The following is a 54,956-nucleotide window of genomic DNA, read 5'->3' on the forward strand; positions in this document are numbered from 1 at the left end:
GTGCTATGGGCGTTGGTGACGGGCATCAGGTAGTGGTCTACGACGGTGCCGGGTTGTTTTCAGCCGCGCGTGTCTGGTGGCTTTTCAAGCTGATGGGGCATGCGGATATTGCTGTACTGGATGGTGGCTTTCCAAAGTGGCAGTCAGAAGGTCGGGACATCGAAGATATGGCACCCGTCGTCCGGGACAGGCACATGACGGTCCGGTTTCAAAACCACCTTGTACGCGATGTAACCCAAGTGTCCGCGGCCTCCAAGCTGGGTGACCATGTGATCGTTGATGCCCGCGCCGCGAACCGGTTTCGTGGTGACGCGCCAGAGCCGCGCGAAGGTCTGCGCTCGGGTCACATTCCGGGCGCGCGGTCGGTCCCTTACACATCGCTGCTAAATGAAGATAAGACAATGAAGTCGCCAGAGGAAACGCGGGCTATTTTCGTTGCCGCCGGGGTCGATCTGGAAAAGCCGGTCATAACGACATGCGGATCGGGCGTGACAGCGGCGATCCTTGCCCTTGCGCTTGAGCGGCTGGGCCATCCCAACTGGTCACTTTATGACGGTTCCTGGGCCGAGTGGGGGATGTTTCCCACCGTGCCCGTTGCAACAGGAGAAGCTTGAGCCGATGTTTGAAAACCTGCAATCCCGCCCCGCTGACGGCATCCTCGCCCTGATGCAAATGTACCGCGATGATCCGCGCGAAACGAAAATCGACCTTGGCGTCGGGGTGTATAAAGATGCCACCGGGCTGACGCCGATCATGCGTGCGGTCAAATCGGCAGAGCATCAATTGTGGGAAACGCAAGACACCAAAGTTTATACCGGTCTTGCTGGCGATCCCGCTTTCGCGGATGCAATGATTTCGCTGGTACTGTCGGATGCGGTGCCGCGCGGCAACATCGCAGCGGTAGCAACCCCCGGCGGCACTGGTGCGGTACGGCAGGCGTTCGAACTGATCCGCATGGCACGACCCAACGCGCGGGTTTTCGTGTCTGACCCCACGTGGCCCAATCACATCTCGATCCTGAACTATCTGGATATGGAGATCGTGCGCTACCGCTATTTCGATGATGAAACCCGCGGTGTCGACTTTGATGGCATGATCGAAGATCTCAAAACGGCAAAGGCTGGTGATGTCGTTCTGCTGCACGGCTGCTGTCATAATCCCAGTGGGGCCAATCTCAATGCAACCGAATGGCAGGCTGTGATCGACGTCTTGTTGGAAACCGGCGCGGTGCCGATGATCGACATCGCCTATCAGGGTTTTGGTGACGGGCTCGAAGAAGATGCCGCCGCGACGCGCAAAGTTGCTGCGGCAGTACCTGAGTGCCTGATTGCGGCAAGCTGCTCAAAGAATTTTGGTATCTATCGGGAGCGAACCGGTCTTTTGATGGCCATCAGCGGGAACACAGGTGCCCGCAAATTGCATCAGGAAACGCTGGCATTCCTCAACCGCCAGAATTACAGCTTTCCACCGGATCATGGCGCCCGTTTGGTGACGATGATCCTGAACGACGATGCCCTTCGCGCAGATTGGCAGGCAGAACTGGAACAGGTGCGCAATTCCATGCTCGGACTGCGGCAGCAGTTGGCAGACGAATTGCAGCGGCTGTCAGGTTCTGATCGTTTTGGCTATCTGGCTCAGCACCGCGGAATGTTTTCGCGTCTTGGCACCACGCCTGAGAAAGTTGAACTGATGCGTGAAAAGAACGGCATCTACATGACCAGTGACAGCAGGATGAACATTGCCGGGTTGAACACAAACACCATCCCTGTATTGGCAAAGGCGATCGTCGACGCCGGTGTTTGACCTCTGTCTCAGTTAAGGTCTTCATCCTTCCAGTATTTGGTACCGTTTGCGTTGGCGTTCAGACGCCAACCTGTCTTGTCGAGTACGAAAAAGGATCGTCCTCCGGTGAATTGAACCTCGGTTGTAGTACGCTCTTCGCCCTTCATGGCCCCGGCATCAGCAGAGGCGTCGTATCCCTGTTCAACGAAGCGTTCAAAATCGACCGGGGTTTCGAACATTATGACGAATTGCGACTCAAAGCCGCCAATGCCGAATGCCGCGCCGACGCCGCCGGTGCCCATCTGCATATAGGTCCGCGTTCCGTTGGTGCTGACGGCAACACCACGGCCATAACCCGCTTGAAGCGGGAAGACAGAAATGCGTCGCATGTCAAAGGCGGCATATCCCGCACTGATTTGATAGGCCTCGGCAGCCTGAGGGTTTTCGGCCAGTAGCCGTGCCATAACATCATCAGACATTGCGTCCAGTTTTGCGCGAGTGGCCTGTGGAGTTTCTTCGTTTTTCACCAAATCGTTCGTCGAATCCATGGCATCGCCAACGGCTTCTGCACCTTTTTCGATGGCTCCGCCGATCGCTTTCAACCCGGAGCCAACTTTGCTGCCAACCGAATCGGCGTATGCAGGCGCGGCCAGCACGATCCCGACCAGTGCAACGACCTTGTTTTTCATGGTTTCCCTCCTCAAATACTGCTCAAGCAAGCAATATGGTTCCTTGGGCTGCTTTCAATGAAAATATGGGTTGTCTTGCGCAGTACGCACAAAAAACCCGGGCGCGAACGCCCGGGCCAGTAGGAACCCCTATGGGAGGAAGGGTTAGCCTTTGGCGAACTCAGGATAGGCTTCCATGCCGAGTTCGGATGTATCGAGACCGTTGACTTCGTCCTCTTCGCTTACACGAATACCCATGACGGCTTTGAGGATGAACCAGACGACCAGTGAGGCAACGAAGGTGAACACACCGTAAGCGATGATGCCTGTCAGCTGTGTCATCAGGCTGGCTTCGCCGTAGAAGATCACCGCGATTGTGCCCCAGATACCCGCAAAGAGGTGAACAGGGATCGCACCGACAACGTCGTCGATCTTGAACTTGTCGAGCATTGGAACCGTCAGGACGACGATGATGCCGCCAACAGCGCCGATCCAGAGTGCGCCGAACAGGGTCGGTGCAAGAGGCTCGGCTGTGATGGATACGAGACCCGCCAACGCGCCGTTCAGAACCATTGTGAGGTCAGGCTTTTTGAACATGACCTGTGACAGGATGAGGGCTGTGACCGCACCGGCTGCCGCCGCCATGTTGGTGTTGGCAAAGATACGCGATACGTCGGAAACGTCGCCCACGGTACCCATTGCGAGTTGCGAACCGCCGTTAAAGCCGAACCAACCGAGCCACAGGATAAACGTACCCAAGGTGGCGAGTGCGAGGTTCGAACCTGGCATTGGGTTAACTTTGCCGTCCTTGTACTTGCCCAGACGCGGGCCAAGAACGATGGCACCGGCCAGAGCGGCCCAGCCGCCTACGGAGTGTACAACTGTCGAACCGGCGAAGTCAGAGAAGCCCATTTCGGACAGCCAGCCGCCGCCCCACTGCCACGAGCCGGAGATCGGGTACATAAAGCCGGTCAGAACGATCACAAAGACCAGGAAGGGCCAGAGTTTGATACGTTCAGCCACAGCGCCAGAGACGATGGAGGCTGTTGCCGCAACAAATACGAGCTGGAAGAAGAAGTCAGAACCAACCGAGGCGTAATCCAGAGCTGCGTCAGCTGCTGCTACGCCCACTGGGTCGAGAACCGTTTGACCACCGATGGCGAAGTAGCCGTTAAAGTCGCCTGGATACATCGTATTGAAGCCCACCAGCCAATACATAATGGCCGCGATGGAGAACAGAGCGATGTTCTTGGTCATTTGCATGGTGACGTTCTTGGAGCGGACCAAGCCGCCTTCGAGCATCGCAAATCCTGCAGCCATAAAGAAGACGAGGAAACCTGCCATGCAGAAAAGCAAGGTCGTCATGATATAAGGGCCGATTTCATCAAAGCCCGGGGCCGCGTCCTGCGCGAGCGCCAGCGACGGCAGCGCGGTCAGCGCCGCTGCGGTGGCGAGTGTTTTCAAGTGTGTCATAGTGTTATCCCTAATTATCGCAGCGTTAGAGCGCGTCTTCGTTGGTTTCGCCGGTACGCACGCGAACGGCCTGATCGACTGAGAGGACAAAGATTTTGCCATCGCCGATTTTGCCGGTTTGTGCGGTCTTGGTGATTGTATCGACGATCTGGTCCACGGCGGATTCCGCCACCACGATCTCGATTTTCACTTTCGGCACAAAATTTACGGCGTATTCAGCGCCGCGGTAGATTTCCGTATGCCCCGACTGAGAGCCGAAGCCCTTGATTTCTGTGACCATCATGCCGCGCACGCCAGCTTCGGTCAGCGCTTCGCGGACCTCTTCCAGCTTGAAGGGCTTGATTGTTGCAATGATGAGTTTCACCTCGTGTCCCCTTAACTTTGGCAGGTCGCCCTGCGGTGGTTGCCGGTGCAGATAACGACACGCGTTCATATCTTTGAAAGTTTCAGGGGCTGCTTTTGCTCCGGCGGTGGCGGTAATTGATTAAAAAATAGGACAATTTGAAAATATGCCTAAATATTAATCAAAATAAAGATTGCTCTGTGACGCAACGGTGGCTCAACAATTCCACCCATTCACGATAAAAGGATGAAAACAAAGGTGGGCCGGGCAGGTTCTTCATGAGTGATTCACGCAAAGGCAGAAAGCCGCTGGTGGCTGAAAAACGTTATGCCAGCAAACGAACGGCGACCAAGTCAAAGGCGCCGCGCCGGAGCAAGCGTGCGCGCAAGGCACCTCCGCGTCGTGGCGGCATTCTGGGTTTTTTCGAGCGCATCGTGCGATGGGTGCTGCGGCTGATCTGGCGCATCACTTTGCGGGTAGGAATTGTGGCCTGTCTCGCGCTGGGGCTTGTCGTGGGGTACTACTACACAACGTTGCCGCCCGCTGCGGACCTGCTGGATGGGCGCGCGCGCGGATCGGTGACACTGCTGGACCGCAATGGCGAAGTGTTTGCCTGGCGGGGAGATCAGTTCGGTGGCGCGATCACAGCGGAAACCGTCTCGCCCCATCTGAAAAACGCTATTATCGCTACGGAAGACCGCCGCTTCTACCGCCACTTTGGTTTGAGCCCGCGTGGCATTGCCAGTGCTGTGCGCATCAACCTCAGCGAAGGGCGCGGCCCGTTGTCTGGTCATGGAGGGTCAACGATCACGCAGCAAACCGCGAAGTTGTTGTGCCTTGGTGTGCCATTCGATCCTGCCGTGCAGACAGAGGAAGAGTACGAGCGCGATTGTCGGCGCGGCACGATCCAGCGCAAGGCAAAGGAAGCGATTTACGCGCTTGCGATGGAAGCGAAGTATTCCAAGAATGAAATACTCACGATCTATATGAACCGCGCTTTTCTGGGGGCAGGGGCGCGCGGGTTTGAGGCTGCCAGCGAAAGGTATTTTGGCAAGTCTGCAGCAAACGTGAGCCCGGCAGAAGCTGCCATGCTGGCAGGCTTGCTGGTCGCTCCTACACGGTTTGCCCCCACAAATGATCTGACACGATCGCAAAATCGGGCGGCCACTATCGTTCGTCTGATGAACGAGCAGGGCTACCTGAGCGATGAAGAAGCCCGGTACGCTCAGGCGAATCCTGCGCAGTTGTCGCAAGCGGCCGAAGCGCGCGCCGGCGGCTACTTTGCCGACTGGGTGATGTCGTCAGGCCCAGAGTTCTTTACCCGCAAAACCACCGAAGACGTGGTGATCAAGACCACATTGGACCAGAACATGCAGCGGGACGCCGAGGAAGCGCTGAAGTGGGTTTTTGAAAACAAGGTGCGTGAAGGAAGCAAAGCGCAGGCGGCGATTGTCGTTATGTCGGCTGACGGTGCGGTGCGCGCCATGGTTGGCGGGCGCAATACCAAGGTCTCAGGGGCGTTCAACCGTGCAGTGCAGGCAAAACGTCAAACCGGATCAGCCTTCAAGCCTTTTGTTTATGCGGCGGCGCTCGATTTGGGCTATTCTCCAAATGACACCGTTGTGGATGAGCCACTGACGATCGATATCCCGGGCTCTGGACCGTGGTCGCCACGAAATTACACTAACAATTATTACGGTCGGGTGACCCTGACCCAAGCGCTCAGAGACAGCCTGAACATACCGGCCGTAAAAGTGTCTGAGTTTGTGGGGCGCGAACTTGTCCGGCAGGTTGCAACGCAGTTTGGACTGGAAAGCGATCTGGCAGCAGGGCCTGCTCTTGCACTTGGCGCGTCCGAAAGCACGCTGATTGAAATGACCGGTGCATATGCGGGAATTCTGAACGGTGGCTCATCGGTGCAGCCATACGGGTTAATCGAACTGAGCCTGATGGGTGAAAGCGAGCCGCTCATGGGCACGGGCGGGGGCATCGGCGAGCGGGTCATTCAGGAGCAGGCCGCAGGCCAATTGATCTATATGATGGAAAAGGTCGTGTCCGAAGGCACGGGCCAGCGCGCATCTTTTGGTGGTCGCCAGCTTGCCGGAAAAACCGGAACGACCCAAGCGGCACGGGATGCTTGGTTTGTCGGGTTTTCTGCGGACTATGTCGCAGGTGTCTGGATGGGGTATGACGATAATACACCCCTGACCGGCGTGACAGGCGGCGGGTTGCCCGCCGAAATCTGGCGCGAAACCATGTCAAGGATACACGCTGAAGTGCCGGCGCGCGCTTTGCCGATGATTGGGCCGGAACAAGCTGGGCGCACACGCGAGCAAGACGCGCCAGCCAGCCCCAACGGTGGGGGCGGCGCAGTTGGGTTGCTGGAAAACCTGCTCAACAGCATCCTTGGAGGTGGCAGCAGCGCGGCACCGGCGCCGCCACGCTCAAGCGGTTCTGACAGGTAACAAGTTGGCCCGCAGGCTCAGCCAGTCACTTTCAAATCGCGAATAAGTGCGTTGATATCACCGCCGCGCTTGTCGAGCATCGCGCCAATCTCTGTGCGCTCCGTCAGCAGAAGATTTACGCCTTCGATGTAAATGTTGAAGAACTTGTCCTGTCCGGAGCGGTCCGAGACATGGAAAGCAACCTCGTAGGGGTTTTGGCCCTGAAGGTAGACCGTGGTTTTGATCTCATATCCCGACCGGATAGCGCGGGCGGATTCTACCTCTACGCGCCCGCCGATAAAGTCGCGGAACCGCCGGCCGTATTTGCGCGAGATGTAGCCGGAAAAGGCGTCGGAGAAAGCACGTTTCTGGGCGTTGGACGCCGACCGGCCGTCATTGCCCAAGGCGTATTGCGCCATGATATTCACGTCAGCATAGCGTTGGAAAAGGCGTTCGAAATCGCGCAGGATCGCCGCGTCGGATTTCCCTGACGCGATTACCTTGTTAATATCTTCGATGACACGATCCACCAGTTGGCGTGCGCCGCGTTCTGTGAGGGCCCACGCAGGTGCGGCCGTGGTGCCCGCCATCGCAAGTGTTCCCAGAAGAAATCCTCGGCGGTTCATTGAAACAGGCATAGCGTCCTCTTTACTGCTCATAAGGGTCGACTGTGAAAGGGTCTACCTCCTCGGTTGCACTACCTTCAAGCTCAAACCGGCGGTTTTGCAAGTAAATGGATCGTGACTGCGCATAGCTGTCGGCACTGTCGTACAGAACGGAATCGATCGTACCCTTGAACTTGTCGCGATTATTCAGCGCGGAACCGACATACGCCGTTGGCGGGATATATCTCTCAGGGCTTGTATCGATCGTTGCAAGCGTCAGCGGGTTCGTGAAGAAATCCGTGACAAAACCGACTGCGTCACGTTGAGTAGAGGGCCCTAAAAACGGCAGTTCAACATACGCGCCTTCGCCGACACCCCACACGGCAAGTGTTTCACCGAAGTCTGTTTCTTGGTCGGGTATGCCCAGTTCGCTGGCGGCATCCACAATACCGCCTATTCCGATCGTTGTATTCATGGCGAACCGAACGACAGAGATGCCCGCGCCTTTCAAGTTGCCCTGCAAGAGGTTGTTTATTGCGTATCCAGGCGTCGACAGGTTGTCAGAAAAGTCGTTTACCCTGTCGCGAATTTCAACCGGAACTACCGCATACCCTTTAGAAACCGGTCGAACCAACTCCTTGTCGAACCCCTTGTTAAAAGCATGAATGTTGCGATTCTGCTTTTCGTAGGGATCGTTTACCCCATCTGTCCGCTCAGCAGGGTCCTGATATGTGGTGCAGGCAGTCACCGACAGCGCCGTGACGAGTACCAGCGCTGCGCGCGCAAAAACCTGCATGGGGTGAGAAACTAGCAATGGAGTTATCCTACGAATTTGACTAATGCTGACCTAAGTACTTTGACGGTGAAGGCCAGAGGGCGACATTGTGGAATAAATATGATGTGGCAGTTGAGCGACAGGGCCAAGGTTGCATCTTACACTAGGTTACCAACGCTTCACAAAGGCATAATATATACCTCTCGGAATACGTGAAAGGATGCGTATGCAAGATGCATATGTGAAAATAGGTCGTCAAGAACTGCGGCAAGTTCTTGCCAAAAACAAAAGTCTTTTTTGGGCTGTTGGCCTTTTTAGCTTATTCGCTAACCTTTTGATGCTGACCGGTCCGCTTTACATGCTGCAGGTCTACGACAGGGTGCTGGGCTCCGGCTCCGAAGAGACGCTGATAGCCTTGTCGCTTCTCGTCGTCTTCATGTACTCGGTCATGGGGGTGCTGGATTACACTCGTGGCCGGGTCATGGCGCGCGTCGGGGCTCGGTTTCAATCCGATCTCGACCGACGCGTTTTTGACGCGGTGATCCGAAAGTCTGCGGTCGCGCCCGATGTCAGAACGCAAACCGGTCTCGCCGATCTGGAGGCGGTGCAGCGATTGTTGACATCACCAGTGCTGATGGCCTTTTTTGATATGCCTTGGACGCCGGTTTTCTTTATTGGCATTTTCATTTTTCACCCCCTTTTGGGGTATCTGGCGCTGGTTGGTGCTGCAGTGCTGATCGTGATCACCATCGCGAACCAGATTTTGTCCAAACGACCGCAGGCACAAGCTAGTTCGGCGTCACATGTCGCCGGTCTCATGTCCGAACAGATACGCACCGAAGCTGAAATGGTGCAATCCATGGGGATGCGTGACGCGGCATTCAATCGCTGGCAAAAGCAGCGTGGCAGCGCGTTGCAACATCAGGTGGACGCGACCGATGTAAGCGGGACTTTTACGTCGATGACCAAGACGATCCGGTTGTTTTTGCAATCGGCCATGCTTGGGCTGGGGGCTTGGCTGGTTCTGCAAAATGAGCTGACGCCAGGTGCAATGATCGCAGGTTCCATCCTTTTGGGCCGCGCGCTGGCGCCGGTAGAAATGGCGCTCAACCAGTGGCCTGTTGCGCAACGTGCCCGCAAGGGTTGGGAAAATATCAGCGAATTGCTCGGCGCGGTGCCGGTTGAAAAACCCAAAACCGCTCTGCCGCAACCAAAGGCACGGCTTGTGGCCAAGAGTCTTACCGTTGTGCCCCCCGGGGAAAAGCAGGCGTCACTCAAGGCGATTAATTTTGACGTACAGCCTGGTCAGGCGGTTGGTGTGATTGGTCCTTCCGGTGCGGGCAAGTCCACACTGGCGCGCACCCTGACAGGCGTCTGGGCGCCTGCCGGCGGTTCCATCCGGTTGGACTCCGCGGCGCTGCATCAGTACGATCCGGCGGTTCTGGGTCAGCATATCGGCTATCTGCCGCAGCGCGTGCAGCTGTTTGATGGAACGATTGCCGAAAACATCGCCCGCCTTGCCGAAGTTCCCGACGATGCCAAAGTCGTGGCAGCCGCCAAGGCAGCCGCCGCGCATGAGATGATCCTTGAATTCCCGCAAGGCTATGACACGCCTATCGTTACAGGTCAGGCGCGTCTGTCCGGCGGGCAAATGCAGCGCATTGGCCTTGCGCGGGCACTCTACGGTGATCCTGTGATTGTCGTGCTCGACGAACCGAACTCCAACCTCGACAACGTCGGATCTCAGGCGCTGAACACGGCCATCCGCAACCTCAAAAAGGACGGGCGGTCGGTGTTGATCATGGCGCACCGTCCGGCGGCTATTCAGGAATGCGACACTCTGATGGTTCTGGACAACGGAATGCGCGTCGCTTTCGGCCCGAAAGATGAGGTGCTCAAGGGCATGGTGAAAAACTTCAAACAAATTCAATCGGCGCCTACCGCTGCGGGGGGCGTGACATGAGCGAACAAAAAAGTTGGTCAGCGCGTCGTCACGTAATTATCGGGTTCATCGGCTTGCTGGTGCTTGTCGGCGGTTTTGGAAGTTGGGCCGCAATCAGCCAGATTTCAGGTGCGATTGTTGCTTCCGGCCGGTTTGAGGTCGATCAGAACAGGCAGGTCGTACAGCATCAGACCGGTGGCACCGTGGCCACGATCATGACCGACGAGGGAGAGTCGGTCGAAGCAGGGCAATTGCTTATTCAACTCGATGGCGTGGAACTGCGGTCACAGCTTGCGATCACCGAAGGACAACTCTTTGAGTTGATGGCACGGCGCGGCCGGCTCGAGGCTGAACGCGACGGCACTGATATTATCTCGTTTGACGACGAATTGCTCGAGGTCGGCCAAGCCGATCCCGATGTACGCGAATTGATTGACGGGCAGACAAACCTCTTTTTTGCCAGACGCGAGTCAATCGCGCAGGAAATTGAACAGCTTGGCAAACGTGCCAACCAGATTTCCAGCCAGATTGAAGGCATTGAAAGTCAGGAAAAATCTCTTGGTGAGCAGTTGTTGCTGATCGAAGAAGAGCTTGCAAATCAGCAGTCACTGCTGGATCGCGGGTTGGCACAGGCGGGCACAGTGCTCAACCTGCAGCGCGAGTCGGCCCGGTTGAACGGCGAGCTTGGCGAGCTTGCTGCGAGCAAGGCACAAGCCGAGGGTCGCATCACCGAAATCGACATCGAACGGCTCAAACTAGGTACTCGGTCCCGTGAAGAGGCCATCACCAGATTGCGCGATCTGCGCTACCGCGAACTTGAATTGGTGGAACAGCGTAGCGCGCTTGAGGGCGAATTGGACCGCATGGATATCCGTGCGCCGGTTTCTGGCATCGTCTATGGCATGCAGGTTCGGACGCCACGCTCGGTTGTGCGCGCCGCGGAACCTTTGATGTATTTGGTACCGCAAGACAGGCCGCTGGTTGTCGCGGCGCGGGTGGACCTGATCCACATCGATCAGCTTATCTCAGGGCAGGAGGTCAGCCTGCGTCTGTCGGCGCTTGATCAGCGCAACACACCTGAGCTTTATGGCGAAGTTGTCCAAATCTCGGCCGATGCGTTCGAGGATGAAGTCACCGGTCAAAGCTATTACCGCGCGGAAATCATCCTCAATCCGGGCGAGATGAGCAAGTTGCCTGAAGGTACCGTATTGATCCCCGGAATGCCGGTGGAAGCCTTCATCAAGACGGGTGATAGAACCCCGATTGCTTATCTGGTCAAGCCGCTGGCAGATTACTTTTCCCGTGCCTTTCGCGAAAGCTGATCCGCGGCGCGGACCACTTACAAGGAGACTAACATGAGCATTACCGACCGCCTCGCCGAGCTTGGCGTGACCCTGCCTGACGCCCCTGCGCCTGCGGCGAACTACGTTCCTTATGTGGTTGAGGGAAACACCGTCTACGTTTCCGGCCAGATTTCTGCAGGACCAGACGGGTTCATCACCGGAAAGCTGGGCGAAACGATGTCCGTCGAAGACGGCGCCGCCGCGGCCAAAAGCTGCGCAATCAGCCTTTTGGCGCAGCTCAAATCTGCATGTGGCGGTGATATCGAGCGTTTGAAAAAGGTGGTCAAGCTCACTGGGTTTGTGAACTCGACTGGCAGCTTTACCGAGCAGCCCAAAGTGATCAACGGGGCCTCTGACTTTTTTGTTGAAGCGCTTGGAGATCGCGGACGCCACGCGCGCTCTGCTGTATCTGCAGCTTCGCTACCGTTCGGCGTCGCTGTCGAAATCGAAGCGATATTCGAAATTGACTGATGCCGCCGCGTTTGCCGAAAGAATTTTTGGATGCGCCTCTGGCGCATCGCGCGCTGCATGATGTGAGTGACGGCAGGCCGGAGAACAGCATCGCTGCCGTCAAAGCGGCCATAGATGCGGGCTACGGGATCGAAGTCGACGTCCAGCTTAGTGCGGATGCGCAGGCAATGGTATTTCACGATTACGCGCTTGCGCGATTGGCCGAGGCAGAGGGGTTGGTCAAGGAGCATTCAAGCGTTGCCTTGGCTGATATACCTTTGCGCGGTGGCGCCGAAGGCGTACCAACGCTTCAAGACGTTTTGTCCGTGATTGACGGTCAGGTTCCGGTCTTGATCGAAATAAAGGATCAGGACGGCCAGATGGGAGAAGGTGTCGGCCCGTTGGAGCGTAGTGTTGCTGCCGCGCTGTCAGGGTACTCTGGCCCGGTGGCGGTCATGTCTTTCAATCCCAACAGCGTCAAGCTGATGGCGGCGCTTTTGCCTGACGTCCCGCGCGGGCTTGTGACAGACGCTTTTGACCCTACGCACTGGGATCTCCCCGAACATGTCTGTGCGCCATTGCGCAAAATCGAAGCTTATGAAGCGGTCGGAGCCACCTTTGTCAGCCACGATTGTCGCGACCTTGAACGCGCGCGGGTTGCGGAGCTGAAAGCCAGTGGCGCGGACATCCTGTGCTGGACGGTGCGATCGCCGCAACAAGAGGCGCAAGCACGCAAAATCGCGGAAAATATTACATTCGAAAGCTATCTCGCACCTCTTGGCGCTTGAACCTTGCGAACCTGAGCACAGGTAATGGAGCATGGCAGAGGCGAAACGGATGCAGCAACAAGAAGTTGAAATACGGGTCGTCGGCTCCTTGCGAGAAATACCCGAGGCGGCGTGGGACGCCTGTGCTTGTCCGGAGGCAACCGATGGCCGGCCACCGCGAGACCCCTTTACAACACATCGTTTTCTAAAAGCTCTGGAAGACAGCGGGTCTGTCGGTGCGGGCACCGGATGGCAGCCGCAGTACCTGACCGCATGGATTGACGAGCTGATGATCGGTGCGGCTCCGATGTACGCCAAGTCACATAGTCAGGGCGAATACATTTTTGACCATAACTGGGCGCATGCCTACGAGCGGGCTGGCGGTCGCTATTACCCGAAGCTGCAGATCGCCGTGCCGCATACACCCGCGACCGGGCGGCGCTTCCTTGTGCGCCCCGGGTTTGAAGAGACGGGCACAGCGGCCTTGGCACAAGGCGCCGTCCAACTGGCATCCAATAACCGTATCTCATCTGTGCATGTCACGTTTTGCACGCATGAGGAGGCGGAAAGAGGCGAAGCTTTTGGTCTGCTGGCGCGTAAAAGCCAGCAATTTCACTGGGAAAACGACGGCTATCAAACGTTTGATGACTTTTTGGCCGGTCTGAGTTCGCGCAAGCGGAAGAACATCCGCAAGGAGCGCGCGGGTGCACAGGCATTTGGCGGTACTATTCATCAGTTCAGTGGCGATGAACTTCAACCTGAACATTGGGACGCTTTTTGGGAGTTCTATCAGGACACTGGTGCGCGCAAATGGGGTACGCCTTACCTGACGCGGCGGTTTTTCGATATTGCACAGGACACCTTGCGCAAGGACATGGTGCTGGTTCTGGCCGAACGGAACGGGCGTTGGGTTGCCGGAGCCCTGAATTTTGTCGGTGCGGACACGCTCTTTGGACGCTATTGGGGCTGCACGGAGCATCACCCGTTTCTGCACTTCGAATTGTGCTATTATCAGGCGATCGATATCGCGATTGCGCGCGGTCTCGGTCGGGTCGAGGCCGGGGCGCAGGGTCAGCACAAGCTGGCTCGGGGCTATCTGCCCACGGCGACATGGTCCTTGCACTGGATTGCGGATCCGGGTTTTCGTGATGCCATCGCGTCCTATCTGGAAGCTGAGCGCGAAGCCGTTGAAGAGGAAATTGACGTGCTGACGGACTACGGCCCGTTCAGGCGCGTCGACATTGAGGAACAACAATGACCGAGAAATTAAGCGACGAGACACGCGGGCCGCTTCTGGAGCCACTCTTTGAAAGCGGCTGGCAGATGGCGCAGGACCGGGACGCGATCGCCAAAACGTTTGTATTCGATAACTTTGTAGATGCTTTCGGCTGGATGACGCGGGTGGCCTTCTGGGCTGAGAAATGGAACCACCATCCTGAATGGGACAATGTTTACAAGACGGTCAATGTCGTGCTGACCACACATGACGTAGGCGGTCTGAGTACACTGGATGCCAAGCTGGCGCGCAAAATGGACGCCTTGTCAGAGGCGTGACGGCCCGTTTTGGGACAGTTCTGATCCAACGGAAAAAGCCCCGGATACCCGGGGCTTTTGTACTATTTTTTGTCTGGCGGTTCGCGGCAATGGTGCTTTTCGGGTCAAATCGCTTCGATGAAGCGGTCTCCGGTGGAAAGGTCACACACTCCCGGCTCGTCTATGTTGAGTACCTTTACCACGCCATCCTCAACCAGCGCGGCGTAGCGATTTGACCGATTAATAAACCCTAACGGTTCCACGGTGAATTCGGCACCGACGGCCTTGGTGAAGGATGCATCCGCGTCGGCCAGCATCTCGATGCCTGCGGCGGTGGCGCCCGTGCTTTCGCCCCAAGCCTGCATCACGAACGGGTCGTTGACTGCAACGCAGTAAACGCCATCAATGCCTTTTTCTCTAAGGTCATCCATCACGCGCATAAAGCTTGGAAGATGTGAGGTCGAGCATGTACCGGTGAAGGCTCCCGGAAGCGCGAAAACAACTGCTTTTTTGCCGGCAAGCTTATCCGACAGGCTGACCCGAGCGGGTCCGTCGTCGCTCATGACAGACATCTGGGCGTCGGGGAGAGTATCGCCTACGTTGAGTTTCATTTTGCACAGCCTTCCTGTTCAGTGTTACGTGCTGAAAACATAGACCACGCGCGCGGCGTGACCAGTCACAGGAGGTGTCCCATGTCACATATTATCGTCGTAGGTGCCGGGCAGGCCGGTGCGTCGTTGGTGGCAAAGCTGCGTAACGGCGGTTATGATGGAGACATCACGATGATTGGCCGCGAGCCTGTCGCACCGTATCAGCGACCGCCTTTGTCGAAAGCCTATCTGCTGGGAGACATGTCTCTGGATCGACTCTTTTTGAGGCCTGAAAGTTTCTATGCAGAGCATGCGATTGACCTGAGAACAAACACTTGCGTTGACAGTATTGATCCGGCGCAAAAAGCTGTCGCCCTAGCGGGTGAAACGATGAACTACGATCAGTTGGTATTGACCACAGGGTCGGCCCCGCGGCGCCTTCCTGCGGCGGTCGGTGGCGATCTGGGCAACGTGTTCGTGGTCCGGGATCTCGCGGACGCAGATGCCATGGCCCCGCATTTTAAAGAGGGTGCGCGCGCCTTGATTGTCGGGGGCGGTTACATCGGGCTGGAGGCAGCGGCCGTAGCGGCGAAATCCGGTGTGCATGTGACCTTGGTCGAAATGGCTGACCGCATATTGCAGCGCGTCGCGGCACCTGAAACCAGCGATTATTTTCGTGCGTTGCACGTTGGGCACGGCGTCGACATGCGGGAAGGTGTTGGTTTATCGCGCCTGACCGGGGCGGACATAGTAGATGGTGCAGAACTGACTGACGGAACCGCGCTGCAGGTTGATTTCGTCATCGTCGGGGTTGGCATCACTCCCGAAACCGGACTGGCCGAAGCCGCAGGTCTGCGGATCGATAACGGCATCTGTACGGATGCGCAGGGCCGCACGTCAGCGCCGGATATCTGGGCCGCGGGCGATTGCGCCTCGTTTCCATATCGCGGCGCACAAATCCGGCTGGAAAGTGTGCCCAATGCGATCGATCAGGCGGAACTTGTGGCGGAGAACCTGATGGGTGCGGGCAAGGACTATCTTGCCAAGCCGTGGTTTTGGTCAGACCAGTATGATGTCAAGCTGCAGATTGCCGGACTGAACACCGGATACAACAGAATTGTCAGCCGGCGGGGCGAGGGGCAAACCGCATCGTTCTGGTACTATGCGGATGACAAGCTGCTGGCAGTTGATGCAATGAATGATCCGCGCGCCTACATGATTGGCAAACGCCTGATCGAGGCAGGCAAGACGGCCGATCCGCAGATCGTCACTGATCCGGCGGCTGACCTTAAAACGCTTTTGCAGACGTGAGGATTATCGCAGGCAAGCACCGCAGCGTGACCCTTGCGGCGGTGGGAAAGGGCGATGCGGCAGCGCACCTGCGACCGACCACGGATCGGGTCCGGGAAAGCCTTTTTAACGTTTTGACGCAATATGACCGTTTCGACGGTGCGCGCGTACTGGACTTGTTCGCGGGCACCGGTGCTCTGGGGTTGGAAGCCCTGTCACGCGGCGCCGAACATGTGACTTTCGTTGATCAGGGCCGCGTCTCGCAACGGATATTACGCGAGAATATCACCAAACTTAGGGCCGCCGATTGCACGCAGGTCATTACTCGGGACGCGCGCCGGATGCCGCCCTGCGCGGATCAGCCCTGTAGCCTCGTTTTTCTTGATCCGCCTTACGGAAAAAACCTTGGGGACGCCGCACTGGCATCTGCGGAATCTGGCGGCTGGATCGCTGAAGACGCATTGATCGTATGGGAAGAAGACAGCGTTATGGCGCAACCGTCTGGTTACGAATGCGCGGATACGCGGCAATATGGCGATACATTCGTAACCCTGCTCTTAAAAACCCGCGGATGATATGGTATCGTAACCTATGGTTGCTTTGACGTTTTCACAGTTTTGGAGCGGGCCCACAGCGTCGCGCGCTCGAACTGCGCCGCCGCGCCGCAGGCCCGCGCCAGTCTTTATCGGCGACGCGGTCCAGCCGTTCGCCGGCGAGACGATGCTGTTGGCGCTGCTGCGCGAAGAAGCCAAGCGTGATAGCGACGATCAGTCGGAAGCGTAAGTTGGATGAAACAGACCGCCGGGTGACAACGTAAAGATTTCCGCGCCATCAGCGGTGACGCCGATTGAGTGTTCAAACTGCGCCGACAAAGATTTGTCGCGCGTTACGGCCGTCCAGTCATCGGAAAGCGTCTTTGTCTCCGGTCGCCCAAGATTGACCATGGGTTCGATGGTAAAGAACATACCCTCTTCGAGCACCGCACCGCTGCCCCGGCGTCCATAGTGCAGAACGTTGGGCGGCGCGTGGAATACGCGACCGAGACCGTGACCGCAAAAGTCGCGCACGACGGACATGCGATGGCTTTCCACAAAGGACTGGATGGCATAGCCGATGTCACCAAATGTATTGCCCGGTTTGACTGCTTCGATACCGAGCATCAGCGCGTCATGGGTCACCTGAATCAGTCTTTCGGCTTTTCTTGGCAATTTGCCAGCGACGTACATACGGCTTGTGTCGCCGTACCAGCCATCGACGATGACTGTGACGTCGATATTCAGGATGTCCCCGTCCTTGAGAGTTTTGTCGCCGGGAATGCCGTGACACACCACATGATTGACCGAAATACAGCTAGCGTGCTTGTAGCCCTTGTACCCGATAGTAGCAGAAGTAGCGCCCGCTTCTTCGACCATTTCTGTGATCTTGTCGTCGATCGCACCGGTCGTTTGCCCGACAAAGACGTGTTGCGCAACATCGTCCAGAATACGCGCCGCGAGCGCGCCCGCTGTGTGCATTCCGGCGAAATCGTCGGGTTCGTAAATTCTGATCCCGTCTTTTGTCTGACGGCCTCGCAGATCTTTGTTCACTTCGGTCTCCGTCGTGGGTCTTGCTGGCGTTCTATCCTGCAGTGCTTCCAAACACCAGTCCGTGTCAGATGTTGATGCACAAAGGCTCGGACACAGTGACGCCCTTTGGCGAAATATTGGTCCCCAGACACAGAATTTCAACGCCTTTTCCGGCGGCTGTGTCGTATGCTGCGGCATAGGTCGGGTCAATGTCTCGGGCCAAGCCGAAGGTGCTGCAGTCAGTGCGCTGGACAAGATAAAGCATCAGCGCACGATGCCCGGCGTCCCGCATGGCGGCAAGTTCACTCAGATGTTTGGCACCGCGCGCGGTGACGCTGTCAGGAAACTCTGCGTGGCCAGTATCACGGCAGAGCGTCACGCTTTTAACTTCGATGTAAAGGTCGGGCAAACCGGGTTCAGAGAGCAGAAAGTCAATCCGACTGTTTTGCCCGTATTTCACTTCTGGGCGAACAAGGTTGTACTGTTCAAACGCCGGAATTTCGCGGGCCAAGAGCGCAGATTTCAGTGCCCTGTTTGCTACACTGGTATCGACGCCGGTGAAATGGCCGTTTTCGTGATCGACCAGCCGCCATCCGTATTTGAGCTTCTTTTTCGGGTCGTCGTTCGGTTCCAGCCAGACACGTGTACCCGGCTCGGCCAGCCCCATCATCGAGCCTGGGTTGGCGCAATGTGCGGTGATCTCGGCGCCGCTCTGCTCTAGCACGCAATCTGCCAGAAACCGTTTGTAACGTCGGAGCAGTCGGGCGGGGACAAGTTCGGTTTGAAAGCGCATGGAGGCAGGTCTATACCTGCCTCAACCGCCGTTGCAAGGAGCGCAGAAAGAATGACGAACCCGACCGCCGCGATGCTTGTTATCGGAGATGAAATTCTGTCAGGTCGCACGCGTGACGCCAATATGTATTTTCTTGCCGGCGCGTTAAGCGAGGCGGGCATTGACCTGTGCGAAGTGCGGGTTGTGCCGGATCAGGCGGTAAAGATTGTCGCCGCGGTGCGCGCACTGGCGGGGGAATACGATCATCTTTTTACCAGCGGTGGCATAGGGCCCACCCACGACGATATTACCGCTGACTGTATCGCTGCAGCTTTCGAAAGACACATCGATGTCCGCGAGGACGCCCGCGCCTTGCTGGCCGCGCATTACGAAAAATCCGGTGCCGAGTTGAACACAGCGCGTCTGCGCATGGCGCGGATACCGGACGGTGCGACGCTTATCGACAATCCGGTGTCGGTTGCTCCGGGCTTCACAATTGAAAACGTCCATGTTCTGGCAGGGGTGCCTTCAGTGTTTCAGGCGATGGTCGCGAGTTTGGTGCCAACGTTGACCGGAGGGTCTCCTCTGGTGTCAGAGACGTTGCGCATCTCACGTGGCGAAGGTGATATCGCCGGGCCGCTTGGCGCCTTGGCGCAGGCCTATCCGGCTTTGTCCATGGGGTCGTATCCGTTTCAGAACCGGGATGGCTCTTACGGCTCAAACGTTGTGATCCGCGGTACCGACCCGCAGGCGGTATCGCAAGCGTTGCGCGAGTTGTCGGATACCCTTGGATTGTGATGCCTGACGAAGAAACCCTCTTTGCGGCAATTGACGCGACATGGCCACCGGCGCGCCAGTTCGATGAAGCCGGCTGGACATTTCGCGAAGGGCAGGGCGGCGGAAAGCGGGTCTCGGCAGCAACAGCATTGGGGCCAGTGACAGAGGCCCAGATTATGCAGGCCGAAGACCGCATGAAGTCTTTCGGGCAGTCGCCGCTGTTCATGTTGCGCGACAAGGATGCAGCGCTTGATGACCTACTGGGCCGCCGCGGCTACGTGGTTGTTGATCCGGTGCAGATATTGTCCGCACCGGTCGAAGCGCTGACGGATGTCCCAATTCCACCTGTAACCACATTTACTATCTGGGAGCCGCTTGCGATCATGGCCGAGATTTGGGCCGAGGGCGGTATCGGGCCTGCGCGTTTGAGCGTGATGTCGCGACCTAGGGTCAAGACTGCCATTCTGGCGCGGTGGAACCAGAAACCTGCCGGTGTCGCTTTTGCGGCCGTGAGCAACGACATTGCCATGATACACGCTGTCGAGGTCTTGGATACGCAGCGCCGTCAGGGTGTGGCGCAATGGATTATGCGACAGGCCGGTTTTTGGGCGCGCGAGCAAAATGCAAAAACCGTTGCCGTATTGTGTACCAAGGCGAATGCGCCCGCGCTGGCCTTGTATTCGAGGCTGGGCTTTGCGCCGGCGGGACAGTACCATTATCGCAAGCAAAGCTGACTTTAGGACAACCCCCATGGCCGATACCGTCTCTCCTACCGCCCTCGACCTGCCGATGGTGGACCCGCTGCCGCCGCACACTCAAAAGTACTTTGATGTCTGCATGGACAAGCTTGGCATGATCCCGAATGTCCTCAAAGCCTATGCTTTTGACATAGACAAGCTGGATGCGTTCAGCGGCATGTACAATAACCTGATGCTGGCGCCTTCAGGGGTAAGCAAGTTGGAACGTGAAATGATTGCTGTTGTCGTTTCGTCCATAAACAAGTGCTTTTACTGCCTCGTGGCCCATGGTGCCGCAGTACGGGAAATGTCAGGCGACCCGTCATTGGGCGAGGCACTGGTTATGAATTACAGGGTCGCAGCGGTTGACGCGCGTACACGTGCCATGCTGGATTTTGCGGCAAAAATGACCTCTGCAAGTGCTACGATCGAGGAACCAGACCGCGAGGCGTTGCGTGCTGTCGGATTTTCGGATCGCGATATCTGGGATATCGCCAATGTGGCGGGCTTTTTCAACATGACCAACCGCGTCGCCAGCGCTACGGACATGCGACCCAACGCCGAATATCACGCACAGGCCAGATGACCATCGTGCGGGCGGCAGTTTTCGGGGCTGCGCTACTTGGAGGGCTGTGGGTTAACGCCGTATGGGCGTTCGATCTTACCCTACCCACCGGCGCGCGCCTGTCTGCCGAACGGATCACTGAACTGGACAGCTTTGAATTGCCATTTGCGGGTTTCGATGGTGCAAAGATCCCCTCCATCACGCTTGAAGGGAGTGTAACCCGACGCGCCTGGCGCATTTCCACAGCCGGTCTGACGCCTTTACAAGTGATGGTCCCGTTGCGCGAACAGATACAGCAAGCAGGGTACGATCTACGCTTCGAATGTGCGGCGCAGAACTGTGGCGGTTTTGACTTTCGTTTTGGTGTCGAGGTTTTGCCCGGGCCAAACATGTACGTAAATATTGCCCGGTTCAGGTACCTGTCGGCTACGAAGGGCGTCCCTGAAAGCCCGTCCGAGGCTTTGGGTGTGCTGGTTAGCGTGACAGCCGAGGCCGCCTATGTTCAGGCAATTCACGCAGATACGGGCATTGATCTGGAGCAATTGCTGCCGGAACTGGAAATCGCCCCCACGACAATCGAAGAAGTGGCGCCAACTGCACCCGCCGACGCCGTTGCGGTTGTCGAAGACAAACTGCTGGAAGATGGCTTCATGATCCTGAGCGATCTGGAATTCGAGACAGGCACCTCCGGTTTGAGCGACGGGCCTTACCCGTCATTGGACAGGCTTGCACGTCTGCTGGCAGAAAGGTCTGATTTGCGCCTTGTACTGGTGGGCCACACGGATGCGGTAGGCGCGCTTGAGCCAAACATCGCGCTTTCTCGCGACCGGGCCCGTGCGGTGCGTCAGCGGTTGATTGAACGCTACGGGGTCAACGAAAACCTGATCGATGCCGAGGGCATGGGCTATCTTTCTCCGATAGCCTCTAACCTGACCGCGGAGGGGCGTGACAAAAATCGCCGCGTTGAAGCTGTGCTGCTCAACATCGACGAATAAACGCAAAGTGCCCCGACGCCCATAGGGGAAAGCGTCGGGGCGGACTCACCGAGGGACAGCGAGACCTTACCAGTCAGACGGGCCTTTTTCCGCGAAAGCATTGACCAGAAAGTCAATGAATGCGCGCACCTTGGGTTGCGTAAAGCGCCCGGGCGGATAGACCGCGTAAATTCCTTGGGTTTCCGTGGGCAGATCGGGGATCGCGTCTTCGATCAACCCTTTCTCCATGGCCTCGGAGTACAGAAAGCTAGGCAAGTAAGCGATGCCAAGGCCGGAAATGGCTGCATTCAACAGTGACTGGCCGTCATTTACGCTCAACCAACCTGCCGTGCGTACCTGTCGCTTTTCGCCAGAGGGCGCTGTCAGCTTCCACACGTTTCCAGAAGACTGGTTCGAATAATGCAGCAGCTTGTGTTCATTCAGATCGTCGATCTTTTCGGGACGGCCGTATTTCTCGAAATACTCGGGGCTTGCGATCATCCGTTTGGTGGTTTCGGTAAGTTTGCGTGCCCGCAACGTGCTGTCTTCTAGCTCGCCGATCCGCACCGCCATATCGAAGCCTTCGGAAATGAGTTCAACGTAGCGGTTGTTCAACACCATGTTCACGGTGATATCCGGATAGTCTGACAAGAACTCGCTCAGAACGGGTGACAGATGGTTGACGCCGAAATCAGTCGCCACCGAGATGCGTAACAGGCCAGATGGCGCGCTCTGCATTGACGTGACCAATGCGTCGGCTTCGCCGGCATCGTTCAGCACACGCCGCGCCCGGTCGTAGTAGGCTAGGCCAATCTCTGTCGGGCTGACCCGACGTGTCGTGCGGTTCAGCAGCCGCGCGCCCAGACGGGCCTCTAGAGACGACACATGCTTGGAAACGGCGGATTTAGAAATCCCCATTTTTTTGGCAGCGTCTGTGAAGCCCCCTTGATCAACTACCGTTGCAAAGGCTTCCATTTCTGTCAGGCGGTCCATGCCGGATCCCTTTCTTTCGTTCACTCAATGGTGTGACGATCAAATCGGGCAGGATCGGGGCGCATCTGAGACAGTATCGCGGTTTTTGCATGGATCGTTCGAGGCATGGAAACGCTGAAAATCACAGTTTTCGGCCTGAAAATTGCTGAAAGGAGTAAATTTGGTCATCGGCTGTAGAAAAAAGGGGCAGTTGCGCCTTGTTGGTTAATTGCTCGTTAAGATCGCGGTTGACGGGTGACAGGGGGCCGCATCACATCACTCAGTCGATCTTTTCGCCGAGCGTGAACGCGAGAGTCACCCGATTTCACTTTTTAGGTAGGGCAGAGCGGCTGACCTGAATTCAGGTCAGTTCGGACTAATTCACAACGGACCGAATAACCTAAAGGGAGAAGTGACATGAAACTGAAACTTGTGGCAGCCGTGTGCGCTGGGCTTATGGCGACACAGGCCATCGCCGGGGGAGAAACACCGTCAAACCCGGATGCAGAGCTTTATTTTGTCAATTTGGAAGATGGGGCGACTGTGAATTCGCCCGTGCGCGTAGTCTTTGGCCTTCGAGGCATGGGCGTGGCACCAGCAGGAACTGAAGCTGACATGACCGGTCACCATCACCTGTTCGTAAACCGGCCACCCCTTGGCGAGGGGGAAAACGGCGAAGAAGAGCTATCAAATGGCATTCCGGCGGACGAGAACCACGTCCATTTTGGCGGTGGCCAGACGGAAACCGTGATTGAGCTAACACCGGGCCAACACACATTGCAGCTTGTGCTTGGCGACTGGTCTCATGTCCCCCACAGCACGCCTGTCACGTCCGAAGTGATCACGATCACGGTCGAATGATCTGACCAAAAGCGGCCGCGCGCCTTATAGTGTCGCGGCCAGCCTTGTGCCCTGATTGATGGCCTGTTTGGCATCCAGTTCAGCCGCAACATCCGCTCCGCCAATGACGTGACATGTGCGGCCCTTAGCCTGCAATGCGTCCGCCAAAGAGCGGTCCGACACCTGACCGGCACACAGAACGATGGTGTCGGCGTCGACCCGCGTTGGGTTTTCGCGCGCTTCGCCGAACGATACAAGCAAACCGCCGTCTTCTACTCGTTCGTAGTTCACCCCGGCCATCATCTTGACGTCCTTCATCGCCAATGCAGCCCGATGGATCCATCCGGTTGTTTTGCCCAGACGCTTGCCGGGTTTTTCAGCCTTGCGCTGCAGCAGAGTTACCTGTCTCGCAGGGGCTGCAGGTTTAGGCCCCTCCGGAGCCAACCCAGAGCGGTGTTCGTCAGGATCAGTTACACCCCATTCTTTCATCCATTCCTGCAGATTGACGGTCGGGCTTTCACCGTCGTGCACGAGATATTCTGCAACGTCGAAACCGATGCCGCCTGCGCCGACAATCGCCACTTTTTCTCCAACCGTCGCCTTGCCTCGCAATACTTCGGTGTAGCTGACAACCGACGGCCGGTCCTGTCCTTCAATTTCGGGGTCGCGCGGCAGGACGCCGGTTGCAATGATAATCTCGTCGAAGTCAGCCAGCATGTCGGCTGTTACTTCATGCTCCAGTTTGACGGTAACACCAGTGGTTGCGAGCATGGTGCGGTACCAGTCCACGAGGCCCCAGAATTCTTCTTTTCCGGGCACCTGTTTTGCCATGTTGAGTTGCCCGCCAATTTCAGACGCCCGGTCGAAAAGGGTGACGGAATGCCCGCGCTGCGCAGCGGTAATTGCGGTGGACAACCCCGCCGGGCCGGCCCCGACAACCGCAAGCGATTTTGGCGTGGCGGCAGGTTCGATAACCAATTCGGTCTCATAGCAGGCTTGCGGATTGACCAGACAACTGGAGATTTTGCCGCTGAACGTGTGATCGAGACAGGCTTGGTTGCACGCAATGCACGGTGCGATCTCACCTGATTTGCCCGCGATGGCCTTGGCGACAAAATCAGCGTCGGCCAGCATTGGACGGGCGAGCGAGACCATGTCGGCGCAGCCCGTGGCGAGAACATCTTCGGCAACTTCTGGCGTGTTGATCCGGTTCGACGTGATGACCGGAATTCCGACCTTGCCCATCAGCTTTTTCGTCACCCAGGCAAAGGCGGCGCGCGGCACAGAAGTGGCGATGGTCGGGATGCGCGCTTCGTGCCAACCGATGCCCGTGTTGATGATCGTCGCCCCGGCCGCTTCGATGGCTTGGGCGAGTTGAACAACTTCTTCGTGGGTTGAGCCATTTGGCACCAGATCAATCATCGACAGCCGGTAAATGATGATAAAGTCTGTCCCGACCGCTTCGCGGACCCGGCGCACGACTTCTACCGGCAGGCGCATGCGGTTTTCGTACGGACCGCCCCATTCGTCTTCGCGTTTGTTGGTGTGGGTTACGAGGAACTGGTTCAGAAAATACCCTTCGGAGCCCATGATCTCGACGCCGTCATACCCCGCTTCGCGGGCGCGGACTGCACAGGCGACGATATCGCTGATCTGTTTTTCGATGCCTTCGGCGTCTAAAGCGGTGGGCGGAAACGGCGATATCGGTGACTTGATCGCGGAAGGAGCGACGCATTTAGGGCCGTAAGCATAGCGGCCGGCATGCAGTATCTGCATTGCGATCTTGCCACCGGCTTGGTGAACGCGGTCTGTGACGACACGATGATTTGCAACGTCCTGATCGCTCGCCATCATCGCCGCTCCCGGTAGCACCGAGCCTTCGAGGTTTGGGCCGATGCCACCAGTCACCATCAAGGCAACCTCACCGCGCGCGCGCTCTGCATAAAACTCGGCGACACGGTTCCAGTCTTTCGTCTCTTCCAGACCGGTGTGCATCGATCCCATCAGCACACGGTTTTTCAACGTGGTGAACCCCAGGTCAAGCGGTGCCAGAAGGTGCGGATAGTTGGCCATAGTATTTCCTTCCCCAAGATGGTTGCCACGTGATGACATCTTGACCTAAAGCGTGTCACGCGCAACGCCGCGTCACAATGCAAAAGGAGTATCCGGTGCTTAGGTGGGCCGACCCTGATCAAGACGCCGCTGCGCTGTCACAGGTATTCTTTGACGCCGTTCGGGATGGCCCCAGCCCCTACACGCAAGCACAACGAATGGCCTGGATGCCGCAAGCACCAGCGCCCGAGGTTTTTGCCGACGGATTGCGCGCGCAACACGTGGTGCTGGCAGAGGCCAAAGGCACGGTAGTAGGTTTCATGACACTGGCGGAGGATGGCTATCTCGATCTCGCTTATATTCTGCCGTCACATCGCGGCTCCGGTCTCTTTGGTATGCTTTACCGCAAACTCGAAGCTGCTGCGCGAGAGCTTGGGATCGCGCGACTGCACACCCATGCCAGCCTCATGGCACAGCCGGCCTTTCGCAAGGTTGGCTTTTTGACTATCCAGAATGAAACAGTAGAACGCGCCGGCGAACACCTGCAACGCGCCGAGATGGAGAAACACCTCACATGACGCCAGACGAGATTGCCCAACTCCCTTACCGGCCCTGTGTCGGTGTGATGCTGATGAATGACCGGCAAGAGGTTTTTGTGGGCCAAAGGCTCGACAGCGAGCTGGCCGCTTGGCAAATGCCCCAAGGCGGAGTGGAAAAGGGCGAAGACCCAAAGACCGCCGCACTGCGCGAATTGGGCGAAGAAACCGGCGTGCGCCCGGAACTGGTCAATGTAATAGCAGAGACGCCTGACTGGCTACCCTACGACCTGCCACATGATCTTGTTCCAAAACTTTGGAAGGGGCGTTTCCGCGGTCAGGAGCAGAAGTGGTTTCTCATGCGCTTTGCCGGCGATGACAGCGACATCAACATCGAAACAAGCCACCCCGAATTTTCGCGCTGGCGTTGGCTGCCTGTATCTGAACTGGTTGATAATATCGTGCCATTCAAGCGCAGCGTTTACGAAGGCGTGCTTGCGGCCTTTGCCGAGCACCTCAAGGTTTAAAGATCGGAACGTTGCGTGCCGCGTGCGCTGGCAAAAGTCCGGACAAGCGCGGGTCATCATCGATTTCCACCTGCTGGCGCACCGGTTTAAATCCACTGCGGCGGTAAAAGCCAAGCGCCTGCGGGCTATCAATGGTGCAGGTATGTACGTGAAACCGGCTGATCGGGCGCTGCCATGCGCGCGTGATTGCTTCGTTCATCAGAAAGCGCCCCGACCCGCTACCGATAAGTTTTGTTGTCAGACCAAAGTAGGATAGCTCACAGGCACCTTCCTGCCGGAAATCAAGCTCCAGCAGCGCTTCGTCGTTTCCGCCATACGACAAGGTGTGGTGTGTCACCAGCGGGTCGCTGAGAATGGCGTCAAGCGCGGCATCTTCCAGTTTTAGCCGCCCGTACCACAGCCACTCCAACGAGCCGACCCGATGGAATATGTCGCGAAACCAGTCGGTCGTCGCCTCAACTGCGCGAAAGCTTACACCCTCTGGTAATTCGACCGGGCGCAATTCAGGAATTGCGGTCATCTCCAGATGCGTAACGATCATAGCCACTTTGCCGGGTGGCACATCGTGCAAGCCGTCCGCGATCATTTCAGATCAGACCAACGTTCTTGAACGCGGCCATCATATCAGTCTGCGGGCGTGGTCCCACATGGCTGATCACTTCTGCGGCGCACAAATTGCCCATGCGCGCGCATGTCTCCATGTCGCGGCCGTTGGCAAGGCCATAAAGAAAGCCCGCAGCAAACTGATCGCCGGCACCTGTGGCATCAACGGGGGTCACGGTTTCGACGGGTACATCCCAACGCTGTCCATCTTTAAGCACCGAGACGCCATCGCCAGAACGCGTCGCCACGACAAGCGGGCAGATTTCAGCCGTTTTCGCCAGCGCGGTTTCGAAATCGGACTCAAAAAGAGATTCGATCTCGTGCTGGTTGCCGATGACGTAATCGAGGTCGTTTTCAATCAATGAAAGAAAGTCGTCGCGGTGACGTTCCACGCAAAAAGGGTCGGAAATCGCGATGCCCGCGATGCCGCCACCCGCTTTTGTTGCACGGGCTGCTTCGCGAAACGCGGTTTTGCCCGCATCGTGGTCAAAAAGATACCCTTCCAGAAACATGATGCGCGCGTTTCCGGACACACTCTGCGGAACGTCGTCCGACGTAAGGCCGGTGGAAATCCCAAGGTATGTGTTAAGAGAACGTTCGCCATCCGGCGTCACAAAAATCATGCACCGCGACGTAGCCACGTCATGACCGTCGACCGGATCATTGACAAAATCGATGCCATTGTCGGTCATCGCGCTGGCATAAAACCGCCCCAGCGCATCGTTGCGCACGCGACCGATAAATGCAGTTTGCAAACCCAGTGCGCCGGCCCCTGCGACCGTGTTCGCCACTGCGCCGCCCGGTGTTTGAAGCCGGTCTTTCATCGATGCAAACAGCGTCTCGGAGCGGCTTTGGTCGACAAGCTGCATAATGCCCTTTTCAATTCCCATGTGGTCAAGAAAGCTGTCATCCGCATGGGTAATGACATCAACAACTGCATTGCCGATGCCAACGACGTCGTAGGTTTTCATTGGGTCTTGTCCTCAAATGGGCAGAGATCTCGGATGATGCAGGTCGGGCACATGGGCTTGCGCGCCTTGCAGTGATACCGCCCATGCAAGATCATCCAGTGGTGAGCGTGAAGTTGGAAATCAGCCGGAATGTTGTCTTCAATAGCGCGCTCGACGGCCTCAACCGTTTTTCCCGGAGCAATACCGGTGCGGTTTCCCAGCCGGAAAATGTGTGTATCGACCGCCTGTGCGGGATATTGCCACCACATGTTCAACACGACATTGGCGGTTTTCCGGCCAACGCCGGGCAACCCTTGCAATGCGGCGCGGCTGTTTGGCACGACGCCGCCGTAATCGTCGACGAGAATTTGGCTGAGTTTCATGACGTTTTTGGCTTTTTGCCGGTACAGCCCGATCGTTTTGATGTGTTCGATCAGACCGTCAAGCCCCAGATCGAGCATCTTCTGCGGTGTATCGGCAATCTCAAAGAGTGCACGTGTCGCCTTGTTGACGCCCGCATCAGTGGCTTGCGCGCTCAGCGCCACGGCCACCACGAGTGTATAGACATTCACGTGCTCCAGCTCGCCCTTTGGTTCGGGGTCTGCTGCTTGAAAGCGCGTGAATATTTCGCGGATCATGTGGTAGCCGAGTTGTTTTGCCATGTTCCTCCTATGAGGATTTTCATCGCGGGGAGCAAGTCATGCCACTAAACTATGTGGCTTTTGACAAAAATACGTGGCGAAAAATGAGCCATTTATTGAGCAATCTCTGAAAAAAGACTGTCTGTCTTTGAAAGCAACCCCTCGCATGCCAACACATACATTTTACGGCTACGCGCCGGACACATTCACAATCGACCCCAATACAGGGGACGCGGTGCTGGCACCGGGCTACAAACCGTCGCAAGACCGCGTTCGCTTTGAAGTGACGGACAATGATAACTTCGCGGATGGTGATGAAAGCAACGACGAAGTGGGTGATGACGCAAATCAAACCGCCTACATCTATAATTCGGACGGGTCCTTGGCGCACGCAGGGCAGTTTTACGTAGAAGAGGTCCGTTGGTACGAAACCGCAGACGGCGATTCTTTTTCAGTGACGGTCTTTGAGATGGACGGCGAGGTTATCGGTTTCATCCCGAGCGAGCCGATGACGCCGGGAGAATCATATACTTACACCGGATCCAGCGAGGCAGGCGAGAAGATCGGAGGAAAGAACAACAATGCCTCGCGCAACAATTACACAACTTACGAGACAAGCAGTGTTGCATGTTTTGGCCCCGGCACAATGATTGCGACAGACAATGGCGAGATTCCTGTGGAATGGCTTGAAACGTCCGACAGGGTGCTGACGCGCGATCACGGATACCAGCCAATTCTGTGGATTGGACGGACAAAGCTGCCGTCCGAATATTTTCAGGCGCACCCCAACGAGGCGCCGGTGTGTCTGCCGGCAGGGGCTCTTGGACCCGGGTGCCCGACTCATGATTTGCACCTCACAGGCGATCATCGCGTGCTAGTCCACTCTGCAATTGCCGAATTGATGTTCTTTTCATCCGAGGTTCTTGCCCCCGCCAAAGCGTGGGTGGAGGCAGGCCGCGCGCAGGCTGTCATACCTTCGCGCAGCTTTACGGTGACGCATATCCTGTGTGCGGATCACCAGATCATCGCGGCTGAGGGTGCTTGGGTGGAAAGTATGTTTACCGGTGTCGAAACACTGCGACGGCTGCACGGGCGCGACAGGTTACACCTCGAACAGCTTTTTGACGGTAACACCACGCAGATGCAGACGGCCCGCCCATGTCTGAGCAAAAAAGAGGCCGTGTTTCTGCTGCGACATTCCAGCAGAGATCGCAACCTTGCCGAAATCCCGCAAAAGCTTCGGGCTTAATTGCGCAGGAAACGGGTCGCACGGGCCGGCGCAATCTTTTACATCTGGGTCATGACACAGCACCAGCCCATCTCCTCCGTCGCCGAAGACAGCTACCACTATCAGGTCATTCGCCGGGCGATCGACACGATCGACGCCGCCGAAGACCCGGTCTCGCTGGAACAGATCGCATCAGACATCGGGATGAGCCCCGCGCATTTCCAGCGGGTATTTTCGCGCTGGGTTGGTGTGTCGCCGAAGCGCTATCAACAGTACCTGACACTCGGCCACGCGAAAAACCTGCTGAGCGAACGCTTTACGACGCTGGACGCAGCCCACGCCGTGGGACTTTCGGGAAGCGGCCGGCTACATGATCTGTTCGTTCGCTGGGAAGCCATGAGCCCCGGAGATTTTGCTCGCGGCGCGCAAGGGCTTGAGATTTTCTGGGGCTGGTTCGACAGCCCGTTTGGTCCGGCAATCGTCATGGGAACCCAGAAAGGGATTTGCGGCATGGGTTTCGCCGCAGAAATGGGCGAAGAAGAGGCGTTGCAAGATCTGGTGTCGCGCTGGCCCAAAGCACGCTTTACCGAAGATCCCATGCGCCTGCGGCCTTGGGTTCAACAGGCCTTTGGCGTTGCTGGCGATACGCTCGATCCCGCGCCGCTCTATCTCATTGGTGCGCCTTTTCAGATCAAGGTCTGGGAGGCGCTGCTCAGCATTCCTTCCGGCCATGTGACGACATACTCTGAAATTGCTCAGGCCGTGGGCTCGCCGCGCGCGGTGCGTGCGGTTGGCACCGCCGTCGGGCGCAACCCGATCAGTTGGCTGATCCCCTGCCACCGCGCCTTGCGCAAGTCAGGCGGTCTGGGAGGCTATCACTGGGGTTTGCCGATGAAGAGGGCGATGCTTGCATACGAGGCGGTCCAAACGGCTGAATAACGCCAATATGATCGCTTGGTGCTCTGACTGTTGCTTTTCCCCTTTGTATGCCCCGCGCCGATCCCCATATACTGCTGGTATCAAAACGACGCCCCGCCCGAACGGGGCCGCAACTAACGAAGGCAGTACACAATGACTTTTTTCAGAACACCTGTCGTTCTCGCACTAAGCGGGGCGGTCGCCCTCGGTGCCTGTACCGACCCGGCTCAACTCGATGAAAACGGCAACTTTTCCAAAACACAACAAGGTGCCCTGATTGGCGCAGGCGCGGGTGCGTTGGCCGGTGCGTTGTCGCGCGGTGACGGCAATCGCGATCAGGGCGCACTGGTTGGTGCCGTTGTCGGCGGCGCAATCGGCGCAGGTATCGGATACAGCCTCGACCAGCAAGAGGCTGATCTGCGGCGTGACATCGGAAACGACGACGTGCAGATCACGAACACCGGTGATCGGCTCATCGTAAGCTTGCCACAGGATCTGTTGTTTGCCACCGACAGCTTTGCCGTGCGCCCTGACCTTCAGGATGACCTGTATGCAGTCGCAGGTAACCTGCGCCAATACCCGAATTCAACGATTCAGGTTGTCGGTCACACGGACAGCGACGGCGATGCGGCGTATAACCAGCAACTGTCGGAGCGACGCGCAAATGCCGTTGCCAGCATCCTCGTGAATGCAGGCGTTCCCTCTGGCAGACTGCAGACTTTTGGCCGCGGTGAAAGCCAGCCGATAGCCAGCAATCTCAACGCCGAAGGTAAGGCCCGCAATCGACGTGTCGAAATTGTGATCCTGCCGAACGCCTGAGCCGGATAGAATAACGCTATGATGCGGCCTCGTCTTTGGGCGGGGCCTCTTGCTTTTTTGATTAAGCACTACAGGTTGAGCGGCGAAAGAAACAAAGGGGTTTAGTTATGTCAGAGGTCACCTTGCTCGGCATTTCCGGGTCATTACGGTCGGAAGCAACTAACACAAAGCTGGTGCGCGAGGCCGCGCGTCTGTTTGGCGAGTGCACATTCCACCTCGCTGACTTGAACTTCCCGCTCTACGACGGTGATGCTGAAGAGGCAGACGGGGTGCCGCCAGCCGTACAGACGCTTGCCGATCAGATCGCATCGGCGGATGCAGTGGTCATTTCAACGCCTGAATACAACAAGGGGCCAAGTGGCGTGTTGAAGAACGCGTTGGATTGGGTATCTCGCACAAAAGGGGCGCCATGGAATGGCAAGCCGGTGGCGGTGATGTCTGCTGCGGCGGGTCGCGCAGGCGGAGAACGCGCGCAACTGGTATTGCGCAGCTTTATGGTGCCATTTCGCCCGCGTATCCTGCAGGGCCCCGAGATGCATTTGGCGGACAGCAGCAACCAGTTTGACGAAAACGGTCACCTCACGTCTGAGATTTACACCAAAACCCTGAACGAACTGATGGAAAGCCTGCGCGCCGAGATCGGGCGCTAAGCTTCCTGCACCGATATTTCGATCAGGTTGTCATCAGGGTCGCGCACATAAACAGATGTGATCGGCCCCTGAGCACCAGTGCGGGCGACGGGGCCTTCGATAATATCGACTTGATGAATGGCGAGATGGTGCATCCAGTCGTCTATCGGGGCGTCCGTGAGAAAACACAGGTCTGCCGAGCCTGATGTCGGATTGGCGGCCTTTGGATCGAACTCGCGCCCGGCCTGATGCAGGTTGATTTTGTGGAGGCCGTATTTCAGTGCCCAGCGGCGGCTGCCATCTGCCACGGTAAACTGCTCGCCCCGCATCCCTAGCACCTGTGTATAGAAGCGAACCGTTTCGGGGATGTCCCGGACCGTGAGAACAAGGTGATCAAGCGCGCGAACGCGGCACTGAATTTCTGATTGCGACACGCCGGTGTTCCTTGTTACTGGAGTGGGCCATGCAAGATGCTATAGCCTTATCGTTAAGTCAAAGTGATGTTCTGGACCCGGACCGAGCAAACGCCTTGGCGGTCACTCTCGGGCTTGAAGCCAGCTTCGGTTCCGGCGCGCCCTTGCCGCCTTTCTTCCATCAGATTTACTTCTGGCACGCGCGACCGGCACAAGAACTGGGGCGTGACGGCCACCCCCAACGCGGCGGTTTGATCCCCGATATGGGTTTGCCGCGACGCATGTGGGCGGGCGGGCGCCTCGCCTTTCATTTACCGCTGCGGGCAGGTCAAGAGGCACGCAAAACCAGCCGCTGTATCCGTGCAGAACACAAGGAAGGGCGCAGTGGCCCTCTGGCGTTGGTCACGTTGCAGCATGACATCGAGCAAGATGGAAACCTTTGTGTGACGGAATGGCAGGATCTGGTCTATTTGCCGGACAGAAGCAGCGGCAGTACGCCCGCGTCGCCGACTGCCGCACCGGTGGAATGCGACACCGAAGGCCATGTGTCTTTTGATTCAACCGTGCTTTTTCGCTATTCGGCCCTCACGTTCAACGGGCATCGCATCCACTATGACCTTGAATATGCACAGCAGGTCGAGGGGTATGGCGGTTTGGTGGTGCATGGGCCGTTGCTGGCGCAGTTGCTCATGTTGAAAGCCGAGGCCGAACTCGGGCCGCTGGCCGGCTTTGCCTTTCGCGCAACCGCGCCGCTGATGCACTTTGAAACGGCACGTCTATGCCGGAGCGGCAATCAGCTCTGGTGCGCAGGCCCGGATGGGCGTCAGTGCATGTCCGCGACGGCCGAACCCAGATCAGAGTGACGCTGCGACGTTGAAATCCGGCGGAATGGTATCTTTGCCATCCAAAAGCAGGTCGGCCATGACGCAGGCTATTTTGGGCGCCATCCCGAACCCGATCTTGAAGCCGCCGTTGGCGATAAAATGCCCCGGCTTGCCTGGCCAGGCACCCAGCATCGGGGCACGGCTGCGCGATCTTGGCCGGGCACCGGCCCAGCGGTCGGTCACAGGGGCATCTGCCAGAACGGGAACGGCGCGGCGCGCGGCGTCAATCAGCGAGTCGAGTTGTTCATCTGTACGACCGGCATCAGTGTAGTCCCGTTCTGTGGTCGATCCGATCGCCACAGTGCCGTCGAGATGCGGGATGATGTGCAGCCCGTCCACGAACAACTGCGGCTTGCCGCGGGCATCATGTTTCAGCAATGCAGCCTGACCCTTGACGCCGGTCCCGACCATACGCGTATTTTCCTTGGTGAGTTGTTCCAGCCCGGACACACCGGTGGCCCACACGACGCAGCCCCGATCCGGCCCATCGTGCGATACCTGCACGCCCCGCGCGGCAAGAGCAGTGACCAGTGCAGATACGGCGCGCCGCGGGTGGATCAGGGCGCTGAGCGTATCGTGGACAACCCAGCCGGACGGGCTGGCCGGCATCCATGGTTCCGGCGAATGGCGTTCCACGCGCCACGTTGCATGCTCGGCCCATAACGTTGCTGCACTCTTTTCGCGCAAACGTGCGAGCGACAATGCGCGATCATCAGCCAAAGGCTGCACGCGCCCGCTTCGAATGTATCCGGCGGGCTGACCACCGGTGTCGGACACGTTTTGCCAAAACTTCTCTGCCATAAGCAGGCTCTCAAGCTGAAAAGCTTTCTTGCTGTTCCAGTTTTCCGGCACGTGTGGGGCCAGCGCGCCGACGACGCCGCCGCTGCTGCCAGCACCGGGTCCGAAGGGATCAATGATCTGGACTTTCGCGCCGCGCTCGACACAAGCCCATGCGATTGAAAGGCCAAAAATGCCGGCGCCGCGAACTGTCACATCGACCATTGCCAAACCTCGTCTTCTGCCCCAGTGTCGCGCTTATCATCCACCACCCTACAAGGCTCGCCCGTGCAGAACCAGACGGCAGATGTGACATGGCGCCCCGGCGATGTTCCGGTCTCCACGCGCTTTGACGATCCGTACTTCAGCCTCGAGGACGGCTTGGCCGAAACCCGACATGTATTCCTTTCTGGCAATGACCTGCCCGCGCGCTTTGCAGATGGTTTTCACATTGCCGAACTGGGGTTTGGTACCGGCTTGAATTTTCTGACGACCCTTCAGGCCTGGGCAGGGGCGGGTGTGGCCGGAACGTTGTATTTCACAAGTTTCGAAGCATTTCCCATGCGTACCGCGGACATGCGCGCGGCGCTCGCGGCGTTCCCCGAACTGGACCATGACGCGGGCCAACTTGTGGCGCAGTGGTCGCCTGCAGGTGGCGTCATGCGTTTCGGCGATATGGCGGAGTTGAGGGTGATTATCGGGGATGCACGCAGGGCCGTGCCCGTGTGGGATGGACATGCGCACGCGTGGTTCCTTGACGGGTTTTCGCCGGCAAAAAACCCCGAGCTTTGGAACGAGGCCCTGATGCGTGACGTAGCAGACCACACTGCACCGGGCGGGACTTGCGCGACCTACACGGCGGCAGGCTTTGTGCGTCGTGGGCTGGAGGCTGCCGGGTTCGATGTCTCGCGTGTAGCGGGGTACGGCCGCAAACGGCATATGACACGCGCCGTACTGCGCGGATGACACAAGGCAACAACATTCGGCTGGGTATCCTGTTGATGCTCATGGTTTCGATGGTTTTTGCGGTGCAGGATGGCATATCGCGTCATCTGGCGAGCACCTACAATGTGACGATGGTGGTGATGATCCGCTATTGGTTCTTTGCTGCATTTGTCATCACCGTGGCCGCTCGCAAAGCAGGCGGGGTGCGCGCGGCTGCCCGGACGCAACAGCCCGTTCTGCAAGCGTGTCGCGGATTGCTGCTGGCCACCGAAGTGTGCGTGATGATCGCGGCCTTTACCCTTTTGGGATTGGTGGAAAGCCACGCGGTTTTTGCGTGTTATCCACTGATCGTTGCGGCGCTGTCCGGCCCGGTTTTGGGCGAGCATGTCGGCTGGCGCCGCTGGGCTGCCATCGGCGTCGGGTTCGTGGGCATTCTGGTAATCCTGCAGCCGGGTGTCGGCGTGTTTGACCCCGCGGCGGTGGTGCCTCTGGCGGCTGCCACGATATTTGCCCTCTATTCGCTGATGACACGCTACGCCGGGCGGCACGACAGCACGGCCACCAGCTTTTTCTGGACGGGTACCGTCGGGGCGGTTGCGCTGACACTGGTTGGCGTATTTTCGTGGCAGCCGATGAGCGCACCCGACTGGGGGTGGATGATGCTTTTGTGTGTGACCGGCGCAGGCGGGCACTGGTTGCTGATCCGGTGCTACGAGGTGGCGGAGGCCAGCGCGGTACAGCCCTTTGCCTATTTTCAGCTGGTTTTTGCCGCATCACTTGGCATCTTGGTGTTCGGCGAGACGCTCCGGCCAAACGTCGCACTGGGTGTGACGATCATCGTCGCTGCAGGGCTATTCACCTTTTGGCGCGAACGCCAACAAGCTTGAGCCGCGCAACTCCTCGCTAAAGGGAACTGGCAGCGGATCTTCGCCAAGACGCGAACGATAGACGGGCAGGCTTTCCGTGACGCGCATCACGTAGTTGCGCGTCTCCCGGAAGGGGATGTGTTCGATCCAGTCGATAATATCCATTTCGCCACGGCGCGGATCGCCGAATATTTGCATCCAGCGGTCGGGACGGCTCGGGCCTGCGTTATAGCCTGCGGACATCATGACAACATTACCCTCGAACCGTCGGGCAAGCCGCGAGAGATACGCGGCACCCAGTTCAGCGTTGTAGACCGGATCGGAAATCAGGCGTGCTGTCGAATGCTCGCCCGCGCGCCCCATCTGGCGCGCGACTTCGGCACCCGTGGCTGGCATGATCTGCATCAGCCCGCGGGCGCCAACACCACTTTGAACACCGGGGTCAAACTCGCTTTCCCGGCGGGCGATTGCCAAGGTCATCTCGCGGGCCATTGGCAGGTCTTGCTGGGCGACGGGGTGTAATGCGTAGTATCCGTGTTCAACAACGATCCCGCGTTGCGCGACGCGCTTGCCGATCATGACCGCCAGATGCGGTTGTTCCACGTCGATTGCGGCTTGAGCCAGCAGGGCTGCCTGCGCGTAATCGAGGCTTTCTGCAAGGTGGGTCCAGAACCGTTCCGCAAGGTTGAGCGACCCGGATGCCTGCAACAGCAATCCCGCCTCGAAAAGCGGCTCGTTCACGAGTTCACTACTGCGCCAGTCCAGCGCCGGCGACCTGCCGTCTTGCTCGGGGTCAAAAGGCAGCCCCGCGCGCTCTGCAGCCAACAGTCCGTAAAACGACGTCTGGAATTCCGCCCCGCTGGTATAGGCCTGATCTGCCGATGCAACGTTGCCCAAAGCCTCAAGGGCGCGACCCCGCCAATAGCCTGCGCGGCCTTTCGAAATAGGCGACTTCACTGCAGCGTTGTGGTTTTCGAAATGTCTGAGCGCCGTTTCCGGCTCGTTGAGTTTGCTCAGCGCAATATAACCTGAGAGCCACTCAAGATCAGCATAAGCAGCGCCGGCCTCGAGAAAATGGCGCGCGGCAATTTCGTACGCGCGTTCAGGGTTTCCGCTGCGCATCTCGGCCCGCGCCAGCGAGCGGCGACGGTTTGCCCACGCCTCGGGCCGGCCAAGCGCATCTGCGCTGGTCGAGGTTTCAATGAGCAGATCTTCCGCCGCGTCGGTCCGGCCTTTCCGAACGCGCCATGCAAAGCGTTCATACTGAAGGCCGCCCTGTTTCGCGTGGCTTTCAGGCACGGCTTCGATCAGCGTGTCGACGCCTTTCTCACCCGCGCGGAGCGCGATGCGCGCCTTGGCTGCCGCCACGGCACCGTCACTGGCCAGATCAAACATGCGCCGCGCGTTACCGTTGGCGCCGCGCCACAGCATCGCGTCCAATCGGGCATCGTGATGTTCCTTTAGCAGCGCGGCATGTGCCGCGAGGTACATCGCTTGCTGCGCTGATCCCATGGGCATGTCGCGCCACGCGGTAATCAAGGTCGTTTCAGCCTCTGAGGTACGGCCAGCGGCGGTCAGCGCAGTTGCATGGCGCAAGACCCCTCCGGGCGTCTGTGCGGGTGTCGTCGCAAAAAACGCAAGCACCGTTGCGTCGCTCTGAGCAAGGACGGCATTTTCCGACTGGCGCCGGAGATAGCGTTCCCCCGGCCAGTCGGGACGGCGCTGCAAAAACGCGGCAACTTCGCGAAAGCTTCCCTGCCCATCGCGAAGCCGTGCCCACTCGATAATGTCTCGCGCGACCAGCCCATCCTTGCCGGCGATCTGTAAAGCCGCGTCCCAATCCCCGCTTTGCATAGCTTCGATTGCCCAGCCCAAAGGGCGCGGACGCTCCGCGCTGGCAGGCAGTACCGTCGACAAAACGATTGCCAGTGTGATGAATACCCGTGCGATCACTTGCATTCCTTGGCGTTTGAAGGCTAGAGCCTCACATACATAAACATAAGAGAGTCACGATCAAATCACGATTGTGGTGACATTGTGTTAATCTCAGGCCATTTGCCGGCCACAATGCTAAAAGGAGCGTGAAAATGTTTAAAGGTTCAATGCCTGCCCTCGTCACGCCGTTTCGGAACGGCGAACTGGATCTGGATACGCTCAAGAAACTGGTCGAGTGGCACATCGGTGAAGGCAGCAACGGCCTGGTACCCGTGGGGACCACCGGTGAAAGCCCAACCCTGACCCATAGCGAGCATGAACAGGTTGTCGAAGAAGTTGTGAAGGCAGCAGATGGACGGGTGCCCGTGATCGCCGGGGCCGGGTCAAATAATACCCTCGAGGCAATTCGCTTTGTGCGGCACGCCAAGGCTGTCGGCGCGGACGCGGCACTGGTGGTGACCCCCTATTACAACAAGCCCACGCAATCGGGGTTGATCGCGCATTTCACGGCGCTGCATGACTGTGCGGATCTGCCGATCATCATTTATAACATCCCGGGCCGGTCAGTCATCGACATGACCCCTGAGACGATGGGAAAGCTGGCCGAATTGCCCCGCATCATCGGGGTCAAGGATGCAACCGGCGATCTGGCACGGGTCTGTGACACGCGCATTACTTGCGGCAAGGACTTCATCCAACTTTCGGGCGAAGATGCAACTGCGCATGGTTTCAACGCGCAAGGCGGCACCGGCTGTATCTCGGTAACGGCGAATGTCGCACCAAAGCTTCTCAGCCAAATGCAGGCCGCCTGCCTTGCAGGGGATTACAGCGCTGCGCTGGAAATTCAGGACCGCTTGATGCCGTTGCACAAGGCGATCTTTACCGAACCCGGTCTGGTTGGCGTGAAATATGCCATGTCAAGGCTCGACCTGTGTTCTGACGAGGTTCGCCTGCCTCTTACAGCGCTGTCCGACAGCACAAGGGCGCTGGTGGACGACGGGTTGCGGCACGCCGGCTTGATGAACTGACCGATGGCGCGGAGACCGTGTGGTCTCCGCGCCATTGACCTTGGCAGGCCCATGGGGCCTTGTGGTACCAAGCGTATCTGACCGGAGCCTGCCGCCATGAATATCCTTCCAACGATCGCCGAAAGCCACAAAGAGCTGACAGACCTCTTTCGCGACTTTCATTCTCATCCTGAACTGGGGTTTGAGGAAAAGCGAACAAGCAGCATCGTCGCGCAGAAGCTGCGTGACTTTGGCGTTGACGAGGTTCATGAGGGCATTGCAGGTACCGGTGTCGTGGGCATTGTACGCGGCAAGGGGCAGGGCAACCGGCGGGTAGGCTTGCGCGCGGATATGGACGCGCTGCCCATCGTCGAAGCCAGTGGCGTGCCACATGCATCGCGTACAGAGGGTGTGATGCATGCTTGCGGCCATGACGGGCACACGACGATGTTGCTGGGTGCGGCGAAACACCTTGCGGCTCACCGGGCTTTCGATGGCACTGCTGTCTTGATTTTCCAACCGGCGGAAGAAGGGCTGGGCGGTGCGCTGGGAATGATCGCTGACAAGCTGTTCGAACGCTTTCCGTGTGACGAGATCTACGGCATGCACAACTACCCCAACGGACGCCCGGGAAAGTTTGGTATCTGTAAGGGGCCAGCGCTGGCCGGTGCTGCCTTTTTCGACATCAACATCAAGGGCGCGGGCGCTCATGCGGCGCACCCTGATGAAGGCAAAGACGCGCTGATGATCGGGGCGAGCCTTGCAACCGAGATGAACACCATCCTTGCGCGTAATGTACCGCCGCAAGAGACCTGTGTCCTGTCGATCACGCAGCTTCATTCTGGTGCGGCCTACAACGTGGTGCCTGAAACCGCGTCGCTGGCAGGCACGATCCGCTATTTTAATGATGACATCTACGCGCTGGCAGCCCGCAGGATGCAGGCGCTCTGCGACGGGGTTGCCTTGGCCCACGACGTGGAAGTGCGGCTTGACCTGCGCCGTGTTTTCGACGTGCTGGTCAACGATGCGGAACTGTCTGATGCTTATCTCGAGGCTGCCGCGGATATCGTCGGCGAACAGAATGTGTCGGATGCCGAACCGCCGACCACAGGCTCGGAGGACTTTGCCGATATGCTGCGTATTGTGCCCGGTGCATATTGCGCTCTTGGCCACAGCGGGACATTGCCTTTGCACAATCCCGGCTTTGTACTGGGCGAAGAGATACTGCCGGTCGGTGCGTCCATCATGGCGCGTGTGGTCGAGCGCCGCCTGCCGCTTTAGCGCTTGCCGTAGTACAGCCCGACAACGTGCTCGGCTTCGGCAAAGAACAACCAACGCGCTGTCAGTACCCCTGCCACATGACAGGCGACGGCGAGCAACGCGATGAAGTGCGAAAAGGGCAGCATCAGCAGGATCACCGGCAGCACGACCATCAGGATCAGTGAGATCACGCGCAGCTTTGTGGCGTGCTTGCGCCCGATGACGTGGACGAATTCGCGCAGCAGGTAATTGGTGCCCGTATGCGGCGGCTCAAACGCGCGGACGTCTCCACGCGTGCCCAAACCGGTTGCTGTCGCCAGTGTTGTCCCTGATGTTTCAAAGGCCTTGTCGCCCATCATCCATGTGGCCAGTTGCACGAAACCGGCTGCAAGCAGCAGGAATATGGCCATCATCACCTGACCTGCCAGCAAAGCGCCGCCGGCAATGGAGAAGACCAGAAACTTCAGCGGGGTCAGCGGAATGTTCCAGCGTGGAATGGTCTTGAGCTGGGTGTAAATCATCGATGTGGTGAACACCGTGGCCAGCGACGCCAGAGCGCCGATGACACCAAGCAGGGACCAGCGGGCGCCGAAGAATACCAGACCCGCGCCGTAAAGGCCCATGACGATCAGGGCGACAACAGCGCACCATGCCTCGCGGCTCAGCCAGCTGGACCGCCATTGCGTGAAGGCCTTGATCGCGCGTTCGGGACGCCCGAGGTGAAACGTGGAGGCGAGTAATCCGCCCACGGCCATGACGTAGGCGATTGCGAAAAATGCAAACGCCATCCAGCCGGTGACCTGTGGCTGGCCAAGGCCGAGCCAGAACAGGAGGCCGAACCCCAAGCCGCTGAAAGTCGTGAAAAAAATGACGGAAGGCGCGGGGTGCATCAGAGTTTCTCCAGCGTTTTGTCAAGCCAGCCGAGAAAGCCTTTTGGCTCTTCGGCAACAGGTGCGAGGAAGGGGGCGAGTACGTCAAATTCCTCTTCGGTTCTGGCCAGTGTGTCCTTGGGGCGCGGGGGCAGGTACTTGTTGACCGGCTTGGTGCCCTGCTCTGGCATCAGATCGATTCCGCCACGTTCGGCCACCAGTTGGCTGACGTCGCTGTCCGGGTCTGCCAGATCGCCGAAGTGACGCGCGCCGGCCGGGCATGTCCGCACGCAGGCGGGTTGCCGGTCTTCTTCGGGCAGGTTTTCGTTGTAGATGCGGTCGACACAGAGTGTGCATTTCTTCATCACGCCTTCGGCCTGATCAAGTTCGCGCGCTCCGTAAGGGCAAGCCCAGGCGCACAGGCCACAGCCGATGCAGTCGGATTCGTTCACCAGAACGATCCCGTCTTCGGTCCGCTTGTAGCTCGCACCGGTCGGGCAGACGGTAACGCAGGGCGCGTCTTCGCAGTGCAGGCAGGACTTCGGAAAGTGGATCAACTGGGCTGCCGCATCTTCCTTGGGCTGGACCTCGTAAGAGTGCACCCGGTTGAGGAATGTGCCGCTGTTGTCAGCCCCGTAGGCGTTCTGATCGCTGAGGGGCGCGCCGTAGTTTTCGGTGTTCCAGCCTTTGCAGGAGATAACGCAGGCATGGCAGCCGACACAGGTATCAAGATCGATGACAAGGCCGAGTTTGCGGTCGGTATGGGTCGGGAGAGTGGTCATGCCGTGGCCTCATTTTTCGGGGTCTGTGGCGTATCGGTTCCGGGTCGGTAAAACGTCGGTATCACGTCGGTGTGCAGCGACCGGTAGATTATGATGCTGTTAGGGGGCTCTGCCCCCGCGCGCGGGGCGCGCTCCCCCGGAGTTTTTCGGGCAAAGTGAAAGAGCGGGGCGCAAACACAGGTCATTTGCCCACCTTCCAGATGAGGTCTTTGGGGCCTGTGCCGACGGGGGATTTGATCGCATCAAAACCGGGTCTGGATTCCGCAGGGGGTGGTGCCGCTTTTTCCACGCGGACCTTGAGATCGAACCAAGCGGCCTGTCCGGTGATCGGATCGGAGTTGGACCAGCGCAACCCGTCGCCCTTGGGCGGCAACAACTCGTGGATAAGGTGGTTGAGCAGGAAGCCGCGTGTGGCTTCGGGGGCGTTCTCTTCGAGTGCCCATGCGCCTTTACGCTTGCCAATGGCGTTCCACGTCCAGACCGTGTTTTCATTCAGAGCGGCCATTTCCAGCACCGGCACGGTAATCTCGCCGTGTGGCGAGGTGACCCGTGCCCAGTCGCCATCCTGCAGGTCATTTTCCCGCATCAGCTTGGTGGGCAGGTAGAGCGGGTTGTGTCCGTGCAACTGCCGCAGCCACGCGTTTTGAGACCCCCATGAGTGATACATCGCCATGGGCCGTTGCGTCAGGGCGGTTACCGGAAACGCGTCTGCCCGGTTTTCTTCTTCGCAGGAGTACCAGATCGGCAGCGGCTGCATATTGGCCTTGATCCGGTCGCGCAGGTGATCCGGCGGCTGGCGGTCTCCGTGGCCTTCGGCGGCAAGCTGGAACCGGCGCATCGGTTCGCAGTAGAGCGAGAAGAGGTAGGGTTGCGGCGCATCATAGAGCCCCATGCCGACGGCCCAGTCCTGATACGCTGAATTCCACGGTTTGTAGTAGGTCGCCTCTGCCGGAATATGTTCGACAAAAAAGCCGCCGTTTTCGATGTAGCGGTCGAGCTGGTTGGGGTTGACCTCGCCGCGGCCTGCCTTGTCGCCGTTTTCGCCGCGGAACCCTGCGAGCGGGCCGATCCCCGGCTTGCGCTGGTGGTTGACGATATAATCGCCGTAGTCGGCGTATTTCTGGCTGCCGTCTTCATTCACGAAACCGGGCAGCCCCAGTTTGGCACCCAAGGTGCAGAGCATCGACTGAAAGCCGATGACATCGCGGTCAGGCGCGATGACCGGCCAGCGGATTGCGTCTGCGGCGGCGTCTGCCTCGCAGATCGGGCGGTCGAGCAGGGAAATGCAGTCGTGCCGTTCCAGATAGGTCGTGTCGGGCAGGATCAGATCGGCATAGGCGACCATCTCGGAGCTGTAGGCGTCGGAGTAGATGATCTTGGGAATGACGTATTCACCGCTGTCGTCCTTGTCGGTCAGCATATCGATCACGCCGCGCGTATTCATCGACGAATTCCACGACATGTTGGCCATATACATGAAGAGCACGTCGATCTTGTAGGGATCGCCTGCATAGGCGTTTGAAATCACCATGTGCATGAGGCCGTGGCTCGACATCGGGTTTTCCCATGTAAACGCCTTGTCGATGCGTGCAGGTGACCCGTCTGCTTTCAGCGCCAGATCGTCGGGGCCGTGAACGAAACCCAGATGCGGGCCGTCAAGCGGACCATCGGGCGTGACCTTGCAGTGCGGCTTGGGGTGCGCTGTGGCGGGTTTCGGATAGGGCGGTTTGAAGCGGAAGCCGCCCGGTACCTCGACCGTGCCGAGGATGATCTGCAGGGTGTGCAGCGCGCGGCAGGTCTGGAAGCCGTTGGCGTGCGCTGAAATCCCGCGCATGGCGTGGAAGGACACCGGCCGTCCGATCATCTTGTCGTGGGTCTCGCCGCGGAAATCGGTCCAGGGCCGGTCAAGCTCGAACGCCTCGTCAAAGGCCACCCGCGCCAGTTCAGCGGCGATGGCGCGGATCCGCGCGGCGGGGATGCCGCAGCGGTCGGCAACCTTTTCGGGCGCGTATTGGTCGTCGAGATACATCTCGATCATCTGGTGAAAGACAGGGCGGTGGGTCTGGCCGTCTTTGTCGTAGGTGGCAGACAGATCGGGGCGCACGCCGGGCTGATCGAAAGGCGTGGGTTGCCCCGTCTTGCGGTCGATGACCAGTTCTTTGCCGTTGGCGTCGCGCATCAAGAGGCCGTGGTCGGCCCTGCCGGGGTTGTTGATCACCAGCACCGGGGCGTTGGTGTATCGGGCCAGATAATTGAGATCCATTTTACCCGCCTTCATCAGGCAGTGGATCATCGACAGGATAAACAGGCCGTCGGTGCCGGGCGTGATGCCGACCCAGTCGTCAGCCACGGCGTTATAGCCGGTGCGGATCGGGTTGACGCCGATGACGCGCGCGCCGCGTTTCTTGATCTTGCCGAGCCCCATCTTGATCGGGTTGCTGTCGTGGTCTTCGGCCACGCCGAAGAGCATGAAGAGTTTGGTATGATCCCAATCCGGCTGACCGAATTCCCAGAACGCGCCGCCCATCGTGTAGATGCCAGCGGCGGCCATGTTGACCGAGCAGAAGCCGCCGTGTGCGGCATAGTTCGGTGTGCCAAAGCCCTGCGCCCAGAAGGAGGTGAAGGACTGCGACTGGTCGCGCCCTGTAAAGAACGCCAGCTTTTCGGGGTTTTTCTTGCGGACGGGTGCGAGCCATTCGGTCGCGAGATCGAGCGCTTCATCCCACGAGATTTCCTCGAACTCGCCGGAGCCGCGCGGACCCACGCGTTTCAGCGGGGCACGCAGGCGCGAGGGCGCGTTGACCTGCATGATGCCCGCCGAGCCTTTGGCGCAGAGCACGCCCTGATTGACCGGGTGGTCACGGTTGCCTTCGATATAGGCGACCTTGCCGTCTTTCATGTGCACGTTGATGCCGCAGCGGCAGGCGCACATATAGCAGGTCGTCTTGCGGACCTCGTCGGAGACCTTGGGGCTCAGATCAATCTTGGGCTGGTTCATGACGACGGGGCTCCTAACGGTTAGGGGGCGGCTTGCAGAGTTGTGATGGCGATCATGTTCGTGACGTCCCGGGCCACGCAACCGCGCGACAGGTCGTTGGCGGGTTTGGCGAGGCCCTGCAGAACGGGGCCAATTGCCTCGGCGCCGCCGATCCGCTGGGCGATCTTGTAGCCGATGTTTCCGGCGTCGAGATTGGGAAAGATCATCACGTTGGCGTGGCCCGCAACAGCAGAGCCTTTGGCCTTGGTGCTGGCGACCTCGGGAACGAAGGCCGCATCGAACTGCAACTCGCCATCGGCCTGCAGGCCGGGGTGTTTTTCACGCAGGATCGCGAGCGCGTCGGTAACCTTGGTGACGCGGGCGTGACGTGCGCTGCCCATGGTCGAAAAGGACAGCAGCGCGACCTTGGGGTCGGTATTGAGAAGTTGCCGGCAGGAGGCGGCAGAGGCGACGGCGATGGCGGCGAGCTCTTCCGACGTGGGGTCGATCACGAGGCCGCAATCGCCGAAGATCATTGCATCGCGGCCTGACGGGTGGCCTTCGGGCAGCGCCATGAGAAAGAAGCTGGACACAAGCGGGGCGTCTTGCGCCTTGCCGATTACCTGCAGCGCGGCACGAACCGTGTCGGACGTGGTGGCGACCGCACCGCCGACGGTGCCGTCTGCGAGGCCGCGCCGCACCATGAGTGCCGCAAAGACGAGCGGGTTGCGGGCTTGTGTCTCGGCCACTTCGGCCGACAGGCCCTTGTGCTTGCGCAGGTCGTGAAAAAGACCCGCCAGTTCCGCCGTCAGATCAGAGGTTTCGGGGTCCTGAATGGTGATCGCGGGATTGTTTGGCGCGCCTGCGGCAACAAGGGCTGCGGCGACGTCATCCTCCGGACCCACGAGTGTTATGCGCGCGATGCCCGCTTTGACCGCAGCGACGGACCCCTCGACGATGCGGGGATCCGTGCCTTCGCTCATCACGATATGGGCAGGCCGGGCGCTTGCGCGGGTCTTGAGATCGCGCAGAACGCTCATGGCCTGTTCCCTGGCTTTTATGCGGTCTGGTCCTGACACTCAGGATCAGACGGCTTGTGGACGCATGTCTTCCTTGCTGATGCCAGCAACTTCGACAGGTTTCTTCATGGCGTCGCGGCGGAACGGATCGCCCAGTTCCTGGTTGATCATTGCTTCGATCAGCGTTGTGACGCCGTTTTCCATCTGGTCCTTGATCGCCTGGTTCAGCGCGTCGGTCAGCTCGTCTTGTGTGCGGGCAACAACGCCTTTCAGGCCGCAGGCCTGTGCGATGCCGGCATAAGAGACTTCTTCGTCCAGTTCGGTCCCGACGAAGTTGTCGTCAAACCACAGGGTCGAGTTGCGCTTTTCGGCGCCCCACTGGTAGTTGCGGAAGACGATCTGGGTGATGGCCGGCCAGTCGCCGCGGCCAATCGCTGTCAGTTCGTTCACCGCGATACCGAATGCACCGTCACCGGCAAAGCCGACAACCGGAACGTCCGGTTGACCGATTTTGGCGCCGACGATGGCAGGAAGGCCGTAGCCGCAGGGGCCAAAGAGGCCCGGTGCCAGATACTTGCGACCTTCTTCAAACGCAGGGTATGCGTTCCCGATGGCGCAGTTGTTCCCGATGTCGGAGGAGATGATCGCCTCTACGGGCAGTGCGGATTGGATCGCACGCCATGCCATGCGCGGGCTCATCCAGTCAGGCTTGGCAGCGCGGGCACGCACGTTCCAGTCGGTGCCGGGATCGTCCTGTTCGTGCGTCAGCGATGTCAGTTCTTGCGCCCATGCGGATTTGGTCTGGGCGATCTTGGCCTTGCGCTCGGCGCGGCCAGCATCACCTGCGTCATCTGCAAGCTGGGAGATGATGCCGTTGGCGACCTTGGCCGCGTCGCCGACGATGCCTACGGTTACCTTCTTGGTGAGGCCGATGCGGTCTGGGTTAATGTCGACCTGAATGATCTTTGCATCTGCTGGCCAGTATTCGATGCCGTAGCCGGGCAGTGTCGAGAACGGGTTCAGCCGCGTTCCAAGGCACAAAACAACGTCCGCGTCCTTGATTAGTTGCATGCCCGCCTTGGAGCCGTTGTAGCCCAGCGGCCCGGCAAAAAGCGGGTGGTTGCCGGGGAAGGCGTCATTGTGCTGGTAGCCCACACAGACGGGTGCGTCGAGACGCTCTGCCAGCGCCTTGGATGCCTCGATGCCGCCCTTGGAGAGCACGACACCCGCGCCATTCAGGATCACCGGATTTTTGGCCGCAGACAAAAGTTCGGCTGCTTTGGCCACGGAGCCTTCACCGCCCGGGGACGCCTCGAACTCGATTGGCTCGGGGATTTCCACGTCGATGATCTGTGTCCACATGTCGCGCGGAATGTTCAGCTGCGCCGGACCGGACAGGCGCTTTGCCTTGGCGATGACACGCGCCAGTACCTCGGCCACACGCGACGGATCGCGGACTTCTTCCTGATAGGCCACCATGTCTTCAAAGAGCTTCATCTGCTCGACTTCCTGGAAGCCGCCCTGACCGATGGTCTTGTTTGCGGCCTGTGGTGTCACGAGCAGCAGGGGCGTGTGGTTCCAGTAGGCGGTTTTGACCGCTGTGACGAAATTGGTGATGCCGGGGCCGTTTTGCGCGATCATCATGCACACTTCGCCGGTCGCGCGGGTGTAGCCATCTGCCATCATGCCGGCAGACCCTTCGTGCGCGCAGTCCCAGAATTTGATCCCCGCGTCAGGGAAGATATCCGAGATCGGCATCATGGCTGACCCAATGATACCAAACGCATGGCGGATGCCGTGCGATTGCAGAGTTTTTACGAAGGCTTCTTCGGTGGTCATCTTCATGTCGGGTGCTCCTTTGGGGCTAAAAATTTCGCGCGAATCTCGGCTTGGCGTGAAAGTAGTGTATGCGCTTACATTGTGTTAGGGCCAATATCAACTTCGGGATAAGGCCACTTTGGTCATTGCCTCTATTTCCTGCGCAACGATGGCCACGCCCTGTGCCACGCGGGAGGCGGGAATGGAGGAATAGGCCAGACGGTAAAAGTTGCGCGGGCGGGCTGGCCCGGCGAAAAACGAGTGGCCCGGTTCGATCAGCACGCCGCGTGCCCGCAGGCGACGGGCCAGTTCTTCGGTGTCCACGGCCTCGGGCGCGCGCATCCAGAAAGACGAGCCGCCATAGGCCCCGCGCCCGGCAATTTGCAGCCCGTGTTCCGTAATCGCGCGGGTCATCACCTCGCGGCGCTCGTGCAGGGCAGAGCCCATCCGCCGGATCAGCGCATCGTGGTGGCCAAGCGACAGAAAGTAGGCGGCGGTGCGCTGGACGTGACCCGGCGGGTGCCGTAAGACAGACGCCCGCAACGCGCGCGCCTCGCGGATGAACGGCTCGGACCCGACCAGATAGCCCAGCCGCAGGCCGGGAAACAGCGACTTGGAAAAGCTGCCCACATAGATGACCCGGCCATCGGCATCGAGGCTTTTGAGCGCGGGCGAGGGGCTTTTGAGAAAGGACATCTCGAATTCGTAGTCATCCTCGACGATCAGGGCATCCATCTCGCTGGCGCGCTCAAGCAGTTCGTGCCGCCGGTTCATCGGCATTGTGCCGGTCGTCGGACACTGGTGGCTGGGGGTTGTAAAGATGACATCCGTGTCGGGCGGAATGGCGTCGGGCGGCATGCCGTCTGCGTCCACGCGCACAGGTGTCACGTGACAGCGTGACTGCGACAGGATGTCTCTGAGGGCATGATAACAAGGGTCTTCGAGCGCGGCGCGCCGGCGCTGGGTCAACAGGACCTGCGTTGTGAGCCAAAGCGCGTTCTGTGCGCCCAGCGTGATCAGGATCTGTTCGGGTCGCGCGGCGATCCCCCGACGGGGCAGCGTGTGGCGGGCGATAAATTCGATCAGTTGCGGATCGTCCTGATCGTAGTAATCCGTGGTCAGTGCGGTGAAGTCCTTTTGCCCCAGCGCCTTGATCGCGCAGAGGCGCCAGTTGGCGTGATCAAAGAGTTCGGGGTCTGCCTGGCCATAGATGAACGGAAAGCGGTAACCGCCCCAGTCGGGGGGTTTGCGCACGGTGTCGCCTCCCGAAAACCGCTGGCCGATCGCGCGGGTCCAGTCTACGGCGTCTTCGGTAACTGCGCCGGGTGAGAAGTCTGGCGGCACCGGCGCATTTTCAGAGACGTAGTAGCCGGAACGCCCCTGAGATGTCAGGTAGTCGTTGGCCAGAAGTTCGGTGTAGGCGATGGTCACTGTGATCCTGCTGACGCCGAGATGTTTTGCCAGGCGGCGGGTGGAGGGCAGTTTTTCGCCGCGCTGGAACCGGCCTGACAAGATGCCCTGCGCGATCATCTGCTGGATCTGCGATTGCAGCGTGCCCTGAGCGTCAGGGTGCAGAAAGAAGGTTTCTACCGGTAGTGCCATGCCAAGATCATATACTGGACTTAGATTGCTGGCAAACTGGTACTATAGCCTGTGGAAAATCCCATCATCTCCCCCGCGATGGCACTCAAATAATTGAAAAATTTATCGATTACTGAAACTATTAGTATCAATAAATGACACTTTTGCAAGTGCCTTGGTGTGTGACAGCGGATGTCGCGTACCTTGTGACCCCAATACGCTGAAAGCGCGCATCTGTTCAGGCGGTACGGGCTTCTGGCTTGGCGCTGGTGGGTTCGTTGCCCTGCGCACGGCTCAGCACCGTCGAGGCGCCGGACAGAAGCGAGATCAGCTGGTCCGTCGTCAGGGCGGTGCAGAACTCGCCGTGCATGGCGGCAACAGAGAGATCGTGAACGAGCTGCGGGTCATGGTCCACGCCATTGAGGTCCACGCGATTGCAGGTCGCGCAGGCATCATGCGCAAGGTAGACGTCAAAGCCCATGTTTCCGGCCATCCTTACCGAGGTTTCGACGCAGAAGTTGGTGAAGTATCCCGCCACCACAAGCCGGGTGATCCCTGCGCGGCGCAGATGCAGTTCCATGGGGGTGCCGATAAAGGCCGAGTTGACACTTTTCTGGACAGCGATGTCGTCGGGCGCGATGTCGAGCCCTTCGAGCTGTGCTCCGGTGGGAAGCGCCAGCTTGAGCGGGCTGTCAGGCTCGATGCTGTCGTGTTGGGTAAAGGCGATCTGACGGCCCGCCGCGCGGAAGGCGTTAAGCAGGCTGGAGAGCTTTGCATGGCATTCGGGGTTGTTCATGCGCCCGGTCGGGCCGCCCCAGTGCGCAAAATCATGAACGCCCTTTTGTACGTCTATCAGCAACAGTGCTGTTTCCGGCCCAAATTTCTCGATCATGTGACATGCCCTCGGACTACACTGGCTTTATCGTTAGCGCGGTCAGGTTGCTTGGGCAACACGGGAGAGTTGCCTGTAGTGCGTGGCCTGCGCCCCGGTTGAATTGGTGAAAACGGCGGTGCCGTTGTATCGGGTGCTGTTCGCGGCACAGCGCGGATTGATCAGGCACGCGCATACATCTGCCAACGCGCGCCTGTCGCGTCGATCAGTCGTCGCGACCGGGGTCGTCCGGGTTGCTGGAAAAAATCGCGATCTTGTTGCCGTCGGGGTCGCGCAGATAGCAGACATAAAACTGTGCGCCGTATGCGGCGCGAAAGCCCGGCGCGCCTTCATTCCTGCCGCCCGCGGCGAGAGCAGCCGCGTGCAGGTCGCGTACCTGCTGTTGGTGTGCCGCCTGAAACGCCACCATACTGCCATTGCCAGCATGTGCCTGTTCACCGTTATACGGGGATTTGACGTAGAAATCCGGCGCTGCGACGGGCGTGTCGGCGGGGGCAGGCAAGATATAGCTGAGATCGCCGTGATACCGCTCCAGCGCATACCCCAATGCAGGCAGAAACGCGCAGTAGAACCGTTCGGCGCGCTGGGTGTCGTTGGTACCTACCGTAACGTAAGCAATCATCTTCTGTGCCCTTTCCGGCGTTGCGGCTGCTGTCTCGTAGGCCAAGGTGCCGGGCGGATCAACCTGCTGCCAATTTGGCCGCGGTGCACCAGCACGGGAAAACATCGCTGCTGTGCGGCAAGTTTGACATAGGTCAGAGACAACGGCGCACAGAGTGTACATCCTGCATCCGAAACACCAAGGAAAGGACGCGCCATGAAAGATATTGTTCAGGATCGCCCGAAAACCGCAACCAAATCTGCCGCGCCAGCACGGAAAGTTACCGCGCCGGAGAAAGTCCCGTACCCCTATTCGGAAAAGCTGGATCGCAACACCTACGAGGCAGAAAAGGCGGCGCTTCAGGTCGAATTGCTAAAAGTACAGCTCTGGGTGCAGGAGACCGGTCAGAAAGTTGTCATGCTTTTCGAGGGTCGCGATGCCGCAGGCAAGGGCGGGACGATCAAGCGGTTTACTGAGCATCTCAATCCTCGGGCCGCGCGTGTTGTCGCGCTGAACAAGCCATCCGAAGCCGAGCGCGGGCAGTGGTTCTTTCAGCGCTACATTGACCATCTTCCCACAGCAGGGGAAATCGTTTTGTACGACCGCAGCTGGTACAACCGCGCGGGTGTCGAGCGGGTCATGAACTTTTGCGAGCCTGACGAGTATCTGGAATTCATGCGCCAGACCCCGGAGTTGGAGCGGATGCTGACGCGTTCGGGCATCAAACTCTTCAAATACTGGTTCTCGGTCACCCGTGACGAGCAGCACGCGCGGTTCAAATCCCGCGAAACCGATCCTCTGAAACGTTGGAAGCTGTCGCCGATTGACCGGGCAAGTCTTGATAAGTGGGACGATTATACCGAAGCCAAAGAAGCGATGTTCTTTTACACCGATACGGCGGATGCGCCGTGGACGGTGATCCGGTCGAACGACAAAAAGCGCGCGCGGTTGGCCTGCATGCGGCACTTTTTGTCCCACTTTGACTATCCGGACAAGGATCTGAGCGTGGCGACGCCGCCTGATCCGCTGATTCTTGGATCGGCAAACCACATCGTCAACGCGTCTGAACATATTCTTGCAGCCTCGCTGCATCCCAAAGCCCGTCGGGGCAGCTAATATTCTCGACATGAAAGGAGAGAGAGACGATGTCTCATGTACCGCACGAACTGATCGAGGAATTTCCGCATATGCAGGAGGAGATCAGCCTGCTGAAGAGTCAGGATGCGCATTTCGCGCGTTTGTTCGAGGAGTATCATCGGGTCAATCGTGCCATTCACCGTGCGGAGACCAACGTGGAGCCCACAGATGATTTTCACATGATCCAGATGCGCAAGGAACGGATGCATCTGAAAGACGAGATTGCCGCCTGTCTCGCTTTGGCGTGACAATCCACGGCGGCACAAAGTAGCATCGGGTCGAATGGACCGATAATGGGGGGAGCCATGGAGCCCGATGCTGCTTTGCAAGACTATTGTTTGGCGTGGAGTACGGCCGATGATGATGCGCGTGCCGCGCTTCTGGCGCGGGTCTGGGCCGATGATGGTGTCTACTCCGACCCGAGCGCCCAAGTGCGGGGCCGCGCAGCGTTGCATGCGCATATCGGCGGGATGCATGCAAAGATGCCCGGCACCCGAATTGTGCTGAGCACGCAAGTCAGCCAGCATCACGGGTATCTCTATTTCGGGTGGCAGATGATCACCGCTGACGGTGACGTGCGCATAGACGGGGTTGATTTCGCGCAGGTCGATGAAAACGGTCGCATTGCGCAGATCGTCGGCTTTTTCGGCCCGCCCGGCGCATGACCCTGACATACCCAAGCTATGCCGCGCTGCTTTATAGCGCGCTGCGGCCCGATCCGTTTTACCGCACATTGGAAGCGGCCTTTCCCGAGCGTGAGGCTGCGCGTGATGCCATGCTGCGCTATTATGATCTGTCGATTGCCGAGGCGGTTGTCTGGGGGCATTTGGGAATGGCCGAGGGCACCGAAGGTATCTCGGTGTGGTCTGTCCCGCTGGATGCAGAGCAATCGCGGCAAAAGGCCGAGGCAAAGCGCACGGCGCTGGTCGCCGCGATGGGGACGGCTTGCGCGCAGACCTTTGCCGCGATCGAAGAGAACATGGCCCGGCACGAAGCGGCCATGGACCTGTCAGATCATTGGTATCTGTCGATCCTTGCGGTGGCGCCGGATCAGCAGGGGCGCGGCAAGGGGGCGTCTTTGCTTGAGCCCGTCCTTGCCCAAGCGGACAAAGCTGGCGTTTCGAGCTATCTGACCACCTTTACGCCGCGCAACATCAGCTTTTACAGGCGGATGGGCTATCGTGACATGGGCGGTTTTGCGGAACCCATCACCCAGTCGGATTTTCATATTCTCGTCAGGCCGCCGGCGGGCGAGCCGCTGTAGGGCGCTCGCGGTCCAGAAACGGGCCCCGCGTGCGATTACGCGCCGGCTCGTATCGCCCGGCGTTTACGCTGTCAGTAGCCCTCGGGGCAGGGCGCGTTGAAACGGGATCCGTCGGAGCGTTCCCACACGCAACTGCGGCGCGCGCCGGTTTGCGCGTTGGCCCCGACTACAGCGCCAATGGCAGTGCCGATGATTGCGCCTTCGCGGTCGCCAACGGCAGCACCAATCAGCCCGCCTGCGGCAGCGCCCGCGATGGTTTCCTGTTCCTTCGTTTCGCATGCGGCCAGCGCCAGCACGGCACAGAGGCTTAGGGTCAATTTTCTCACGGCGTTATCTCCTGTGTGTTTCTTGCAAACGAGCGAAACGCGCGGCGGTTCCCTGTCCGGCTTTACATACCTACCACAGGCGCGCGGATACAGCCCAAACGCCTGTCTGCGTATGCCGCGCCGAACGGCTTTCCATTCAGGCTCGCAAGCAACGATTATATTCTACCGCGAAACTGCGGCGGAAAAACCGTTTATGTCTGCAAGGCAGCTATGCGCCGGTTCCGGTCTGATGTTGGTGCCCTGCGCTGGGCGGGAGTGCCTTCTTGGCGCTGCCTGTCGGCTCAAAAAGGATGCGTGACCTGTCAGTCATCTGGGTCGAGGTCCCCTGCCGCCCCGCGCCACAAGGGAAGTGAAAACCAGCGTCGCACCGCAGTGGCGGGTGGTTACCCACAAAAAAGGCCCCGCCTTGAAGGCGAGGCCGATTGTGTGTCGCGATCCGGGGTATCAGTCGAAAACACGCCCCAGCGCGCCATCCACGGCAGAGACGATCTGGTCGATGTCGTCTTTCGTGGCAATCAGCGCAGGCGAGAAACACAGCGTGTTGTTCTTGCTCGGGATCGACCGGTTGGTCGCGCCGATGATAACCGCCTGCGCCATGCAGTCCTTGACCACAGCCTGCACCTTGGCTTCTTCCATGGGTTCGCGCGTCTCGCGGTCTGCGACAAGCTCGGCACCAAGGAAAAGGCCCTTGCCGCGCACGTCGCCGATTACCGCGTGTTTGTCCTGCAGAGCCCGCAGTTGGTCGAGCATATAATCGCCCATCGCCGTTGTGTTTTCCAGCAGCCCCTCGTCTTCGATGATCCGCATGTTCTCCAGTGCCGCCGCCGGACCTGCCGTGCAGCCGCCAAAGGTCGAGATATCGCGGAAATAGTTGAGGTGATCCGAGGTATCATCCTTGAACATGTTAAAGACTTCGTTGGTGGTGGCAAGGCAGGAGATCGCTGCATAGCCGGACGCAACGCCCTTGGCCATCGACACCATGTCTGGCTGGATGCCGTAGTGCTGATAGCCAAACCACGTACCGGTACGGCCCACGCCACACACAACCTCGTCGATGTGCAACAGGATGTCGTACTTTTTGCAGATTTCCTGAACACGCGGCCAGTATCCTTCCGGCGCCTCGATCACACCGCCGCCGGCTGTCACCGGCTCTAGGCACAGGGCGCCCACGGTATCAGGGCCTTCGCGCAGGATGACCTCTTCGATCTGGTTTGCAGCCCATTCGCCGTAGTTCTGATCCGGCGCGCCTTCCTGCTCGTGCTTGCGGTATTCAAGGCAGTGCGGAACTTTCACAAAACCCGGCGCGAAGGGGCCGTATTGTGCGTTGCGCTCGTCCTGCCCGCCGGCGGACATCGTCGCCAGCGTAGAGCCGTGGTAGTCACGGTCGCGGTACAGGATCTTGTACTTTTTGCCCCCATAGCGCTTGTGCGCGATCTGGCGGACCAGCTTGAAGGCTTTTTCATTCGCTTCAGAGCCTGAGTTTGCGTAGTAGA

Annotated in this window: 58 protein-coding genes (2 of these 58 running past the window's edge); 32 read left to right on the forward strand and 26 right to left on the reverse strand. The window is 58.8% G+C overall.

Annotated elements, in window-relative coordinates; translation table 11 throughout:
* Together sseA and AC2D8V_RS01395 are read left to right on the forward strand one after the other, a co-directional pair.
* Positions 1-614, forward strand: partial view of a 3-mercaptopyruvate sulfurtransferase gene (gene sseA, locus AC2D8V_RS01390; RefSeq protein WP_484731724.1) — the 3' portion only. 241 nt of this gene lie to the left of the window's left edge; 614 of the gene's 855 nt are visible here — the last part of the coding sequence; its start codon lies beyond the left edge, outside the window; it ends in the stop codon at positions 612-614.
* A gap of 4 nt (positions 615-618) precedes the next feature.
* Positions 619-1,803, forward strand: coding sequence for an amino acid aminotransferase (locus tag AC2D8V_RS01395; protein WP_484731725.1), 1,185 nt, complete (start codon positions 619-621; stop codon positions 1,801-1,803).
* 8 nt (positions 1,804-1,811) lie between these two features.
* Here AC2D8V_RS01395 and AC2D8V_RS01400 read toward each other — a convergent pair whose 3' ends face one another.
* The 3 genes from AC2D8V_RS01400 to AC2D8V_RS01410 form a co-directional block, all read right to left on the reverse strand.
* Positions 1,812-2,471 (reverse strand): lipid-binding SYLF domain-containing protein, encoded by a 660-nt coding sequence (locus AC2D8V_RS01400; protein WP_484731726.1) that lies wholly within the window; start codon positions 2,469-2,471, stop codon positions 1,812-1,814.
* A 144-nt stretch (positions 2,472-2,615) separates the two neighbouring features.
* Positions 2,616-3,923, reverse strand: a complete 1,308-nt coding sequence (locus AC2D8V_RS01405; protein WP_484731727.1) for an ammonium transporter — start codon at positions 3,921-3,923, stop codon at positions 2,616-2,618.
* Positions 3,924-3,948: 25 nt separating this feature from the next.
* Positions 3,949-4,287: a P-II family nitrogen regulator gene (locus AC2D8V_RS01410; protein WP_484731728.1), complete on the reverse strand. Its 339-nt coding sequence runs from the start codon at positions 4,285-4,287 to the stop codon at positions 3,949-3,951.
* Between the two features lie 257 nt (positions 4,288-4,544).
* Between AC2D8V_RS01410 and AC2D8V_RS01415 the strand changes: the two genes are divergently transcribed.
* Positions 4,545-6,731 carry a transglycosylase domain-containing protein gene (locus AC2D8V_RS01415; protein WP_484731729.1) on the forward strand — a complete coding sequence of 729 codons (2,187 nt, stop codon included), beginning with the start codon at positions 4,545-4,547 and terminating at the stop codon, positions 6,729-6,731.
* A 17-nt stretch (positions 6,732-6,748) separates the two neighbouring features.
* Here AC2D8V_RS01415 and AC2D8V_RS01420 read toward each other — a convergent pair whose 3' ends face one another.
* Together AC2D8V_RS01420 and AC2D8V_RS01425 are read right to left on the reverse strand one after the other, a co-directional pair.
* Positions 6,749-7,348: an MlaC/ttg2D family ABC transporter substrate-binding protein gene (locus AC2D8V_RS01420; RefSeq protein ID WP_484731730.1), complete on the reverse strand. Its 600-nt coding sequence runs from the start codon at positions 7,346-7,348 to the stop codon at positions 6,749-6,751.
* 10 nt (positions 7,349-7,358) lie between these two features.
* On the reverse strand, positions 7,359-8,111 hold the full coding sequence (locus AC2D8V_RS01425; RefSeq protein WP_484731731.1) for an MlaA family lipoprotein: 753 nt from the start codon (positions 8,109-8,111) through the stop codon (positions 7,359-7,361).
* Positions 8,112-8,316: 205 nt separating this feature from the next.
* Here AC2D8V_RS01425 and AC2D8V_RS01430 point away from each other — a divergent pair, with 205 nt between their 5' ends.
* Genes AC2D8V_RS01430 through AC2D8V_RS01455 form a run of 6 tightly spaced genes read left to right on the forward strand, consistent with a single transcriptional unit; the run spans position 8,317 to position 14,146 of the window.
* A complete protein-coding gene (locus tag AC2D8V_RS01430) occupies positions 8,317-10,053 on the forward strand; it encodes a type I secretion system permease/ATPase (protein ID WP_484731732.1) in 1,737 nt (578 codons plus the stop codon).
* On the forward strand, positions 10,050-11,354 hold the full coding sequence (locus AC2D8V_RS01435) for an HlyD family type I secretion periplasmic adaptor subunit (RefSeq protein WP_484731733.1): 1,305 nt from the start codon (positions 10,050-10,052) through the stop codon (positions 11,352-11,354). The genes AC2D8V_RS01430 and AC2D8V_RS01435 overlap by 4 nt, the downstream gene beginning before the upstream one ends.
* Positions 11,355-11,387: 33 nt before the next feature.
* Positions 11,388-11,846 (forward strand): RidA family protein, encoded by a 459-nt coding sequence (locus tag AC2D8V_RS01440; protein WP_484731734.1) that lies wholly within the window; start codon positions 11,388-11,390, stop codon positions 11,844-11,846.
* On the forward strand, positions 11,846-12,613 hold the full coding sequence (locus AC2D8V_RS01445; RefSeq protein ID WP_484731735.1) for a glycerophosphodiester phosphodiesterase family protein: 768 nt from the start codon (positions 11,846-11,848) through the stop codon (positions 12,611-12,613). Before AC2D8V_RS01440 ends, AC2D8V_RS01445 begins: the two co-directional genes overlap by 1 nt.
* 49 nt (positions 12,614-12,662) lie before the next feature.
* Positions 12,663-13,850, forward strand: coding sequence for a GNAT family N-acetyltransferase (locus tag AC2D8V_RS01450; protein WP_484732639.1), 1,188 nt, complete (start codon positions 12,663-12,665; stop codon positions 13,848-13,850).
* Entirely contained in the window at positions 13,847-14,146 is a 300-nt protein-coding gene (locus AC2D8V_RS01455) for a 4a-hydroxytetrahydrobiopterin dehydratase (RefSeq protein ID WP_484731736.1), read from the forward strand. The genes AC2D8V_RS01450 and AC2D8V_RS01455 overlap by 4 nt, the downstream gene beginning before the upstream one ends.
* 104 nt (positions 14,147-14,250) lie before the next feature.
* Here the strand turns inward: AC2D8V_RS01455 and AC2D8V_RS01460 are convergent, their stop codons facing one another.
* Positions 14,251-14,736 carry a redoxin family protein gene (locus AC2D8V_RS01460; protein ID WP_484731737.1) on the reverse strand — a complete coding sequence of 162 codons (486 nt, stop codon included), beginning with the start codon at positions 14,734-14,736 and terminating at the stop codon, positions 14,251-14,253.
* A gap of 81 nt (positions 14,737-14,817) precedes the next feature.
* On the opposite strand from AC2D8V_RS01460, the gene AC2D8V_RS01465 reads away from it, so the two are divergent.
* The 3 genes from AC2D8V_RS01465 to AC2D8V_RS01475 are packed head-to-tail and all read left to right on the forward strand — an operon-like array spanning position 14,818 to position 16,788.
* Positions 14,818-16,026, forward strand: a complete 1,209-nt coding sequence (locus AC2D8V_RS01465; protein ID WP_484731738.1) for an NAD(P)/FAD-dependent oxidoreductase — start codon at positions 14,818-14,820, stop codon at positions 16,024-16,026.
* Positions 16,023-16,580, forward strand: a complete 558-nt coding sequence (gene rsmD / locus AC2D8V_RS01470; protein WP_484731739.1) for a 16S rRNA (guanine(966)-N(2))-methyltransferase RsmD — start codon at positions 16,023-16,025, stop codon at positions 16,578-16,580. The genes AC2D8V_RS01465 and rsmD overlap by 4 nt, the downstream gene beginning before the upstream one ends.
* 16 nt (positions 16,581-16,596) lie before the next feature.
* Complete coding sequence (locus AC2D8V_RS01475; RefSeq protein ID WP_484731740.1) at positions 16,597-16,788, forward strand: hypothetical protein; 192 nt, start codon at positions 16,597-16,599, stop codon at positions 16,786-16,788.
* On the opposite strand, the gene map is transcribed toward AC2D8V_RS01475, so the two are convergent.
* Together map and sfsA are read right to left on the reverse strand one after the other, a co-directional pair.
* Entirely contained in the window at positions 16,773-17,591 is an 819-nt protein-coding gene (gene map / locus AC2D8V_RS01480; RefSeq protein WP_484731741.1) for a type I methionyl aminopeptidase, read from the reverse strand. The two genes, AC2D8V_RS01475 and map, sit on opposite strands and share 16 nt — an antisense overlap.
* 64 nt (positions 17,592-17,655) lie before the next feature.
* Entirely contained in the window at positions 17,656-18,363 is a 708-nt protein-coding gene (sfsA, locus tag AC2D8V_RS01485) for a DNA/RNA nuclease SfsA (RefSeq protein ID WP_484731742.1), read from the reverse strand.
* A gap of 51 nt (positions 18,364-18,414) precedes the next feature.
* On the opposite strand from sfsA, the gene AC2D8V_RS01490 reads away from it, so the two are divergent.
* From AC2D8V_RS01490 to AC2D8V_RS01505, 4 genes are read left to right on the forward strand one after another with little or no spacing between them, the layout of a single operon-like run.
* The gene (locus AC2D8V_RS01490; protein ID WP_484731743.1) at positions 18,415-19,140 is read left to right on the forward strand and encodes a competence/damage-inducible protein A; all 726 of its coding nucleotides are present in this window, start codon (positions 18,415-18,417) and stop codon (positions 19,138-19,140) included.
* A complete protein-coding gene (locus AC2D8V_RS01495; RefSeq protein WP_484731744.1) occupies positions 19,140-19,853 on the forward strand; it encodes a GNAT family N-acetyltransferase in 714 nt (237 codons plus the stop codon). The genes AC2D8V_RS01490 and AC2D8V_RS01495 overlap by 1 nt, the downstream gene beginning before the upstream one ends.
* Positions 19,854-19,869: 16 nt before the next feature.
* The gene (locus tag AC2D8V_RS01500) at positions 19,870-20,442 is read left to right on the forward strand and encodes a peroxidase-related enzyme (protein ID WP_484731745.1); all 573 of its coding nucleotides are present in this window, start codon (positions 19,870-19,872) and stop codon (positions 20,440-20,442) included.
* The gene (locus AC2D8V_RS01505; RefSeq protein WP_484731746.1) at positions 20,439-21,416 is read left to right on the forward strand and encodes an OmpA family protein; all 978 of its coding nucleotides are present in this window, start codon (positions 20,439-20,441) and stop codon (positions 21,414-21,416) included. The genes AC2D8V_RS01500 and AC2D8V_RS01505 overlap by 4 nt, the downstream gene beginning before the upstream one ends.
* A gap of 66 nt (positions 21,417-21,482) precedes the next feature.
* Here the strand turns inward: AC2D8V_RS01505 and AC2D8V_RS01510 are convergent, their stop codons facing one another.
* Complete coding sequence (locus tag AC2D8V_RS01510) at positions 21,483-22,388, reverse strand: LysR family transcriptional regulator (RefSeq protein WP_484731747.1); 906 nt, start codon at positions 22,386-22,388, stop codon at positions 21,483-21,485.
* A 396-nt stretch (positions 22,389-22,784) separates the two neighbouring features.
* Here AC2D8V_RS01510 and AC2D8V_RS01515 point away from each other — a divergent pair, with 396 nt between their 5' ends.
* Positions 22,785-23,228 carry a DUF4399 domain-containing protein gene (locus tag AC2D8V_RS01515; protein ID WP_484731748.1) on the forward strand — a complete coding sequence of 148 codons (444 nt, stop codon included), beginning with the start codon at positions 22,785-22,787 and terminating at the stop codon, positions 23,226-23,228.
* A gap of 24 nt (positions 23,229-23,252) precedes the next feature.
* On the opposite strand, the gene AC2D8V_RS01520 is transcribed toward AC2D8V_RS01515, so the two are convergent.
* A complete protein-coding gene (locus tag AC2D8V_RS01520) occupies positions 23,253-25,280 on the reverse strand; it encodes a 2,4-dienoyl-CoA reductase FMN-binding domain-containing protein (RefSeq protein ID WP_484731749.1) in 2,028 nt (675 codons plus the stop codon).
* Between the two features lie 95 nt (positions 25,281-25,375).
* Between AC2D8V_RS01520 and AC2D8V_RS01525 the strand changes: the two genes are divergently transcribed.
* Both AC2D8V_RS01525 and AC2D8V_RS01530 read left to right on the forward strand, forming a co-directional pair.
* Positions 25,376-25,837: a GNAT family N-acetyltransferase gene (locus tag AC2D8V_RS01525; RefSeq protein WP_484731750.1), complete on the forward strand. Its 462-nt coding sequence runs from the start codon at positions 25,376-25,378 to the stop codon at positions 25,835-25,837.
* Positions 25,834-26,322 carry an RNA pyrophosphohydrolase gene (locus AC2D8V_RS01530; RefSeq protein WP_484731751.1) on the forward strand — a complete coding sequence of 163 codons (489 nt, stop codon included), beginning with the start codon at positions 25,834-25,836 and terminating at the stop codon, positions 26,320-26,322. Before AC2D8V_RS01525 ends, AC2D8V_RS01530 begins: the two co-directional genes overlap by 4 nt.
* Here AC2D8V_RS01530 and AC2D8V_RS01535 read toward each other — a convergent pair.
* From AC2D8V_RS01535 to nth, 3 genes are read right to left on the reverse strand one after another with little or no spacing between them, the layout of a single operon-like run.
* On the reverse strand, positions 26,312-26,908 hold the full coding sequence (locus AC2D8V_RS01535) for a GNAT family N-acetyltransferase (RefSeq protein ID WP_484731752.1): 597 nt from the start codon (positions 26,906-26,908) through the stop codon (positions 26,312-26,314). The two genes, AC2D8V_RS01530 and AC2D8V_RS01535, sit on opposite strands and share 11 nt — an antisense overlap.
* A 1-nt stretch (position 26,909) precedes the next feature.
* Positions 26,910-27,896 carry an adenosine kinase gene (locus AC2D8V_RS01540; RefSeq protein ID WP_484731753.1) on the reverse strand — a complete coding sequence of 329 codons (987 nt, stop codon included), beginning with the start codon at positions 27,894-27,896 and terminating at the stop codon, positions 26,910-26,912.
* On the reverse strand, positions 27,893-28,537 hold the full coding sequence (gene nth / locus AC2D8V_RS01545) for an endonuclease III (RefSeq protein ID WP_484731754.1): 645 nt from the start codon (positions 28,535-28,537) through the stop codon (positions 27,893-27,895). Before nth ends, AC2D8V_RS01540 begins: the two co-directional genes overlap by 4 nt.
* Before the next feature lie 145 nt (positions 28,538-28,682).
* Between nth and AC2D8V_RS01550 the strand changes: the two genes are divergently transcribed.
* The 4 genes from AC2D8V_RS01550 to AC2D8V_RS01565 all read left to right on the forward strand — a co-directional run bounded on the left by AC2D8V_RS01550 (position 28,683) and on the right by AC2D8V_RS01565 (position 32,131).
* Complete coding sequence (locus tag AC2D8V_RS01550; protein WP_484731755.1) at positions 28,683-29,765, forward strand: Hint domain-containing protein; 1,083 nt, start codon at positions 28,683-28,685, stop codon at positions 29,763-29,765.
* Positions 29,766-29,816: 51 nt separating this feature from the next.
* Positions 29,817-30,683, forward strand: a complete 867-nt coding sequence (locus AC2D8V_RS01555; RefSeq protein WP_484731756.1) for a methylated-DNA--[protein]-cysteine S-methyltransferase — start codon at positions 29,817-29,819, stop codon at positions 30,681-30,683.
* Between the two features lie 132 nt (positions 30,684-30,815).
* Positions 30,816-31,481: a YiaD family glycine zipper/OmpA-like lipoprotein gene (locus AC2D8V_RS01560; RefSeq protein ID WP_484731757.1), complete on the forward strand. Its 666-nt coding sequence runs from the start codon at positions 30,816-30,818 to the stop codon at positions 31,479-31,481.
* A gap of 107 nt (positions 31,482-31,588) precedes the next feature.
* Complete coding sequence (locus AC2D8V_RS01565; RefSeq protein ID WP_484731758.1) at positions 31,589-32,131, forward strand: NADPH-dependent FMN reductase; 543 nt, start codon at positions 31,589-31,591, stop codon at positions 32,129-32,131.
* Here AC2D8V_RS01565 and AC2D8V_RS01570 read toward each other — a convergent pair.
* Entirely contained in the window at positions 32,128-32,544 is a 417-nt protein-coding gene (locus tag AC2D8V_RS01570) for a VOC family protein (protein WP_484731759.1), read from the reverse strand. The genes AC2D8V_RS01565 and AC2D8V_RS01570 overlap by 4 nt on opposite strands.
* A 29-nt stretch (positions 32,545-32,573) precedes the next feature.
* Between AC2D8V_RS01570 and AC2D8V_RS01575 the strand changes: the two genes are divergently transcribed.
* Positions 32,574-33,386, forward strand: a complete 813-nt coding sequence (locus AC2D8V_RS01575) for an HTD2 family dehydratase (RefSeq protein WP_484731760.1) — start codon at positions 32,574-32,576, stop codon at positions 33,384-33,386.
* On the opposite strand, the gene AC2D8V_RS01580 is transcribed toward AC2D8V_RS01575, so the two are convergent.
* Complete coding sequence (locus AC2D8V_RS01580; RefSeq protein WP_484731761.1) at positions 33,378-34,409, reverse strand: NAD(P)/FAD-dependent oxidoreductase; 1,032 nt, start codon at positions 34,407-34,409, stop codon at positions 33,378-33,380. The two genes, AC2D8V_RS01575 and AC2D8V_RS01580, sit on opposite strands and share 9 nt — an antisense overlap.
* A 63-nt stretch (positions 34,410-34,472) precedes the next feature.
* On the opposite strand from AC2D8V_RS01580, the gene mnmC2 reads away from it, so the two are divergent.
* Both mnmC2 and AC2D8V_RS01590 read left to right on the forward strand, forming a co-directional pair.
* A complete protein-coding gene (gene mnmC2 / locus AC2D8V_RS01585) occupies positions 34,473-35,150 on the forward strand; it encodes a tRNA (5-methylaminomethyl-2-thiouridine)(34)-methyltransferase MnmC2 (RefSeq protein ID WP_484731762.1) in 678 nt (225 codons plus the stop codon).
* Entirely contained in the window at positions 35,147-36,016 is an 870-nt protein-coding gene (locus tag AC2D8V_RS01590; RefSeq protein WP_484731763.1) for a DMT family transporter, read from the forward strand. The genes mnmC2 and AC2D8V_RS01590 overlap by 4 nt, the downstream gene beginning before the upstream one ends.
* Here the strand turns inward: AC2D8V_RS01590 and AC2D8V_RS01595 are convergent.
* Entirely contained in the window at positions 35,981-37,954 is a 1,974-nt protein-coding gene (locus tag AC2D8V_RS01595; RefSeq protein WP_484731764.1) for a lytic transglycosylase domain-containing protein, read from the reverse strand. The genes AC2D8V_RS01590 and AC2D8V_RS01595 overlap by 36 nt on opposite strands.
* A 128-nt stretch (positions 37,955-38,082) precedes the next feature.
* On the opposite strand from AC2D8V_RS01595, the gene dapA reads away from it, so the two are divergent.
* Both dapA and AC2D8V_RS01605 read left to right on the forward strand, forming a co-directional pair.
* Positions 38,083-38,958: a 4-hydroxy-tetrahydrodipicolinate synthase gene (dapA, locus tag AC2D8V_RS01600; RefSeq protein ID WP_484731765.1), complete on the forward strand. Its 876-nt coding sequence runs from the start codon at positions 38,083-38,085 to the stop codon at positions 38,956-38,958.
* Positions 38,959-39,054: 96 nt separating this feature from the next.
* Positions 39,055-40,218, forward strand: a complete 1,164-nt coding sequence (locus tag AC2D8V_RS01605; protein ID WP_484731766.1) for a M20 aminoacylase family protein — start codon at positions 39,055-39,057, stop codon at positions 40,216-40,218.
* Here AC2D8V_RS01605 and AC2D8V_RS01610 read toward each other — a convergent pair.
* From AC2D8V_RS01610 to AC2D8V_RS01645, 8 genes are all read right to left on the reverse strand, one after another.
* Complete coding sequence (locus AC2D8V_RS01610) at positions 40,215-41,087, reverse strand: dimethyl sulfoxide reductase anchor subunit family protein (protein ID WP_484731767.1); 873 nt, start codon at positions 41,085-41,087, stop codon at positions 40,215-40,217. The two genes, AC2D8V_RS01605 and AC2D8V_RS01610, sit on opposite strands and share 4 nt — an antisense overlap.
* On the reverse strand, positions 41,087-41,848 hold the full coding sequence (locus tag AC2D8V_RS01615; protein ID WP_484731768.1) for a 4Fe-4S dicluster domain-containing protein: 762 nt from the start codon (positions 41,846-41,848) through the stop codon (positions 41,087-41,089). The genes AC2D8V_RS01610 and AC2D8V_RS01615 overlap by 1 nt, the downstream gene beginning before the upstream one ends.
* A gap of 181 nt (positions 41,849-42,029) precedes the next feature.
* Entirely contained in the window at positions 42,030-44,846 is a 2,817-nt protein-coding gene (locus tag AC2D8V_RS01620; protein ID WP_484731769.1) for a molybdopterin oxidoreductase family protein, read from the reverse strand.
* A 20-nt stretch (positions 44,847-44,866) separates the two neighbouring features.
* On the reverse strand, positions 44,867-45,865 hold the full coding sequence (gene pta, locus AC2D8V_RS01625; protein WP_484731770.1) for a phosphate acetyltransferase: 999 nt from the start codon (positions 45,863-45,865) through the stop codon (positions 44,867-44,869).
* 45 nt (positions 45,866-45,910) lie between these two features.
* Positions 45,911-47,689 (reverse strand): sulfoacetaldehyde acetyltransferase, encoded by a 1,779-nt coding sequence (gene xsc, locus AC2D8V_RS01630; protein WP_484731771.1) that lies wholly within the window; start codon positions 47,687-47,689, stop codon positions 45,911-45,913.
* 90 nt (positions 47,690-47,779) lie between these two features.
* A complete protein-coding gene (pdxR, locus tag AC2D8V_RS01635) occupies positions 47,780-49,264 on the reverse strand; it encodes a MocR-like pyridoxine biosynthesis transcription factor PdxR (protein WP_484731772.1) in 1,485 nt (494 codons plus the stop codon).
* A gap of 217 nt (positions 49,265-49,481) precedes the next feature.
* Entirely contained in the window at positions 49,482-50,135 is a 654-nt protein-coding gene (locus tag AC2D8V_RS01640) for an isochorismatase family protein (RefSeq protein WP_484731773.1), read from the reverse strand.
* Positions 50,136-50,340: 205 nt separating this feature from the next.
* Positions 50,341-50,757 (reverse strand): VOC family protein, encoded by a 417-nt coding sequence (locus AC2D8V_RS01645; RefSeq protein WP_484732640.1) that lies wholly within the window; start codon positions 50,755-50,757, stop codon positions 50,341-50,343.
* 195 nt (positions 50,758-50,952) lie between these two features.
* Between AC2D8V_RS01645 and ppk2 the strand changes: the two genes are divergently transcribed.
* From ppk2 to AC2D8V_RS01665, 4 genes are read left to right on the forward strand one after another with little or no spacing between them, the layout of a single operon-like run.
* On the forward strand, positions 50,953-51,852 hold the full coding sequence (gene ppk2, locus AC2D8V_RS01650; RefSeq protein WP_484731774.1) for a polyphosphate kinase 2: 900 nt from the start codon (positions 50,953-50,955) through the stop codon (positions 51,850-51,852).
* Between the two features lie 29 nt (positions 51,853-51,881).
* A complete protein-coding gene (locus AC2D8V_RS01655; protein ID WP_484731775.1) occupies positions 51,882-52,121 on the forward strand; it encodes an HP1242/YdcH family protein in 240 nt (79 codons plus the stop codon).
* A 57-nt stretch (positions 52,122-52,178) separates the two neighbouring features.
* Positions 52,179-52,538, forward strand: a complete 360-nt coding sequence (locus AC2D8V_RS01660; protein ID WP_484731776.1) for a nuclear transport factor 2 family protein — start codon at positions 52,179-52,181, stop codon at positions 52,536-52,538.
* Positions 52,535-53,137, forward strand: coding sequence for a GNAT family N-acetyltransferase (locus tag AC2D8V_RS01665; RefSeq protein WP_484731777.1), 603 nt, complete (start codon positions 52,535-52,537; stop codon positions 53,135-53,137). Before AC2D8V_RS01660 ends, AC2D8V_RS01665 begins: the two co-directional genes overlap by 4 nt.
* Positions 53,138-53,208: 71 nt before the next feature.
* Here the strand turns inward: AC2D8V_RS01665 and AC2D8V_RS01670 are convergent, their stop codons facing one another.
* Positions 53,209-53,463 (reverse strand): glycine zipper 2TM domain-containing protein, encoded by a 255-nt coding sequence (locus AC2D8V_RS01670; protein ID WP_484731778.1) that lies wholly within the window; start codon positions 53,461-53,463, stop codon positions 53,209-53,211.
* 444 nt (positions 53,464-53,907) lie between these two features.
* Positions 53,908-54,956: the 3' portion of an aminotransferase family protein gene (locus AC2D8V_RS01675; RefSeq protein ID WP_484731779.1), read on the reverse strand. 346 nt of this gene lie beyond the right edge of the window; the window shows 1,049 of its 1,395 coding nt (coding positions 347-1,395); its start codon lies beyond the right edge, outside the window — the gene reads right to left on this strand; the stop codon is at positions 53,908-53,910.

This window comes from Roseobacter sp. YIN89 (assembly GCF_057219365.1).

Excerpts from the sequence above, each read along its gene's own strand:
- AC2D8V_RS01395 (WP_484731725.1), top strand. The coding sequence starts at position 619 with ATGTTTGAAAACCTGCAATCCCGCCCCGCTGACGGCATCCTCGCCCTG.
- AC2D8V_RS01400 (WP_484731726.1), bottom strand. The coding sequence starts at position 2,471 with ATGAAAAACAAGGTCGTTGCACTGGTCGGGATCGTGCTGGCCGCGCCT.
- AC2D8V_RS01405 (WP_484731727.1), bottom strand. The coding sequence starts at position 3,923 with ATGACACACTTGAAAACACTCGCCACCGCAGCGGCGCTGACCGCGCTG.
- AC2D8V_RS01415 (WP_484731729.1), top strand. The coding sequence starts at position 4,545 with ATGAGTGATTCACGCAAAGGCAGAAAGCCGCTGGTGGCTGAAAAACGT.
- AC2D8V_RS01420 (WP_484731730.1), bottom strand. The coding sequence starts at position 7,348 with ATGCCTGTTTCAATGAACCGCCGAGGATTTCTTCTGGGAACACTTGCG.
- AC2D8V_RS01425 (WP_484731731.1), bottom strand. The coding sequence starts at position 8,111 with ATGCAGGTTTTTGCGCGCGCAGCGCTGGTACTCGTCACGGCGCTGTCG.
- AC2D8V_RS01430 (WP_484731732.1), top strand. The coding sequence starts at position 8,317 with ATGCAAGATGCATATGTGAAAATAGGTCGTCAAGAACTGCGGCAAGTT.
- AC2D8V_RS01435 (WP_484731733.1), top strand. The coding sequence starts at position 10,050 with ATGAGCGAACAAAAAAGTTGGTCAGCGCGTCGTCACGTAATTATCGGG.
- AC2D8V_RS01440 (WP_484731734.1), top strand. The coding sequence starts at position 11,388 with ATGAGCATTACCGACCGCCTCGCCGAGCTTGGCGTGACCCTGCCTGAC.
- AC2D8V_RS01445 (WP_484731735.1), top strand. The coding sequence starts at position 11,846 with ATGCCGCCGCGTTTGCCGAAAGAATTTTTGGATGCGCCTCTGGCGCAT.
- AC2D8V_RS01450 (WP_484732639.1), top strand. The coding sequence starts at position 12,663 with ATGCAGCAACAAGAAGTTGAAATACGGGTCGTCGGCTCCTTGCGAGAA.
- AC2D8V_RS01455 (WP_484731736.1), top strand. The coding sequence starts at position 13,847 with ATGACCGAGAAATTAAGCGACGAGACACGCGGGCCGCTTCTGGAGCCA.
- AC2D8V_RS01460 (WP_484731737.1), bottom strand. The coding sequence starts at position 14,736 with ATGAAACTCAACGTAGGCGATACTCTCCCCGACGCCCAGATGTCTGTC.
- AC2D8V_RS01465 (WP_484731738.1), top strand. The coding sequence starts at position 14,818 with ATGTCACATATTATCGTCGTAGGTGCCGGGCAGGCCGGTGCGTCGTTG.
- AC2D8V_RS01475 (WP_484731740.1), top strand. The coding sequence starts at position 16,597 with ATGGTTGCTTTGACGTTTTCACAGTTTTGGAGCGGGCCCACAGCGTCG.
- sfsA (WP_484731742.1), bottom strand. The coding sequence starts at position 18,363 with ATGCGCTTTCAAACCGAACTTGTCCCCGCCCGACTGCTCCGACGTTAC.
- AC2D8V_RS01490 (WP_484731743.1), top strand. The coding sequence starts at position 18,415 with ATGACGAACCCGACCGCCGCGATGCTTGTTATCGGAGATGAAATTCTG.
- AC2D8V_RS01495 (WP_484731744.1), top strand. The coding sequence starts at position 19,140 with ATGCCTGACGAAGAAACCCTCTTTGCGGCAATTGACGCGACATGGCCA.
- AC2D8V_RS01500 (WP_484731745.1), top strand. The coding sequence starts at position 19,870 with ATGGCCGATACCGTCTCTCCTACCGCCCTCGACCTGCCGATGGTGGAC.
- AC2D8V_RS01505 (WP_484731746.1), top strand. The coding sequence starts at position 20,439 with ATGACCATCGTGCGGGCGGCAGTTTTCGGGGCTGCGCTACTTGGAGGG.
- AC2D8V_RS01510 (WP_484731747.1), bottom strand. The coding sequence starts at position 22,388 with ATGGACCGCCTGACAGAAATGGAAGCCTTTGCAACGGTAGTTGATCAA.
- AC2D8V_RS01515 (WP_484731748.1), top strand. The coding sequence starts at position 22,785 with ATGAAACTGAAACTTGTGGCAGCCGTGTGCGCTGGGCTTATGGCGACA.
- AC2D8V_RS01520 (WP_484731749.1), bottom strand. The coding sequence starts at position 25,280 with ATGGCCAACTATCCGCACCTTCTGGCACCGCTTGACCTGGGGTTCACC.
- AC2D8V_RS01530 (WP_484731751.1), top strand. The coding sequence starts at position 25,834 with ATGACGCCAGACGAGATTGCCCAACTCCCTTACCGGCCCTGTGTCGGT.
- AC2D8V_RS01535 (WP_484731752.1), bottom strand. The coding sequence starts at position 26,908 with ATGATCGCGGACGGCTTGCACGATGTGCCACCCGGCAAAGTGGCTATG.
- AC2D8V_RS01540 (WP_484731753.1), bottom strand. The coding sequence starts at position 27,896 with ATGAAAACCTACGACGTCGTTGGCATCGGCAATGCAGTTGTTGATGTC.
- nth (WP_484731754.1), bottom strand. The coding sequence starts at position 28,537 with ATGGCAAAACAACTCGGCTACCACATGATCCGCGAAATATTCACGCGC.
- AC2D8V_RS01550 (WP_484731755.1), top strand. The coding sequence starts at position 28,683 with ATGCCAACACATACATTTTACGGCTACGCGCCGGACACATTCACAATC.
- AC2D8V_RS01555 (WP_484731756.1), top strand. The coding sequence starts at position 29,817 with ATGACACAGCACCAGCCCATCTCCTCCGTCGCCGAAGACAGCTACCAC.
- AC2D8V_RS01560 (WP_484731757.1), top strand. The coding sequence starts at position 30,816 with ATGACTTTTTTCAGAACACCTGTCGTTCTCGCACTAAGCGGGGCGGTC.
- AC2D8V_RS01565 (WP_484731758.1), top strand. The coding sequence starts at position 31,589 with ATGTCAGAGGTCACCTTGCTCGGCATTTCCGGGTCATTACGGTCGGAA.
- AC2D8V_RS01575 (WP_484731760.1), top strand. The coding sequence starts at position 32,574 with ATGCAAGATGCTATAGCCTTATCGTTAAGTCAAAGTGATGTTCTGGAC.
- AC2D8V_RS01580 (WP_484731761.1), bottom strand. The coding sequence starts at position 34,409 with ATGGTCGATGTGACAGTTCGCGGCGCCGGCATTTTTGGCCTTTCAATC.
- AC2D8V_RS01590 (WP_484731763.1), top strand. The coding sequence starts at position 35,147 with ATGACACAAGGCAACAACATTCGGCTGGGTATCCTGTTGATGCTCATG.
- AC2D8V_RS01595 (WP_484731764.1), bottom strand. The coding sequence starts at position 37,954 with ATGCAAGTGATCGCACGGGTATTCATCACACTGGCAATCGTTTTGTCG.
- dapA (WP_484731765.1), top strand. The coding sequence starts at position 38,083 with ATGTTTAAAGGTTCAATGCCTGCCCTCGTCACGCCGTTTCGGAACGGC.
- AC2D8V_RS01605 (WP_484731766.1), top strand. The coding sequence starts at position 39,055 with ATGAATATCCTTCCAACGATCGCCGAAAGCCACAAAGAGCTGACAGAC.
- AC2D8V_RS01610 (WP_484731767.1), bottom strand. The coding sequence starts at position 41,087 with ATGCACCCCGCGCCTTCCGTCATTTTTTTCACGACTTTCAGCGGCTTG.
- AC2D8V_RS01615 (WP_484731768.1), bottom strand. The coding sequence starts at position 41,848 with ATGACCACTCTCCCGACCCATACCGACCGCAAACTCGGCCTTGTCATC.
- AC2D8V_RS01620 (WP_484731769.1), bottom strand. The coding sequence starts at position 44,846 with ATGAACCAGCCCAAGATTGATCTGAGCCCCAAGGTCTCCGACGAGGTC.
- pta (WP_484731770.1), bottom strand. The coding sequence starts at position 45,865 with ATGAGCGTTCTGCGCGATCTCAAGACCCGCGCAAGCGCCCGGCCTGCC.
- xsc (WP_484731771.1), bottom strand. The coding sequence starts at position 47,689 with ATGAAGATGACCACCGAAGAAGCCTTCGTAAAAACTCTGCAATCGCAC.
- pdxR (WP_484731772.1), bottom strand. The coding sequence starts at position 49,264 with ATGGCACTACCGGTAGAAACCTTCTTTCTGCACCCTGACGCTCAGGGC.
- AC2D8V_RS01640 (WP_484731773.1), bottom strand. The coding sequence starts at position 50,135 with ATGATCGAGAAATTTGGGCCGGAAACAGCACTGTTGCTGATAGACGTA.
- AC2D8V_RS01645 (WP_484732640.1), bottom strand. The coding sequence starts at position 50,757 with ATGATTGCTTACGTTACGGTAGGTACCAACGACACCCAGCGCGCCGAA.
- ppk2 (WP_484731774.1), top strand. The coding sequence starts at position 50,953 with ATGAAAGATATTGTTCAGGATCGCCCGAAAACCGCAACCAAATCTGCC.
- AC2D8V_RS01655 (WP_484731775.1), top strand. The coding sequence starts at position 51,882 with ATGTCTCATGTACCGCACGAACTGATCGAGGAATTTCCGCATATGCAG.
- AC2D8V_RS01660 (WP_484731776.1), top strand. The coding sequence starts at position 52,179 with ATGGAGCCCGATGCTGCTTTGCAAGACTATTGTTTGGCGTGGAGTACG.
- AC2D8V_RS01665 (WP_484731777.1), top strand. The coding sequence starts at position 52,535 with ATGACCCTGACATACCCAAGCTATGCCGCGCTGCTTTATAGCGCGCTG.